The organism is Streptomyces sp. NPDC025833, assembly GCF_055558055.1.
Genome location: NZ_JBVHNF010000025.1, coordinates 1 through 55,064 on the forward strand (window position 1 = coordinate 1; position 55,064 = coordinate 55,064).

A 55,064-nucleotide genomic window follows, 5' to 3' on the forward strand; every position below is an offset into this window, starting at 1 on the left:
TTCGCGATCTCCCACAGCCCGTCCGGAACAATCCAACTCCACGTATCCCGCCCCATGCTGAGTCCAACGACGCCTCACCACATAGGACACGGTCTAAGGGCGCGCAGAGAATCAACACGCTGGTTTGATCTTCGTTGGCGGCTGGTTGCCATACCTGTCGAGGTGGGCAGCGAGGTCTGCTGGAGTGCGGAATCTGGCTGTTGACGGCGGGATCGTGGGGCCAGACTTGGCCAGGAGGGGTCGCACTTCCTGGATGGCGCGGGTGAGGGTGCTTCCGGTGACGCCGAAGAGCTGGGCGAGCAGATGGTGGGTACCGATCTCGCGCAGGTAGAGCACGGCGGCCAGGATCCGATCGGCGTCGGAGAGCTTGTCCTTGGCGCCCGCACCGCGTGCCCGGCGGCGTTGGCCGCCCCGTCGCTCGTGGCGGAGCCGCTCGCGCTGCTCGGCCAGCGCAGGGATCAAATCGTCAAGCACGGTGTCCATTTCGGGGACGGTCATGCCGGTCAGCTCCGGGTGCCGGAGTGTGGAGCCGTCGAGGTGGGCTCGACCAGCAGCCGACCCTGCGGTGGTCGCGATGGTTGCGGGTTTCGACCGCGGACCGGGAGCGGGCGGGACATCGGCGGGATGGAGCGTGTAATTCCAGTCTCCGTAAAAGCGGTGCCTGCTCATCGCCAGGGCGTCGATTTCGGCGTCGGTGACCTTGATTCCGGTGTCGTAGGTGTTGGTGTCGAGTTCGGCCTCGACCCGCAGCCCGGTGCGGGTAGTGGTGGCCGCGATGGTATTCACGATGACGTCGTGGCTGGTCAGCGGTCTCCCACGCCAGTTCATGGAGATGTGGGAAAACAGCCGGTGCTCCACTTGATTCCACTTTGATGTGCCGGGCGGCATATGGCACACCGTGACCTGTAGGCCGGTCTCGGCCGAAGGGCTGCGAGTTCGGTCTTCCAAGCGCGGGTGCGGTAGCCGTTGGAGCCGCCGGCGTCCGCAGTGATCAGCAGCCGTGCGGCGTGCGGGTAGTCGTGCCGGCCACGGGCATGCCACCAGCGGCGGATCGAGGCGACCGCAAAGGCAGCGGTGTCGTGGTCGCACCCGACGTTGACCCAGCCGGTGTTCGCAGTGGTGTCGTAGATCCCGTACGCAATCGCCTTGCCGGGCCCCTGCCGGTCGAGGAAGTCGTGCGTCTTGACCTTCACCGGGTCGCCTTGAGGCTGCCACTCGCGCCCAGCGTTCTTGTACTCGCCGACCAGTTCTTTCTTCTTGGTGTCCACGCTGATCACCGGATCCCCGGCGTCCCGGTGATCACGGGCTTGTTCGTTGATGTAGCGGAACTGCGCGTCGCGGTCTGGATGCTGGGTTCCTTCGATCGTCTTGGCGTTGGCCTGCAGGCTGAAGCCCTCCTCGCGCAGCAGATCGCCGACAGTGTCCGCCGAGACGCGGTGGCCTTGCCGGGTGAGCTCGTCGGCGAGCTTGCGTGTCGACTTCGTCGTCCAGCGCAGTGCAGACATCGGGTCCCCGCGCATATCCGGCTCGACCAGCGCCAGCAGTGCAGGTCGTAACCCCGGATCCACCTCGGCGGCCCTCTTGCGCCCGCCGCCGGGGCGGCGGACTCGCCCCGGCGGCTCCACGCCCGCTTCCAACTCGTCGACACCCTTGCGGACCGTGGTCTCGCTGACCTCGGCCGCCTGCGCCACAGCCCGGATCCCACCGTGCCCCAGGATCCGGGCCTCGGCTCCCATCAGCAGACGACGCTGACGTTCGTCCAGGTGCGGAAACAACACCGTCGATCTCAAGGCGAGTTGATCACGAATCTCCTGCGATATGGCCATACCACATCAACGAGCCAGATCCACGGAAGCAACGCCTTGATTCTCTGCGCGCCCTTAGCGGCGCTGCTGAACAGCAGTGTCTGGGGCGCGGACGCCCTGGGTGACGACGTCAGTGCCTACGTCGCCGAACGGCTGAGAGGCTCGCGCGCTTGCGCACCTGCCTCGGGCAAGCCCGCCATCGGCAGCCCCAGGGCTTGCCCAGGCGAGACGGAGGACGGCCTGCTGACCTCACCGGAGTACATAGGAGGCGGTGGGCTGCGAAATGGTCAATCTGCTCCACGGCCTGCTGTCTCATTTTTTTTCTGATCCCCACACATCACACAGATCAGAGCCCTGCGCCGGTACATGCTCCCTTTATGGCAGGCAGGGCACTTTCTTGCCACGCCTCTGTCGACCCTTGATGGGTGCGCGTGTGTCAGGGCTACAGTGACCGGGTCGTGAACGGTTTGGATCAAACCATTCTTCTCCGTTTCGCGGCTGGCCCAGCGCATCGAGGGGGGACGCGTCCGTACGGTCAGTCCGCTCTCGGTTCGCTTCCATCCATTCAAGGAGGGGGAGCCCGTGCGCCGGTCCGCACCAGCCGTCGCTCTCACTGCTGCCGTCTGCGTCGCCGCGAAGTGCATGCAAAGCCTCGGTTTCCGCTTCACCCCGTCTCCGTCCGGTACGCAGCCAGCCGCTAGCTACAACGCGATCAAACAGCCAGCGAGTGGTGCTCCTCGGCTTCGTGCATGGGCCGGAACGGGCGCAAGGTGAAGAGCCTGAACGACACCGAGGACCGGTTCGCGCAGCCGAATCTTCCTGGCATCAGGCCGCGGAAGTCGGAAGTGTCGTTGGCTGTGGACGATGTGGCCCTGCAAGAAGACCTCCGGCCTGGTGACCATCTGGTACGAGACGGGAATCGCCTATCAGAAGAAACAAATAGCCTCCCACAAGAAGGAGTTAGGAGCGGAGAAGAACCGCGACGCCAAGATGATCGAGAGGACCGGCGCCATTCTCGCAGCCAAGCATTGAGCGGGCTCCCAACAGGTGCTCCACAGTACGGTATCGAGCCGCCGATCGAGCGAATCCGCCTACCGCCCATACATTCACTACAGTGAGCGTCGCAGCTAGGGACATCCCCACAATCTCTAGTTTCTTTTTAGAGTGGAAATCACCCCTACAGCGGCTGCTTGAGTCCGCATGGAGCGAGAGCGCTATTGAGGCAGCAACCGGGAGGCCGGAGTCGTCCGTGCCGCGCGTCAGTACTGGAAGTGAAACAGATCAGCGCGGGCACAGTCGCAGGGCCCGACACCGCTGGTTCACCGCCTGCCGCGGCAACGTGACAGTAGTCCTCACCGCTCCGGAACAGACATCGTCCCGCTAATGCCAAGGCCGTCGCTCGGCAGTTCTTGACGTCACTGGCCGACCACCAAGTTCTCGGCCTTCCACCAACTCTCCCGGCCGGGGGCCAGGCCGAGCCGTACCCAACAGGGCGTGGGGACCACAACGAGAAACGAGGAAGACTCTGTTGAGATTCACAAGACGAACATACCCACGGCTGGCGGCAGCGCTGGCCTGCGCCGCGCTGACCGCCGGTGCCATGCAGGCCGCACCCGCTTCCGCGGCGCCACCCAGTCCGCCGCAACTAGGCCAAGTCACGCCGGCGCCGGACAGGCAGAATGCCAAGCCCACCAGTAGGCCGCACACATTCAGCATCCCATCCGCGCAGCGGCAAAAGCTACTGGGCAAGGACTTCAAGAAATCCAAAGATGTCGCCTGGACCACCACTGGCGACGCCCAGGGCTTCCACCTGCTTACTGCTGCCCGGAGCAGAGGCTACGCATGGACCACTCTGGCCTCTCTGGCCGAGCCCGGTTTCGACGCCGATCAGTGGATCGGTAACGCCTGCGTCACCGGTTCCGGTAAGCACGCCGTCGTGGTTTACGCCCCGCGCACCTTTACGAACGATCCGAGACTGATGGCCCGCGGCGGCTTCACCGCCGTCGTCAACCTCACGACCGGCGAGACCACCAAGCTGAAGCTGAACGCCTCGCTCAGCTACTACAACCCGGGCTGCGGCATAGGAGATGACGCCGTACTCACCCAGTCCCCAGGCCAGGACAAAGCACAGACCCGGCTGTTCCATCTGGACGCCGCCACCGGCGAACTCTCCGACCCGATCAGCACCAGGGGGCAGGTGACCTCAGCCACCCCCGGTCAACATGGCGCAATCGTCGCTGCGTTCGGCCGCAACCTCATCGAGATCAACGGCAAGGGTGGCAAGCACACACTGGCCACACTCGCGACTACCCCGTACCGCATCGCCCCCGACCAAGCCGGCGGCTACACCTTCGTGCAGCGATCTCACATCGCGAGCATCGAAAACACCGAGACAGCCACCATAAAACACTGGCAGGCCGGAAGACTCGTCGACCTCGCCTCCGGCAAGCTCGACGAAACAGGTCTTATCCAACAGGGCTCCAACGTCCTTTTGACGGGCAAGCTCAAAAAGATGGCAAAGAGCCTCCCGAGAGGCATCACCGTGCTCGTCGGCACCCAGCACGACGCGTCTGCGTCCACACAGGGCGAGCTGATCGTCCAGCACGCGGAATGGGCTGACGGTAAGGCATCACCTAAGTACCTCAACCGGGAGAAGGCCACCGAAGTCCGACCAGTCAACATCGTCGCTACCATCCGCGACACCGGGAAGTCAGCCACCTTCCAGATCAACCCCATTCAGGCGCGGTCCAAGAATTGGAAGACCTCCCGCGTGCCCTCCGCGCTGCTCCCTGTCAAGCCCAAGCAAGCTAGCAGGAACGGCCGTACGGTCGGGCAGCCCTTGCAGTCTACGGGTCTTCATGCGCTGGCCGGGATGAGTGCATCCTCCACCACGGGCTCGCGGGCAGAGATCGTCGAGTTGGAGCGCACATGTTCCGTACCCCGCAATGATGCCCGTAACCAAGCGATGCAGCCCAAGCCGCGCCAGGTTGAATGGGCCGTCGACAAGGCCATCACCGGCAAGCTCAACATCGGTGCCAGCCGACCTGCGAACTGGAAGAACCTGGGCATGCCCGCATACGGCCCCCAGACCCTTTTCCCCAAGCCCGAGTTAGCCGGCGGTGGACGTGTCCCCGCTCAGGTGTTCCTCGGCATCACTGCCCAGGAATCCAACATGTGGCAGGCCGCACGGGAAACCGTCCCTGGTGTTACCGGCAACCCGCTGATCGGAAACTATTACGGCATCGACCTCTACGACGGCGACTCCTACAACGACTGGGACGTAAACTGGTCCAAAGCCGACTGCGGCTACGGCATTACTCAAGTGACGGACCACATGCGTCTGGCAGGCCGTGAGCACGGCAAGGGCGGTGCTGCCCTGCCGTACGACACGCAGCGCGCTATCGCCCTGGATTACGCCGCCAACGTCGCTGCCGGCATGCAAATCCTCGTCGACAAGTGGAACCAGACCAGGAACGCCGGGATGGTTGTCAACAACGGCGACCCCGCCAAGCTGGAGAACTGGTTCTTCGCGCTGTGGGCCTATAACGCCGGTTTCTACCCCAACGACGGGACCAACCTCTGGGGCGTGGGATGGACGAACAACCCCGCCAACCCTGAATGGGACGAGTCCCGCACCCCCTTCATGGAGACGTCCACCGGCGCGGAGGACGCCTCTGACGCGGCGCACCCGCAGAACTGGCCCTACCCCGAGAAGGTTCTTGGGTTTGCCGCGCACCCTCCGGCGTTCCTAGAGTCGCCGGGAACGATGGTTCCCGCCTTCCGTGCCGCCTGGTGGAACGGTGGCACGGGCGATGCCACCATATCGGGGTCGGCGTCGTACAACCGGGCCCACGTGAAGCCGCCGATCGACCAGTTCTGCACCAGCGCCAACGCGTGTGACGCATCGAAGATCTCAACCTCGGCGTCCAATCAGAGCCCCAGCTCGGGACCGTGCAACCGCAGTGACCTGAAGTGCTGGTGGCACCAATCAGTGACCTGGAAGTCGGACTGCTCCTACTCCTGCGGTAACGAGTTCTTCCGCTTCACCAGCCCGGACTACGACGCCGAGCAGGCGGACGGCTCCGCCTACCCGCCCGCCTGCGCGCGCATGGGTCTCCCAACCAGCGCGAAGATCATCGATGACGTGCCGACCGGCACCCCCGTCGTCCGGCCCTCGTGCTATAACGGCGACTGGATCAACTCAGGCAGCTTCGGCCTCGATTTCGGCAATGGCGAATGGGGCGTGGCGCACGACGGCAGCGTTGCCACCGTCTGGCCCAGCAAGGTCGACCTGCACCAGCTGGGTGCCGGCTTCAACGGACACTTCTACTTCGGCCACTCCCGAGGCGATGACACCAAGGGCAATCGTCTCAAGATCACCGGCACCTGGACTCTCGACTCCGCGATCAACGGTGCCGCGAAGATCTGGATCCATCTGCCCGACCATGGTGCCCAGACCGGTGACGCCGAGTACAACGTGTACACGGCCAAGGGCGTCAAAACCCGCATCGTCAACCAGAGTGGCTCTTCCAATCGCTGGGTACCGATCGGGGCCTTCATGTTCAACGCTGCTCCCAAGGTCAGTTTGTCCACCACGACCCGGGACGGCACCGGGGACCAGGACATCGCATGGGACGCCATTGCCGTCGAACCCATCAACGGTAAGTACGTAGAACGCTCCATCACCGCCGTGAGCGTCTTCGACCCGGCTCAGAACATCGACTCCAACATGCCAGCGAGCATGAACACGCCTCTGCGTACCCGTCAAACGCTCTACGACTGGGCTCGTGGGCACGCCTACCAGGGCCCTCGCTGGGATAACAGAGACGTAACCGTGAACGGCGTGACGTGGTTCCCCCGCTGCTCAACCGCGACACCGAATGAAAACTGCTCCGGCCAAAAGAGCTGGGACGCCACAAATCAGTGGTGGCAGTGGATCAAGGAGGGCGGGCTGAACGGCAACAGCACCGACGGGTCCGCGCCGAGCATGGCCATCCCGGTGTGGATGGCCATGGCCAACTCGCGTCCCAATACCGCCCTGCCCGCATCTGAGGCCTTCAAGGACCCCAACAGCTACAAGATCAAGACGAAGGTGGACGTTTCCTACATAGCCGACAGTACCACCGGGAAGATCATCGAGGGCAGCGAGTCCTCCGGACTCGACGCCCGAGTGGGCAACGCCCACCTGCCGTACTTCGTCACCGATTTCATGAAGGCAGTGGAAGCCGACTATGGCATCGCCAAGCCGGACATCGACTACCTCACCAAGGATGCCCTCACCTACGGCCGCGACCAGCTCGTCTCCCCCTACACTGACGGCGACACCCCTGGCCAGGCATTCTTTCCCCACCTGCGTGCGGCTCGGGTGAATCCCGAGGACACGTGCGTCGACGTGCGCGCCGTCGGCGGCGGCGTCCACGGCTACCGGCCGATGGTCGCCCACAAGTACATCAACGACAACGTCAAGGGCTGGGTCGATGAGATCAACACCAGTCCGGACACCAACTACGCCATCCGCTCCCTGGCGGGCGACATCTACTCGCTGTTCTTCAAGAACGACGGCAACAACAATGCCTACGGCTCCATGATCGGCAACGCGCCACCGATCTGGCAGGACATCGCAGCCCAGTTCTGCACCGACGGATCGGTCAAGCCGTTTCACGCCGCCGCCGACCGCGACATGGACCCCGACTACAGCCTCGTCTACCAGTCGTACATGCCCGACCTGTATGTCTACGTCGACGACCGCATGACCGACAATGCAGGCCAGCCGAGCTCCTCACCCGTATACGCGGGAGACTGGCGGAACTTCTCCAACCTTCCGGTCGGCTACGGCCACGCCTACGGCACGTGCGACACCAATGCTCGCGGCTCCGGCGGCAACCCCTGGGGTACTGCGCCACCCATCCCCGTGGTCGGCGATGGCCCAGGCGAGCGGCCGACCGAGGTCAGGCACTGTGACCTTCCCCTGACCACCTTCAACAGTCACATCACCCCGTGAAGGGCAACCTGCGCGAACTATCATGAGACAACGGGGCCCGTCAGCAGCCGCTGACGGGCCCCGCCCAGGTCAGCGGAGCCCGACCCGTGAGACAGGAACCTTCATGATTCTGGCAGCACTCTCGCCGATCATTGCGCCGTTATGGTGCGTAATCACCGGTCTGTTCTGCATTCGCATCGGTCGTCAGTCGGAATCGGCGCGCGTGGGTTGGTTCTTTTTCCTTGTGATCGGCCTGCTCCCCATTGGAACGCTGTTCGCCCTCATCGGCAGTATCATCCCTGTCGTCGTCGTGGCAGGCATCGCCGTCCTGGTCATCACCCTGATGTTCCTTGACTGGTACGGCGAGAGAGCCAGCTGAACACTTCCCGGATGCGGTCGCGTTGTACCAGTCGCGACCCGAGGCGACGATCCGGCAGGTCGCTGCCGATCTGAGGGTCAACCCCGAAACGCTGCGGAACTGGGTCCGGGCGGCTGGAGCGAGCCGGCCCCGGGGGGCGCCGGGCAGAGGCGCCCGCCGAGCCGCCCACGCCACTGGAGGTGGAGAACGCGCTCTGCGGAAGAAGGTCCGTGAGCTGGGGGAGGAGCGCGAGATCCTGCGGAAGGCGGCAAAGTATTTCGCCGGGGAGACGCGCTGGTGAACCGCTTCCAGTTCGTCGCCGACCACCAGCGCCGCTACGGCGCGAGGCGGCTGTGCGCCATGCTGGGCATCACCCGCTCCAGCTTCTACTACTGGCGCCTGACCGCCGAGGTCCGCGCGGCCCGACAGGCAGCCGACGCCCGCCTGGCCGCCCTGATACGGGCCGTGCACCGCGAGTCGGACGGCACCTACGGCGTCCCCAGGGTCACTGCCGAGCTCCGCGGGGACGGCGAGCGGGTCAACCAGAAGCGCATCGCGCGCGTGATGCGGAGCATCAACCTGGTGGGCGTGCGGCTGCGACGCCGGCACCACACCACGATTACGGACCCGGCTGCGGCGAAGGCACCAAACCTGATCGGCCGCGACTTCACCGCCAGTGAACCGAACACCAAGTACGTCGGCGACAGCACCTACGTCCCCGTGGACGGCGCAAAGACGGCGAGCCGGGCGGCTCGTGCGGTTGGCCAGCCACGTCGGCCGGGCAGGGTCTCCCGCTTGAGCGAGGCGGAGAACGACTCCGCGGCGGCGTTGTCCGCCGAGGTGCCGCCCGCTCCCATGCACCGGCGGATTCTGGCGCGGTAACAGGCGTCGGCGAATGCCTTCGACCCGTACTGGGCCCCGTGATCGCTGTGAAAAATGACGCCGCCCACCTGTCCGCCGCGGGTTCGGATGGCCGCGTTGAGTACGTCGGTGACGAGTTCGGCCCGCATGTGATCGGCCATCGACCAGCCCAGCAGGCGGCGGGAGAACACGTCGATGACGGTGGCCAGATACAGGAATCTCCCGCCGGCGATGGGCAGATAGGTGATGTCGCCGACCCAGGCCCGGTCGGGGGCGGGTGCGGTGAAGTTCCGCCGCAGCAGGTCGGGCACCGCCTGGGCGGTGGGGTCCGGGATCGTAGTGCGGTGTCGCCGTCGCAACATCCCTGGATGCCGTGTTGACGCATGAGCCGCTTGATACGCTTGCGGTTCACCATCACACCGCCTGCGCGGAGTTCGGCGGTGATCCGCTTGGCTCCGTACGTCCGCCCGGACTCGGTGTGGACCGTGCGTATTCGTTGGGTGAGTGCGGCGTCCGCGGCCTTCTTCGCGGCTCGGTCCGGGGCGGTCTTCAGCCATCGGTAGAACCCGGACCTCGACAGGTCCAGAACGGTGCACAGCCGCTTCACGCCGAAGGCGCCGCGGTGGTCGGCAACGAACTCGAAGCGGCTCACCAGTTCGTCTCGCCCGCGAAATATTAACCAGCAGCGCAAGCGGTTCCGTAAGGACACCGTGCTGATCGTGGACGGGACCCTGGTCCCCACCCGCGACCACCAGATGGCCGAGCAGTCGAAGAACTACCGGTACTCCACCAACCACCAGGTCGTGATCGACGCCGACCCCCGGCTCGTCGTCGCCGTCGGCCGGCCGGTACCGGGCAACCGCAACGACTGCAAGGCGTGGGAGCTGTCCGGCGCCAAGGACGCCGTCGGCAAGACCACCGTCATCGCCGACGGCGGCTACCGGGGCACCGGCCTGGTCATCCCACACCGCCGAGAGCCAGGCCAGGCCGACCTCCCCGGCTGGCAAGAGGAGCACAATGCCTCCCACCGCAAAGTCCGCGCCCGCGTCGAGCACGCCTTCGCCCGCATGAAGACCTGGAAGATCCTCCGCGACTGCCGCCTGAGAGGCGACGGCGTTCACCACGCCATGCTCGGCATCGCCCGCCTGCACAACCTCACCCTTGCCGGGTAACGGCGAGACAAGCAGGTCAGCGGACACGTCGTAGATCATTTACGGGACAGCCTCTAGGAACTCACCGCACGGAGGTCTTCGTGTCCCACCGTATGCCCGGCTGACCGTCTTCGGTAGGCGCCTGTTGGTCGAGCGGGTCCGCTCGGGCCGCCCGGTCGCCCATGTCGCAGCCGAGATGGGTATATCGCGGGCCACCGCGCACAAGTGGATGCAGCGGTGGCGGGCCGAAGGTGACGCCGGCCTGGCCGACCGCTCCAGCCGGCCACGCACGACACCTCACCGGACTCCGGCCGACATCGAAGCCAAGGTCTGCGAGCTGCGGCAATCCCGCAAACTGGGACCGGCGAGGATCGGCCCGATCCTGAGCCTCCCGGCCTCGACGGTCCACCGGATCCTGACCCGTCACCAGCTCCATCGGCTGGCCTGGCTCGACCGTCCGACCGGCACCGTGATCCGCCGCTACGAGCGTGAGCGGCCCGGCGAACTCCTCCACGTCGACGTCAAGAAACTCGGCCGGATCCCCGACGGCGGCGGTCACAAGGTCCTGGGCCGCCAGGCAGGCCGCGCCACCCGCAGCGGTATGGGCTTCGACTACATCCACTCCGCCGTCGACGACCACACCCGCCTCGCTTACAGCGAGGTCCACGGCGATGAGAAGGCCGCCACCTGCGCTGCCTTCCTCCGCCGGGCCGCGGCCTTCTTCACCGCGCACGGCATCGACCGCGTCGAGCGGGTTCTGACCGACAACGCCTGGCCCTACCGCAAGAGCTTCGCCTGGCAGCAGGCCCTGGCCGACCTCGGCGCCAGGGGCAAGCTCACCCGCGCCTACCGGCCGCAGACCAACGGCAAGGTCGAACGCTTCAACCGGACCCTGCTCGACGAGTGGGCCTACCTGCGGCCCTACACCTCCAACGACGAGCGAACAGCAGCCCTGGCAGATTTCCTGCACACCTACAACCACCACCGCTGCCACACCGCACTCGACGGTCACCTCCCGATCAGCCGCGTCAACAACGCTGCGGATCAATACACCTAGGGCGTGTGGATCGGACGGGGGTGGCCATCAGCCTGCGTGTGGGCGTGAGGTAGGCCTGTGTCTGCGGAGTCCTCCCGCTGGCTCCAGTGGCGCGATATCTGTTTTGTCCTTCCGTGTGGGTGATCACCGCGCGCGGTATTCGCTCAGTCGCGGCGAATCGAGCCGCGAGAGCCCGGCACCGACCCGGGAACACCGGGCGGGGCAGCGGTCAGCCGATAGTGTGCATGACCGCGGTGGTGACGGCTTTTGCGGTTTTCGGCTCATGTGTTTGTTCCGGAGCTGTGACGGCGAGGACCAGGTCTCCGCGGGAGGCGGTGAACCAGCCGGTGATCGGCTTGTCGCTGTCGACGAACTGGTCGGCTACCCCTCCGAAGGCGGCACCGGTGAGGCCGGAGGCATCGGCGTACGCGTGCATCAGCGCTCGCAGGTCGCCACGCACGTGTTCGGGGAGAGACCGACGGGTTCGGGCCGGTGTTTTCCCGCTGGTTGCGGGGTCGATGAGCAGGGGCTGACGGAATGTGCCGCTCTGGACGGTGGCGGCGACGGAGGCGAGGTTGAGAGCGTTGAGACGCACCTCGCCCTGGCCGATTGCGGCTGCGGCCTTGTCGGCTCCGTTCAGTTCCGGGACGGCGCCGTCGGCTGTGGTGACACCGGTCTGCCAGTCCAGGCCGAGGCCGAAGACATCACGGGCCTCCAAGGCGAGGTCCCGGCCGGTGAGTTCGTCGGCGAGGCGTACATATCCGGTGTCACAGGCATGGGCGAAGACCTCGGCGAACGGCGCGTGTTCTGAGGTCCATCGACCGGGATTGGTGAACGTCCTCCCTCCGTAGGGAGCGCTTGCAGGGCAGCCGACTCGTGTGTTGGGGATAACTGCGCCGTGCTCGAGGAGGGCAGCGGCGGTGACGAGTTCGAATGCCTGTCCCGGTGCCTGCACGCCTGTTAGGGCGGGGTCGAATCCCTCTTCGGTGGTGTGGACGGCAAGCACGTCACCGGTGCTGGGCTGGATGGCGACCGCTGCGGCACCGGGATACCGGGATGCCGCCGTGTCCACGGCCTGCTGCGTGCGCGTGTCCAGGCGGGTGTGCAGCCGCGCTTCCTCTCCTGTGCCCAAGGTGGCGACGATGCGTCCGCCGTCTTCGTCACCGGCAGAGGAAAGCCGTATGGCGAGGGCCTGGGGGTCCTCGCCGGCGTAGCGGTCGTGTAGTTGTGCGAGAACCTGTGTCAAGCCGGGCTGGTCGTGAGCGGTGAGCCGGGCGCCGTTGCGGTCAGTGATGATGGTTGGTGCCGGTCTGGTGAATGCTCGCAGGGTGTATCCGCCTCCACCCGGGAGGGCGGGGTGGATTACCGAGCTGTGCCAGGAGACACGCAGGCGGTCGGTGGCCGGATCGTTCACCACGGACAGCCGGGAGGTATATCGCCAAGTTGCCTCGGTGTGGTGGTACGCGAGGCGGGCTACGACCTTGAAGGATACGGTGTCGCCCTCCGTGTGGTCGGGCGCCAGGTGGACGGAGTCGATACCGGTCCTGTTCCGGTAGGCGGTCAGCTCGGTCCGGGCCTGGCCGGGGTTGGTGGTCAGTCGCGCGGCCTTGTCGAGGTCACCGACCTGCCACGCGGACAGGAAGGCCCGAGCCGTGCCGTCGACACCGCCCGAGGCGGAGTCGTCCTGGAGGATGCCGCATGCCGCCGCCGTACTGGCCACAAGGGCGAGGACGAGGGCGGTTGCCGGGCGGCGGTTGGTACGCATCGGATTCCTTGCTTGGGGTCAGGTAAATCAACGGCGGAGAGCTTTGACGGGTTGGATGCGAGCAGCACGCCAGGCCGGATACAGCCCGGCCAGTAAACCGGTGGCGAGTCCGATCACCGGGGCGGCGAGTACCGTGCCGGGCTGTACGACCGGGGTCCAGTCGCGGGCGGCGGCGACACCGACCACTGTGGCCACGCCGAAGGAGGTCCCGGCCAGGCCACCCAGCGTGCCCAGTACGGCGGACTCGGTGAGGAATTGGGTGAGGATGTGGCGTGCGCGTGCACCGAGGGCGCGGCGTAGCCCTATCTCGCTGGCGCGTTCCATGACCGCCACGAGGGTGGTGTTGGCGATGCCGACGGCGCCTATGAACAGGCATACGCCGGCCAGGAGCAGGAACAGCTGGCCGAGATCCCGGTTCACGCCACTGCGTAGGCTTTTCGGGTCGGGCGGTGATACTGCCTGGAGGTACTCGGGGTGGTCCGGGCGCAGGGCAGTAGGGGCCTCGCGGGCCACCTGCCGTGCGGCTCCGATGCGGGTGGAAATGAGCATGTCCGCCCCGTCCTTGGGCGGCCCCCACAGCCCTTGGGCCGTGCTGCGGGGCACGATCACCGAGAGCAGCACGTCAGTCCTCCGGTGTACGTTGCCGATGATCCCGATCACGGTGAACGCATGGTCGCCGATGAAGACCGCGGGCTGGGTGTCCAGGGTGGTGATGCCGAGCTTCCTTGCGATTCCCGCTCCGAGCAGCGCGACTGGCTGCCGAGTACGGTCGTGCCAGCAGTCGAACAGCCTGCCTTGTCGGAGTGCCGGTTCGGTGGCTTGCACGGCTCCCGAGGAGGCGGCCACGACCTGGATCTGGCTGCCCGCGCTGGCGCCCGCAATGGGCGCCGACCGCACCTGCTGCTCATTGCCGAGTTGTACCGGCCACAGCACCCCGGCCGCCTTCACTCCGTTGAGGCGTCTCACCCGCTCTTCGGCGTTGTAAGGAAAGGCGAGCGACACGAATTCGGTGTGCTCGTGCGCCACGTCGTGCACGGTGACCTCGGTGGCGGTCAGGCGGTTGAAGCGGCTGTCGATCTGGGAGGTCGCCGTAGCAGTCAGGCCCAGAACCGTGACGAATGCTCCTACGCCGAGCACGGTACCCAGAGCCGTCAGCACGGCACGGGCCGGGCGCTGGAGCACACCCGCGGTTGATTCCGAGATCGCGTCCCGCCAGTGGAAGCGCGACTTGTTCACCCTGATCTCACCCAGGTGCCCGCTCCGGCGATATCGCCGACGAAGTGATCCGAGTGTCACGTCGGCATGCCCGCCTCGGTCAGTATCCCGTCACGGATGCGCAACGTGCGTGTGCCACGCCCGGCGACCGCAGGATCGTGAGTGATGACGACGACGGTCACTCCACCTTGATTCAACTCCACAAGGAGATCGAGGACTTGTGCTGCGGTGGCACTGTCCAGGTTGCCGGTCGGTTCGTCACACAGCAGCAGCGAAGGGCTTCCTACGAGGGCACGGGCGATCGCGACGCGCTGGCGCTCGCCGCCGGAGAGGGTGGGTGGAAAAGCCTGGATCCGATGGCCGAGCCCGACCCGTTCCAGCGCCTCGCGGGCTCGATCGGACCGCTGCCGGCGTGGCACACGCTGGTAGACTAGGGCGAGTTGTACGTTCTCCAGCGCCGTACGGTGCGGCAGCAGGTGGAATGCCTGGAAAACGAACCCTATCCGCTGTCCGCGTACCGCCGCTCGTGCCGGTTCATCGAGCCGCTCGGTGTCGATCCCGTCGAGTAAGTAGCGGCCCCCGGTCGGCGAGTCCAGCAGGCCCACGATGTTCAGGAACGTCGACTTCCCCGAGCCCGACGGACCGACGACCGTCACGAACTCCCCCGGCTTAACATGCAGATTGCAGGGCAGGAACGCCGCCACAGGCGGTGGTCCCGGATATGTGAGCGCGGTCCGCTCCAGCGTGATCACCGGCACTGTCACCCCGCACCACCGATACCGGTGATGACCTTCTCCCCAGCGGCCAGGCGCGCCCCCTGAGCGGGCAGGACCTCGACGTATCCACCGCCGGTCGCCCCAGTAACCACCGGCACCCGTCGACGGCGGTCGCCGTCTTCCTCGATCGTCACCGCGGTGGTGCCGTCGGCGCCCGCAGAGATAGCAGTCACTGGCACCACCAGGACCTTCTCTTTGGTGGCGGCAGTCTGAATGGTTAATCTTACATCCTGCCCCGCCAAAGACGAGGGCAGTTCCTTGTCCGGTGCTACGGTCACGGCGAATCCCCGAGCTGCCGTCTCCGTCGTGGTCCCTGGCTCATCCTGGTCGCGAGCATCTGCCTGTGGGCGGCTGGCTGTATCGCCGATGGACCGGATCGTGGCCCGGGCTGTGGTCCCGTCGAGTTCAGACAGGATCTGCACAGGCTGTCCCGGCCGAACGAGAGTGCGCTGTTCGCGGGAGAGGAATCCCGTCACGACAAGCTGTCCGGCCGATAGAGTCATAGCGCTACCGGTAACCTGGGAGCCGACCGTCACAGCCACCTCGTCCACCCGGGCGGGGAAGCTTTTGAGAAACACCACTTCCGACGCGGACAGCATGGGTCCGCTCGCGGCCTTGGCGTCGGCGAGTCTTTTCTCGGCCCGTGCCAGATCTTCACGCGCGCGAGTGACGTTTATGAAGTGGTCACCGCCGTTCTTGCCGGGCGCCGCAGAGCCCTGACCAACTGACTGGACGTCCTGCAGGTGGCGGCGGGCATCAGTCGCCGCGTCCTGGGCGTCGGTCACCGTGTCCTCACCGTCGGCGCCGACGGACAACGGGTCGTAGCCGATACTGCGGTACAGGCCCGTCAGCGCGGACTTCGTAGCCGGCCCGAAAAACCCGGCGCGGTCCCCAACCACCGGGTGGCCGGTGACCTTAAGCGCTTGCTGAAGCTGGGCAACGTCATCGCCCTCGCTACCCGGCTTGAGGTCCCGGTACACCGGCAGCATGCCCTGCAGAGCGATGACAGGACGACCGGACACCTCCAGTAGCGGGTGTCCCGGGCGGAAAGTGTCCCCCGCCGTCACATTCACTTTTGTGACCATCGCGGAACGGGCTCCCTCCTGTCCGGATTCGGACGGCGTGACCTGAATGGTCTGAGATGCCGTGACAGTACCCCGGACGATCACCGAGTCCCGTAGTACCCGGTGCTCCACGGGAACGGTCATCACACTGGGCGGTGGAGGCGCCGTGTCGGCGGCGGCCTGTGCGGGAGATCTGATGAGCTGTGACGCGCTCAGCCCCAGCCCCGACACGGCGATGGCCGCGACCATCGCCGTGCCGAGAACGCGCCGGCGCCGGACGAATCCTCTTCCGATGGAGCCCGATCCGCCGTCGACCTGTCCCGTAGTGCGAGGTACCTCAACCACGGAGCGCCGCCTCCGCAGCCTTGACCGCCTCGATATTCTTCTCCTTGAGCTGCTGCAGGGCGAGTTGGTTATCCTCCACCTGCCGCTTCTGAATCGCCTCGTCGACGCCGTGCCAGATGCGCACCAGGTCCGTCTTTTCCTTGCAGGCGATGTCAGCCATCGCAACGGTGACTTCCACCTGCGACGCGGTCCCGCTCCCGTTCTTGGGCGCCAGATCGACCGCCGAGTAGGGGTCAGCCACCGTGTAGCCCTTCGACTTCATGCAGGTGGACCAGGCCGTGAGCGCTTCCTGCACACGGGGGTCTTCCTGTGACTTCACCAGGCTGTCGTGGTCCAGCTTCGACGGCAGCGTGAAGTCGATACGGGCTCCCAGCCTGTCGAACGCCTCTTGCTGACAACCGCCCCGCGGGATCTTCTTGCCTTGGTAGGTAGACGGAGCCTCCGCGGCGCGCGGGTTCAGCCCTTTGCGCCCGGTGAGCACCGCCACCGCGGCAGGAGTCAGCTTCGGGGGCTTGGGATGCTCCGCGAGGTCCGGCGGCAGCTCGTAACCGTACTTGGCGGCGCTGTTGCGGTCGCTGATCCCGTACCGGCGTGGCATGTTCGTGTCGTCCGCGTTCGGCGGCGGATTCACACCCGCCGGAGGAAAGGTGACCGTGAATCCGTAACGGGACATGCACTGGGTTTCCATGCTCCGTGCGGCGCGTTCGATCACCACGGAGTCCTGGTACGTCTGCATGTACTGCTGCAACGGCAGGGACAGCCCCTTGACGAGCCCTGTGTCCGCGACCGGCTTGGGCCACTTCGACGTGTCTGCGCGGATGGCGGTTGAGGGGGCCGACGAGGCGCTCGCCGAGGCAGCACGCGGGGCGGACGGCGACGAGGAGCACGAGGACACTAGGACAACCGCCGCGACGGCGACGACGCCGGCCGTCATCCGACCCCACCCATTATCAGGCGAAGTGAGAGGAAGCATTTTGGTTCTTCAGCGTGGCGTCGAGGTTGGTGGTGGTGGCACAGCCCCAGTAGTGCGGGATGGACTGCGAGTGCCCGGCGTAGCCCGAGTTGTAGTAGACGCGGTATCCGTCCGCCGCAGAGCAGTTATTGGCCGATTCCGCGTGGTTCTTTACGGCCGTCCCGGACCCGGTGCCCTGGTTGGAGTAGAACACGTAGATGTAATGGACAACAGCGGCGCCGCCATTGTACGAGACATACTCGCCCGCGTGATCGGGAACGTTGCCGTAGAACTGAGCGAAGCTTCCTGTCGGATTATCCCCTCCGGAAGCCGAGTTGTAGTATAGGAACAGGTCGCCCTCGGCGCAGCCCTTGAACTTGCAGTTGTCGCTGACGTACTCCGTGGTCGTCCCTGCCGCGGCCGGACCGGTCCCATACAGGACGGCCGATACGGCAGCCGCCAGTGCGGCAGCGACGACACCTAACTTCTTGAGACGCATGAGGTCTCCTCAAGTCGATTCATGACGGATACGGGCACCTGGCCGGCACCTCGACGGAACTCCCCGCTGCTATCACTCGTTCACGACGAGGAGACCAAGTTTGTCTAGTCCAATCGCGGGATAGCGACATCCAAGCACAGCATGAACACGTCGGACAAGCCCTTTCCAGCGCATGGTACGACGTGTTCGTCCCCGCTTGACACCCATGCCATCGGCGCGCTTTGTGCGTCGACCTGCGATGAGAGGGGCCCGACCGGCAAAAGGTCCGCACGGTCTCGACGCCCACCCCGACTATTCCACTTGATCGATTCTTTACCGAGTCGCTACTGTCGGCGACCAGGCTCTGCAGAGCGTTGGTTTCGGCGGCTGTCTACCCGAGCCTGCTCGTCAATCCACGACTTGCCGAGTTTTCTGTCCGGATTCGATTCACGGGGCGGGCGGCCGGTTTTCCATGATGCCGTTGGGAGGGGGCACGGGAACCGCCGCGTGGGGGCGCAGTCTGTGTCAGATTGCCGGTTGGGCAAGATGTTTTGTCGCCTTATGGACCTCAAGAGAAAGCTTGGTTGGTGTGGTCTGATGGCTGGTTGGATACGACTCGGCCCGTCCGCCTTGGCTCAGCGGCTGAGAACGGGCAGGGTCTAGGACGCCGATTGATTCAGGAGCGGTCGGCTACGGCGGCTGTGGGCTCCCGGAATCGGGTGCTGCCGGGCACGGGATCCAGGTTTCACCCTTCCCGACCAAGGTGGCCGGGGAGCATGGACGGACGCGTGAAGCGCCGGCGGTCTCCACACTCGGCAGGAGGCGCCCGCGCCGCGGCCGCGGGCGGTCGTACGTCATCCCCACGCCATCCGCCCGGCCCTCCTTGGAACGCACTGTCAGATCGGCAGCCGATTCGTCTTGGGGGAGCCTGCCGACCCGGCGTCTCACGTCGCGAACGACGAAGACGCCGGGCTCTTCTGGCCGGCGACGAGCCGGCGGTTGACGACGGAGCGCGTCCCGCTCAGCTCATCAGCCGTGGATGAGGGGCGACGAGCCCTGCAACTCCTGAGTGATGGGCCCCTTGGCATCACCTATGAGGTCGTAGACGATGGTCGCGTCCGACGACCAGTACACCTCACCGTCATAAAGAGTGGGCGGCGCGACGCAGGTGTTCGCCGGATCGTCCTGCCCCCACGTGACTTGGTCGTTGACGATCTGGGTCAGGTCACACGTCTTGCTCGTCACAACATGATCCTCGGAGGTCTGCATGAGGCGCTCCTCGATCCGCGTCGTAATCTTGAAGCTGTTGAACCTCACGTGGCCTTCCACGGCCTGCCAGTAGACCACCGACTTGCCGGTCATGTCGCCGCTCCACGCCCCGATGTTCTCCACCCAGAACGTCGTGCGTGGCTTCTGGTCCGGGAGGCCGACGGTGAATTCGGACTTGCCCGTCGCGGCGGCAGCCGGACTGGCCAGCAACATACCTAACGCGAGGGCGGAGGAAGCCAGACCGGCAGTGGTCATAAGCTTGCGCATGAGTGTTCCCTAAGAATGTTGGCCGGTCGGTAAAGACCGGGTGTGGCTGACGGGTGTTTACTGTTGACGGCTCGGAAGGAATGGCCCACACTTCACCAAAGGCCCCCTGACCAGGGATTTCCGCAACGACTCGGACGTTCAGCCCTGTAGGCAACGGGTGTCCGGGCGAACTGCGGCGCTGCCAAGGCTTCCCTACTGGTGCGAACGGCCGATTTCCTGTGGGCCAAAAAGGACACGCAGGGCCGACCGAATATTTTCGCTGCAGTACCGAAGAGCACTTTTCGCTGTCGGATTCGGTATGGATCCTCCTTCGGACAACGTGCCGGTACCTGCGATTTCCGGCCGTAGTGCTTGACTTGGCGGTGAGTGTGATCTCGCTCGCCGACACGGCCAACACACGTGGCCAGACCGCCAATCGAGATGGCTTCACTGCGGAGATCATTGTTGAAGCGGCGCCGTCGACTTCGTAAGAGAATCCCCTCTTTTTCGTCAGGCGGGGGAACACGGCAAGACATAACGCCATACGTGTACGTGCCCCCAACAGCGATACACGCGGACCGGGTTGCCCAACCCGGTCCGTCGAACGCCTGATCACTGTAGACCCAATGTGTCCCGCAGCAACAAGGTTGATCAAAACCAGCAACGACTCGGCCTTACCTGTCCTCGGCAGCGGGGAGTGTCCCACCATGTCCTGGCCTGGGGAGTCCTTGTTAAGCGGAATGGTGGGGACGGAGGAGGTGCGACTAATAGATTGGCCAGTTTCGCTACACGTGCATTGGCCCGGATCCTCGAACACAGGCCATACGACTGGTTTGCTATCCGCGATGCGGATCAGTTGGTGGTGGATGGTCCCGGAGGGACGGCAGGAGATCTCCGTGCGGGCCGGTGGACGCTGAGGCGGGCGAGAACCCAGTGCCGTCAGTCCTGATGGTGCCAGGGCCTCGGCGAGCGCGTTGTTCGCGCTGGAGCCGATCGTGCTCATGGACTGGCGGACGTCGGCCTGACGGCAGGCGTGCAAGGCTCGGCTGGTGCACTGGGTAGCGTGATCGGTGCGCAGAACCGCTCCGGCGAGGCCGCCGCAGGTGCGCTCGGCGGCGGCCAGGGCGTCGGTGACCATGTCGGCGCGCATATGGTCCGCGATCGCGCAGCCGGTCAGGCGGCGGGAGGCGAGGTTGACGACGGTAGCCAGGTAGAGAAATGGTTTCGTCGCCCGCGGATGGTGCTGCCGGCCCTCCAATGGGACGGTTTCTGACCGCGGGCAGTGTCAAGAACGGCATTCTGGCGTCGGTGCTGTCCAGTGACCGGTGGGCCCAGGTGATGGCGAGCGTTCCGCGCCGCGCCGGCGCGGCCCTGTGTCCTCCCAACTGCGCGCCGAACGACGACAGCGCGTGCGGACCGGACAACTCCGGCCCCTGCGGCCCGGCCGACGACGGCTGACACGACGCAAGGCGAGCAGACCGCGAAACAACGGAACGGAAAGGGACCGCGGGTGTTGGAGCTGGACTGGGCGCCTCACGCGCGCCGTCTCGCCGATGGGCATCTGCGGCCGGAGTCGCCGTGGTGGCGGCCGGTCGCCTCCACTCCCCGGCACCTTTTCGTGCCGAACTGGTGGGACGCGCCCTGACTTCCCATGCCCCGGTCGAAGGCAGCACGCGCCCCGGCGCCGCTGCCTCCCCAGCCATGCCCTCACGACCGCAAGGAAAGACCACGAACGGGTGACACGAAGCGTTCGAGTGTCTCCCCGCGCCCGTCGAGCCGCACCGAAGCGCCGCCCACCCCTCAATAGAACCTTTGTCCACGATCTGCCCCGGACTTGCCCGTTACTGGTCCATCCAGGGGCCGTTGTTAGAGCACCAGTACCCCTCGCGCACCCATCCGGAGGGCCCCGTGAATCCTGTGCCCGCCCTCGTGCATCCTCCCGCCGCATTCGAACATCTCCAGCTTGCCGTCCCGCACCTGGCGCGCCCCCGGCACCGGGTTGACGCCCTTCGCAGCGCAGCACGACCGGATACGAGGTGGGGGGCATAAGCGACGGTAGTGGTGCAGCCGCCATCCGCCAGGGCGCGGTCCCCGCCCCGCGCGGGGCGGAACTTCCTCTGCCGCCCGCCGCCGTGCCGGGCGGTCCGTATGACGGTGACATCGCCGACGGTCTGGAGGAGACGTACTGGTCCGTGTACGACGGCGCCGCGTCCAAGGCCACGGTGGGGCAGATCCTCGCGCGTCTGCCGCGGATCGTGCGCCAGATCGGCCGACTGGCCTGGGCCGCGGACCGGACCGCGACGCTCGCCGTCGTGGTCCTGCAGCTGGCGTCGGCCGCGATGACGGCGTTCGGGCTCATGGCCTCGGTGGCGGTACTGCGGGAGCTGTTCGCCGAAGGGCCCACGTCGGACCGGGTGCGCGTGGCCATCCCCCAACTCGCCGTAGTTGTCGGCCTCCTGTCCGCCCGGGCGCTCCTTGAGGCGGGCGTCGCCGTCGCGCAGGCCAGGGTGACCCCGAAGATCCGCACCGCGCTGGAGTGCGAGTTCCTCACTCTGACCGCCCATGTGCGGCTGGAGGTCGTCGACGACGCGGACTGGCACGACGAGGCCTACCGGGCCAACGACCGCGGTCTGTTCTACGCCCGGCAGATCGTCGGCCAGGTCGTCTCCCTGGCCGCCGCACTGCTCGGGCTCGTCGGCACCGCCGGCGTCCTGGGCGTACTCCACCCGGCTTTGCTGCCCCTGCTTCTGCTGTCGGTGCTGCCGGTCGGCGCGGCGGCTGTACGCACTGCCCGCGCCCGCTTCCACAGCTTCAAGCGGTGGAACACCCTGCAGCGCAGGGTGCGGGTCTTCTCCTGGCTGCTGCTGGAGAGGGACGCCGCCGCCGAGCTCCGCTCGGACACCGCTCAGGGTGCGCTGCTGGAGGAACACCGCCGGCTGACAACACGGATCGCCGAGGAGGACACCCGCCTGGGCGTGAGCTCGGCCGGGCTGAACCTGGTGGGCCGGGCGGTCGGCGGGATCGGCACCGGCATCACCTACACGGCGCTCGGCGCCATGCTGATCGCGGGCTGGCTGCCCCTGGCCGCCGGCGCGGGCGCGGTCCCCGCCATCCAGGCCGCCCAGTCCTCGCTGACCCGGCTCGTCGACGTCTCCCACCTGGTCTACGAGCACGCCATGTGGGTGGACGACCTGCAGGCCTTCCAGGAGCGCTGCCGCACCCTCCAGCCGCGCCGCAGCGGGGCGCCCGCCCCCGAGACAGTGAAGACCATCACCCTGGAAGACGTGTCCTTCACCTACCCGGGCAAGGCCACCCCGGCGCTCAACGGCATCTCCATGACGCTGCACGCCGGGCAGACGGTGGCCTTCGTCGGCGTCAACGGCTCGGGCAAGTCCACGTGCGCGCGCCTGCTCGCAGGACTGTACGAGCCCCAGGACGGAGGCACAGTCCGCTGGGACGGCGTGAACATGCTCGACATGGACGCCGAGTCGCTACAGGCCCGCGTGGGCTGCGTGCTCCAGGACCCGGTGCGGTTCCCGTTCAGCGCGCTGGCCAACCTGACGGTCTCCCGGGGCACCCTCACCGAGGCCGACCCGCAGCGGGCGCTGGACGCCGCGCGGGCCTCCGGCGCCGAGCAGGTCATCACCGGACTGCCCGGCCGGTGGGAGGCGCTGCTGTCCAAGCGGTTCCGCGGCGGTCAGGAACTGTCCGCCGGCCAGTGGGCGAAGATCGCCGTCGCCCGAGGCCTGTACAAGAACGCCCCCGTCCTGCTGCTGGACGAACCGACCGCCAGCATGGACCCCCGCGCCGAGCACGCCGTGTACGAGGCGGTCCTGCGGGACAACCCGCGCCCCGATCAGATCACGGTGCTGATCTCCCACCGCCTGGCCAGCGTCGTCGCCTGCGACCGCATCTTCGTCTTCGACGGCGGCCGCATCACCGAAAGCGGCACCCACCAGGAGTTGATGGACCTGGGTGGCGAGTACGCCGCCATGTTCACCCTCCAGGCCGCCGGCTACCGCGCCGAGGCCGGGGAGGCGGCGTGATGCCCGACCATGCACACCCCCATCCCGCGCCCGCGCCGGACGACGCCTGGCCGGAGCACTTCACCAGCCATCACGGGGGCACCGACTGCCCGATGTGCGCGAACGACTTCGCCGCCGGCGACATCGGCTGGGGCCTCCTTCTCCGGCGCGGCGAGGTCAGCAACGCCTACTTGTGGCGCAGCGGGCAGGTCCGCGGGTACGCCGTCGTGATCTACACCGGCCGTCATGTCGCCGAGCCCACCGAGCTGGACGAGGGGGAGGCGGCCGCGTTCTGGCGCGACGTCCTCGCCCTGGGCCGGGCGGTGGAGGCGCTGTACGAGCCACTGAAGATGAACTATCTACTGCTGGGGAACCAGATCCCGCACGCCCACTGGCACTGCGTTCCACGCCGCGAGAACGAAGCGGACCCGGCTCCGGGCGGGCCGCTGCCCTTCGAGGCGCTCGATCTCGGGCGCCAGGACGAGGAGCAGCTGCAGGCGGATGCCCGAGCACTGCGTCAGCTGCTGGCCGACGCGGCCGGCCGGCCGGGGGTGCGGCGGTGAGCGGCGCTGAGTCAGACGTGATGGTCGTGGCGGGGATCCTGCCGCTGTTCTACCGGATCATCCCGATCGCGGTCGACGAGGGTCCTGCGGGGACCGCGACCCGCAACTATGTGGCCCGGGACAGCGAAGGCGGACGGTGGTTCGTGAAGGCCTACCCGGCGGGGACCGATCTGGACGCGGAGCGCCAGGCGCTGGAGCTCGGCTAGTCCGCGCGGCTCGGCCGTATTCCGGTGCCGGTGGTGCGGCAGACCCTGGACGGTGGCCTCATCGCGGCCGCCGGCGGGATGGCGGTGTCGGTCGCGGCGTTCGCAGACAGCGGAGGGCGGCCTGTCCGGCGACCGGTGGGCCGCGGTGGGCGAGACGGTCGGACACCTGCACCGGGTCCTAGCCCGGCATCCGGCCGGGCCTCCGCGCCGCGTGCCCGCCCGGGAGATCTGCAATGTGAAACGAGCCCGGCAGCGCCTTGACCAGCTGCTCGCTCTCTTCGCCAAGAGGCCGCCCACCTCCGGGTTTCCCGACTGGGCACGCGAGACCGCCGCCCGGCGACTCGACGCACTGCCTGCTATGGCCGCCATGGTCCAAGGACTGCCGCCGTCCTTGACCGTGCAGACCGTCCACGGCGACCTCGCGTCGCCCAACCTGCTTCTGCGCGGACAGCGGGTGGCGGCCTTGATCGACTTTCGGCCGCCCGGTCACCGCAGTCCCGCCTGGGAGCTCGGGCGGATCGTCCTGGACCCGCGCACCGTTCTGGCAGCTGCCTACCGGGCGGCCAACCCGGCGCTGCCGGCCGAAGAACTCCTCGCGGTGCCTCGGATCGCCGCCGGGTACCTGGCGTGCTCGGTGTATCCGCTGTCCGAGGCCGTCGACGACCCGGCCGCCGTCACCCCTGAACTCGAGGCGTACGGCCGCAACCGGCATGCGGCCATGTCCGAGCTGTGCGAGCGGCTGACGGAAGCCGAGGAGGTGCTCCATGACCTCCTCCACTGACCCCTCCGTGTCTTCCGGCGCCCGGCCGTCGCTGTGGCGGCACCGCAACTTCCGCCCCTACCTGACCGGCCAGGCAGCCAGCGTGACCGGCAGCTCGATCAGCAGCATGGTGATCCCCGTACTGGCGGTGCTCGAACTCGATGCGACCACCGCCGAGGTCGCCTGGCTGACGTTTCTGGGCCAACTGCCGCCCGCGCTGCTGGCGTTGTGCGCAAGGGCGCTGGCCGACCGCCACTCCAAACGAAAGCAGATGAGTAACGGCCATTTATGACGCTGATACACCGTGTTGACGTCTCGCCGGGTCCTCACCTCTTGGGAACACCGGCCTGCGGCAGTGAACCGCCAGCCCAGGCCACCTCGCTGCGGCGGAGGCCCTCACCCGAAAGTGAGTAACGAGCTCGCGCTGGTCGCGTGGCCAGGGCGGTGGCTCGCGCCGTCCGGGCCCGCCCCGGCCACGTGGGCCCGCTTGGGCGGCCCAGGTTCTCGGTGTGCCTGCTCACCGTTGTGCCGGCTCCTGGATGGACCGGCGTGCGGTACGCCTGGGCCGGGCGGCCGGGTCGGGGTCGGGGGGCAGTGCCTCGTCGGTGGAGCGTGGGGGGAGGGTGTCGGAGATGTCGGGCCTGGTTGCGGTGGATTCCAGGAGGACGGTGATGCGGTCGGCGAAGTCGGGGCCGGGCAGGGGGATGTCGGAATCCGGGTGACGCAGCCATCCGGCGGTGACGGCTGTGGTGACGTAGGCCATGAGTTCGGTGACGGCGGCTGAGCGAGGACGGACGGTGTGCTTGGCCAGGTGCCGTAGGACTCTGAGGAGAGTCGTCGTGGACGTGCTGGTGAAAGTGTCGGTGGTGGGGTTCCAGGCCGGGGTGGGCCGTCGTTCGTGATGTCCGTAGCAGGTGGTGGGCTCGGGCGGTGGTTCCAGGTCGTCGGTCTGCTGGTGCCACCATTGGGCGGTGATCTGCTCACCTTGGGCGAGGTGGTGGAGATAGAGGCAGTAGGCGGCAGCTGGCTGGCCGGCGCCGGCGGCGAATTGCCACCACATGCGTGCGCCGTCGTCGGTGTCGGTGAGCTGCAGGATGCAGGCGAGGGCCAGGGCGCCGCGGGGCTGGGGGACCTGGTCGGTCAGGAAGTCGGCGAGGGTGGTGGGCGGTGTGTGGGTGAGGACGGTCTCGCACAGCGCCTTGAGGTCCTCGGCGGCTTCCCGGGAGCCGGCGTCGGTGTCGTGCGCGTGGGGGCGGCCCGGGCTGGAGGCGTCTGGGATGTAGACGGGGACTGTGTCCCTGGGCACGGTGCGTTCCCTGATGAGGCAGGCCCTGGAGAGCAGGTCGTCGAAGCGTGTCATGGAGTTGTCCCTTCGTCGTTCTCGGCTGGAGAGAGAGTGCTCTTCAGGAAGTGCTCGGCGTGGCGCTGGTTGGAGCGCACCAGGGCCGGTGCGAGTCCCAGTAGTTCGGAGACGCGTTCGGTGGGCGTGCGCCACAGGATGCGCAGCGCCATCACGTCGAACTGGGTGGCGGGCAGCCGGCTCATCACCTGGAACAAGGCGATGGTCTCGGTGAGGTGGCGACTTCGGGCTTCTTCGTCGGTGAGGTAGGTGAGTGCGACGGTGTCAAAGGCGGCCTGGCTGAAGCAGGGGCGGCCGTCGATGTGGGGGGTGCGGGACATGACGGTGTGGCGCAGCACTTTCCAGGCGAAGCGGCGGGTGTCGGCGCTTGCCAGGGCGTCGTTCCAGGACAGCCAGAGGATGTCGAAGGTGTCGGTGACGGCGGCTTCGCACTGGTAGTCGTCGGGGATGAAGGCCTGGGCGTACAGGAGGTAGCCCTGCTCGACGTCCTCGCAGAATGCGCGGTGGTCGATCGGTGGTGCGGCGTGCGTGGTCGTCAGGGCGGTGGCGTTGTCGGTGGAGCGGTCGGCCCACTCGCGGCTCTTGTGCGCTTCGAGGGCGGCCTGCTTCCACAGTCGGTGCAGCGGGACGTGGGGCAGGCCGAGCAGGGTGGCGAGGCGGGAGACGATCTCCCACCGGGGGTAGAGGTTGGTCCCGCGGAGCAGTTCGGAGAGTTTCGACTTCGCCAGGGGCACCTCGACGCTGAGGTCGCCCAGAGTGCGGCCGCTGGCGAAGTACGCCTCGCGCACGGGTCCGAGCCAGGCGCGGTGGATGCTGCCGGCGGTATCGGTGATCGGGCCGAGTTTGCGGCCCGGCCGTCCGGCCGGTGGCTGGGAGGGGTCGGGGGGCATCATCGGGCGGCGTCGTCCTCTTCGTCGGGGACGGCCGCCACGCGGCGGCCGGAGGCCGGTGCGTGGGCGCGTACCGCGCGGACGATCTGGACAACGGTCAGCCCGAGCACGGGCGCCAGGGAGGTGATGGCGACGGTCTGGCCTAGCCAGGCCATGACCGCGCTCCACGCGAGGACGAGACCGGTCACGGTCATCGTGATGAGCAGTATCTGCTTGCGTTCCATGCAACTTCCTTCGGGTGTCGGCCGACGGGCGAGGCCCCCCATCCGGGAAGGGGGCCTCGTACGCTCCCGGGAAGAGACGGCGGGTGCCGGCCGCTGTCCATCCGGGCTGCTGGCCAACCAGCATGTGAGACAGGTCAGTTACACACAACGTGATCAAGGAATCACGGAACAATGAGGTCCGCATCGCAGGCGCCGTCGCCTGGTGCACTGCGGGCAAAGGAACCGCACAATTGCGGCGCGTCCGGGGGTAAGTTCCCGGTTCTCCTTGCATTCGGCGCGCTCAGCCGCGTCAATGGAAGCAAGGCATCCACTGGGTGTCGGCCTTCCATCCGGAAGAGCCCGCCCCCGTGCCGAGATTTTCTGGGGGCGTGCTGACTGCTCTCGCCTGGCCGGAGCAAGCGACCAGGCGAGAGCGGAGCCGCCCAAGCGGGCTCAACGACGGTAGCTCAGCCCACTGACAACCGCCCCGCAACAGCTCCCCACCTGGCCCTCTGTGTCCAGGTAAGCCCCTGATGCCGCCGTTGCTCTGCAGACCGGAACGCGCCCCGCGAGTCCGCAGCGACGGAGCCGTACCAGCCCTGCCCCCGGCTGTAGACAGGGCTGGGGATCGCGTCGCGTGCAGACTCGCATCCACCGTCCGGGGCCCGGCCGCGGCTCTACCCGATCAGCCGGTAGGGTCGAGACGCTGACGCGCGGACCGGGCCGCTTAGGATCCCTGCCCGTGGCAGAGACCCCCGATGAGTTGATCGAGCTGGAACGAGCCGCCGAGGACGAGCGCGCCAGACTCGTCGGCCTCACCGATGACGCCTACGCTGCCCAGTGGCGCCGCTGGCGTGCGGCCGCCGAGCAGACACAGGCCGCCATCACCGCGCACGCTGAAACCACCGGTGCCAACCGGTACGAGCTGGAGCAAGCCGTGAAGAAGGCCGTCCGGCACGAGGGGGAAGATCCCGCGAAGTAGACGGCCTTCCGGCCGGCGTATCCGGAGGCTGCGCTACTGCTCCTGCGGCCACGTCACCAGCACCTTGACCGTCTCCTCGTCGGTGAGGATGATCCGGGCGCCGGGCATGCTGCCGCGCTCCCCCATTGATGCGATAAATGCTCGGCGGGCCACATCCTCGCGATCCCACCAGCCGTGCATCAGCGCCCGACCGCCCGCGGTGAGCGTCAGATGGTAGCGACCCGGGCTCGCATCCGGCATACGGCCACCATGCAGTCGCAGCATGCGTCGCGCCAGCGCGGGCCGAGGCCGGGCACCTGACGCCAGCAGCGATGCGCGCCCGGTCCACTTGGCCATGACGGGACGTGAGCGGGGTATCACCGCCAGAACAACGGCACCGCCTCAGCCTCCATGTCCGTCCGGAGAGCTGGTAACAGGCACGTATTCGGATCGCGCGGTATTCGTTCATGGCAGGTGGACCATCGACGGTAGATCGACGACCGAAGTCTGCGCGGTCTAGGAGCGTGGGTGGGAAAGCCGCTGGAATGCGCCGGCGTGGGGCGCGGTGGCGGCGAGGGTGTAGGTGACGATGGTGAGGCCGGGATCGGCGGGAACTTCGAGGGCGTCGTAGCCGAGATCGAGGTCGCCGACGTCAGGGTGGTGGAAGCGCTGCCGTCCGCTGCGGTAGTACTCGACGTCGTGGTCGTCCCAGCGCTGGTCGAATTCTTCGCTGCAGGTGGTGAGTTCGTCGATGAGGTCGGCGAGGTCGGTGTCGGCGGGGGTGCGGGCTGCTTCGGTGCGCAGACTGCCGAGGGCGTCGTGGGCGATGCCTTCCCAGTCGCGATAGAAGCGCCGGGCGCGGGGGTCGCGGAAGACGAAGCGGGCCAGATTGGGCGGCTGCTCGGCGCTGTCGAGGGCCTCGGCGTACAAGGCGCGGGCGAGGGCGTTGGTGGCCAGGACGTCCAGGTGGGCGTTGCGGACGAAGGCGGCGGCCCCGGTCATGGCGTCGAGGATCTGCCGGAGGCTGGGCCGGACATGGCTGGTGCCGCCGTCGCGATCGGGGATGCGGTGGGGGTTGTTGGCGGCGCGGACGAGCGCGGCCAGGTGGGCGCGTTCGACGTCGTCCAGGCGCAGGGCGCGGGCGAGAGCGTCGAGGATGTCCTCGGAGACGCCGCCGACGTTGCCGCGCTCGATGCGGGTGTAGTACTCGACGCTGATGGCGGCGAGCTGGGCGACCTCTGAGCGCCGCAGCCCGGCCACCTGCCGTCGGCCGCCGAAGTCGGGCAGACCGGCCTCCTGGGGGGTGAGGCGGGCGCGGCGGCTGGTGAGGAAGGTACGGATGTCCTCGCGGACAGTGTCGGCTGGCACCGCTCCAGCGTAGGCCGGTGCCGCCGGCGGGGGTCCCTGCCAGTACCCCTCCCAGCAAGGACTCCCAGGTCAGAGGCAGTGCGTGGTTCCGTGAAGGGGTGAGCGGGCCAGCAGGTCGGCCCGAACCTCCAAGGGCCCGAACCTCCAAGGGAAGGATCCCGCCCGCCATGACCGTCACCGCTTCCTCGCCCAGCTCGGCGCCGGTGGCCACGGCCCGCACCGACCGGCACGCCGCGGCGACGCTGGCCGCCGCCGTTTTGGGATTCTTCGTGATCACCCTGGACGCGACGATCGTGAACGTCGCCCTGCCCTCGATCCGCAGTGCGCTCGGCGGCGGGATCACCGGCCTGCAGTGGGTGGTCGACGGCTACACGCTGATGTTCGCCGCCCTGCTGCTCTCCGCCGGCGCCCTGTCGGACCGGATCGGCGCGCGCAAGGCGTTCGCCGGCGGTCTGGCCCTGTTCGTGGCCGCGTCGCTGGCGTGCGGGCTGGCCCCGTCGCTGCCGACCCTCATCGCCGCCCGCGTGGTGCAGGGCATCGACGCGGCCGTGACCATGCCGACCTCGATGGCGCTGGTCCGGCACGCCTTCCCCGACCCGGCCCGCCGGGCCCGCGCGGTGGGGATGTGGGCGATGGGCGGCGCCATAGCCGCAGCCGCGGGCCCGGTGCTCGGCGGTGTGCTGAGCCTGGCCTCCTGGCGGATGATCTTCTTCATCAACCTGCCGGTCGGCCTGCTCACCCTGGCGCTGCTCGCCCGCAGTACGAAGTCGCCGACCCGTCCGGCGCCGTTCGACTGGATCGGGCAGGTCACCGGCATCCTCGCAATGGGCGGCCTGACGTTCGGCGCGATCGAGGCCGGCGAAGCCGGGTTCACCGCCCCGAAGGTACTGCTCTCGCTCGCCGTCGCCGTCGTGGCGCTGGCCGCATTCGTGCTGGCCCAGGTCAAGGTGGCGCACCCGATGGTGCCGCTGTCCCTGTTCCGGTCCAAGACGGTCGTGATCGTCACCGGGATCGGCTTCGCGTTCATGGTCGGCTTCTACGGGCTGCCGTTCGTCTTCAGCCTCGACTTCCAGCAGCAGCACGGCCTGTCCGCGCTCGGGGCCGGGATCGCGTTCCTGCCGATGATGCTGCTCAGCGCCTGCCTGACCCCGTTCTCCGCACGCATCGTGGAGCGCACCGGCCCCCGCCTGCCGGTCATCGCCGGGCTAGTGCTGATCGCGGCCGGATCGATCGCCCTGGCCGCACTGCCGGTCTCGGCACCGGTGTGGGCCAGCGCCCTGCTGCTGATCCCCGTCGGGATGGCCGGCCCGCTGGTGATGCCACCGGCAACCGCGCTGCTGCTGGAGCACGTCCCGGCTGAACAGACCGGCACCGCCAGCGGGGTGTTCAACACCAGGCGCCAGATCGGCGGGGCACTGGCCGTCGCAGTCTTCGGCGCCCTGATCTCCGGCACGGCCGGCTTCCAGCACGGCCTGCGCCTCAGCCTCGCCCTGGCCGCCGCCGTCGCTCTGGGCGCGACGCTGGCCGCCACCCGCATGGTCGCCGCCCGGCGCGGCAACTGAGCCCGCCCGCGCAGACAACGGCACCGTCAGGCACCACCACCGCCCCGCCGCTGCGGGGCCCGACGAAAGGAAACCCTCATGCCCGGCACCGAGCCCTCGGGCGCGGCGAAGATGTTCGGCGACTTCGCCCCGCAACTGGTGCACTTCACCGACCACGTCCTGTTCGGCGAGGTCTGGCGGCGCGCCGGCCTCACTCCCCGCGACCGCTCGCTGATCACCGTCGCCAGCCTGGTCACCGGCGGCAGCACCGAGCAGCTGCGCCACCACCTCGGCCGCGCCAAGGACAACGGCGTCACCGAGGCCGAGCTGATCGAGGCCATCACCCATCTCGCGTTCTATACCGGCTGGCCGCGCGCCATGTCCGCCATGGCCGCCGCCGAGGACCTCTTCGCCAGCTGACACGCCCTCTATCTCGTTCAGGAGCCACCTGATGGAACTGCGCACCCGTCCCGCCACCGCCAAGCTGCCCGAGAAAATGCTCACCGGCGACGCCTGGGCCGACGTCCTCCACCGCGGTGAGGAGCCGTCCAGGATGCGGGCCAACGCGGTGCACTTCGCACCGGGTGCCCGCACCGCCTGGCACTCCCACGGCATGGGCCAGAGCCTCTACATCGTCGAGGGCATCGCCCTGATCCAGTCCCGCGGCGGCAAGATCCTCGAGGCCCACCCGGGCCAGGTGATCTGGACCCCGCCGGGCGAGGAGCACTGGCACGGCGCCGCACCCGACCAGTTCATGACCCACATCGCGCTGTGGGAAGGCGACGACGTCGACTGGCTCGACCACGTCACCGACGCCGAATACACCGGCCCCCGCACCCGCGAACTCTGACCTCTCCGTCACGACCACCAGGAGGACCCCGCCATGCGTGCCACCGTCCTGTACGGGCCCAGGGACGTCCGCGTCGAGGAACGCGACACCCCTCAGATCCTCAAGCCCACCGACGCGGTCATCCGCACGTTCGCCACCTGCGTGTGCGGCTCGGACCTGTGGGACTACCGCAGCATCAACCCCGCCAAGGACCCCGCCCCCATCGGCCACGAGTACGTCGGCATCGTCGAAGAGACCGGCGACGAGGTCACCACCGTGCGGCCGGGCCAGTTCGTCGTCGGCTCCTTCTTCGCCAGCGACGGCACCTGCGCCAACTGCCGCAACGGCTACCCCAGCAACTGCCTGAACCGTGAATTCGTCGGCGGCTGTCAGGCCGAGTACATCCGCGTCCCGTGGGCCGACGGCACCCTGGTCGCCACCCCCGAGCTGCCCGCCGAAGCGCAGGTTCCCGACCTGCTGGCCTGCTCCGACGTCATGGGCACCGGCTGGTGGGCCGCAGTCGCCGCCGGCGTCCAGCGCGGTGACACCGTCGCCGTTGTCGGCGACGGCGCCGTCGGCTTGTCCGCCGTCCTGGCCGCCCGCGAGCTCGGCGCCGAACGCATCATCGCCATGTCCCGCCACGAGGCACGCCAGCAGCTCGCCGCCGAGTTCGGTGCAACCGACATCGTCGCCGAACGCGGCGACGAGGGCGTGGCCCGCATCAAGGACCTCACCGGCGGCACCGGAGCCGACCGCGTCCTTGAATGCGTCGGCACCGACGAGTCCACCCGGCAGGCCCTGAACTCCACCCGGCCCGGCGGCGGCGTCGGCATCGCCGGCGTCCCCCACGGCGTCCAGATCGACGGCACCGCCCTGTTCTACTCCCACGTCGCCGTCCAGGGCGGGCCCGCCCCCGTGCGCCGCTTCCTGCCCGACCTCATAGACCGCGTCATGACCGGCCACATCAACCCCGGCCGCGTCTTCGACCTCACCCTGCCCCTCGACCAGGCCGCCGAGGGCTACCAGGCCATGGACGAACGCCGCGCCATCAAGACCCTCCTCCGCCCCTGACCAACCTCACAGCCGAGAGTCGTGCCTCTCTCGGCGAGCGCTCATGCGTCAGCGGAGTACCCGTGGGTCCGCTTTCCCTGGATCCCCGAGGATGCGGTCCACTACGATGCTTCGATCGAGTGACCGGCAGCAGGAACCGCGAACAGGCGCGGTAGCGAGGCGGCGCTCTCCTGTAGCCCTGAGGCTCTCGGCTCACTTGTCCGGCTCTGACCAAATCACTTTGACCCGGTCGGAGGTGATGTCGAACCCAAGCAGCGGCTCGGGATCGCCGCCCTCGGGGAACAGCGGTACCGACTTGCGCAGCCGCCGTCCGATTGCGGTCAGAAGCCCGTACAGGACGTCCAGCCGAGCCTGCCCCTGGAGTTCCCGGAGGTCGACGTCGAAGTCGATCTGCTCGGTCCCGAGGAAGCGGAAGATTGCACAGACCTCCGGATCGGGCCACACCTTCAGGGTCGGGCACTCGGCGTCGGCCCGGCGGGAGAGCACGGCCTCGGCTCGGGGCAGTGGCAGGACCTTGTCGCCCTCGGCGTACTCGAAGGCCCAGTTCTGTTCCTCGACCAGGTCGAGCACGGCCTGCCAGTCCTCCGTCGTCGTACCGTCAACGAACACGTCGGGGAGGTAGCTGCCGTCGGTCGGGTCGAGCAGCCATGCGACCTGGTCGTCCCACAGCAGATCAGTCATCCCGTCACCGGTTTCTTCGCGAGGTTGAGCAGGCAGCCAAAGTGCAGGGCACCCTCGATGTCGACCAGGTCGCCCGCGATCCCGGCCAGGTGCTCGGCGGCCTGGCTGCTGCGCTGGAGGCGTACGGGCAGGTCTTTCAAGGTCGCCTCGGCGAACTCGAGGCGGGTGGGGTGGTGGCCTTGCGGTGCGGGCCAGGCGCCGAACGTGAGGGCGGCGGTGACGTCCCGGACGATCTCCTGTCTCAGGTCGTCGAGTTCGTCGTCGGTGACCGTGTCGGGGATGGCCGCCTGGTCGGGGATCCTGTCGATGTGGCGCGGCACGTCTACTCCTTCTCCTCGTCGTCGCTCAGGTCGATACCGAACTCGCGCCCCTCACCCGAGGTCGACCCCCAGCTTGTTCTCCGGCCGGCAGATCGGGCATGGCTCGGCCTCAATCACCGCATCCGTGAGCGCCAGGCGTGCCTGCTGCGCGCTGATCGCGGAAGTCATCCGGCGCCCCTGCCGGATCGTGCAGCCGCCGACGTGAACGACGACCGGCAAGGGATCCGCCGGCCCGAGCTTCGCCTCCATCAAGTACTCGGCCGACGGCAGAACCGTCTGGGGCCCGGGCTGCCGCGCCGGGCGCTCCCGGCCGGGGGCCGACGAGGACGCACGCGCGAGGGCCTTGCGTACCTCGTCGCTCTGGAGCCGCAGGTAGATGCCGATGGTCTCGGTCTCGGCGATCTGCCGCTCCAAGTGCGTCAGGATCGCCCGGAGCCGAGGCGGATCAGGCGGCAGACCGGACATGACGAGCCTCGCGCAGCGCAGCCCAGGCCTGCGAGGGCCGGCCCCGCCAGTACGGATGGAACAGCACTTGCGCTGATAGCTGGAGGAGACGACGTCGCAGACCGGCCCGCGGACGCACCGCGAGCTGCTGGTAGACGACGTGCCACTCCTCGTGCGCTCGGGCGAGGTCATCGGGAATCGGCCGCATGGCCAGATTCAATCATCTGTTCGAATTTGTGTTCCAGTCGCGGGCCCCTGCGGGCGGTACGGTGGTGAGACTGAGCGCGACAGGCGGCCTTTGACCACGCTGGCTGGCCGCGAGGGTGTGCGTACCTGAGCAGGGAGATTGGCCGTTCGACCCCGTCGCGAGGCCGTTCACGCCGGGTGCGATTCTGGGTGGATGCACGAGACAGCCGCTGCTCTGGCGGCCGCTCGATGGCCTCTCACCGCGGGCCGGGAAGCCGACTGGTTGCGGGACCTGACCTGCGATGACGGACTGACGGGGTTCATGCCGCCAGCGCTGCCGGATGCGGTGTGGGTGCTTCACTCCATGTACGAGCACGAGCTCGTACCGACGGCCCTGGCCTACGTCGAGTACAAACGGCGCGTGCTACAGGGCGGCGGATCCGAGATCGTCCCAGGTGTGGACCCGGCGGACGTGCTGGACGCGGTCCCGGTGAACACCCCGGACCTCATTGGCGCCGACTGCGATGGACGGAGCTCGCGCGCAGGATCGGTGACCCAACCGTGCCCGAGGGACGCCTGCCGTGCCACAGCTCCTTCCCCTCGGTCGCGCCGCGCCCGTGGCCGGCTGGGATCCAGGTCCCGTCCGAAGGCAGCATGGACCGGGCCGCCTGGGACCGCGTGATCACCATCCTCACCGAGCACAGTCCGCAGGGCCCCAACACCCCCTGCCTGGCCTACTACAGCCCGCTGCTGCATGGAGCCGAAGACTTCGACCACCCGCACATCCGAACCGGGACGCTCGCGGACGCCCACGTGCTGTACGACCACCCAGAGGAGCACAACTGGAGCCCGTCCAACCTCTGGCCCAAGGACCAGTCCTGGGTGCTGTGCACGGACTACGACCTCTGGGCCACCAAGCTGGCCGACCCCACCGTGCTGATCGAAGCCTTTCTCAACGACGGGGACCTCGAAGCCATACGGCTTCCCTGGGCTACCTGACCGGCCGGGGCGGGGCCGTGCTCGGGAGGTGTCGATCCGGGCCAACAGCGCTGCATCTGGCGGGACTGAGTATCGTGCCTGGCGGATGCCGTGCGTGCTCAGGACATGCGGCGCCCTACTGCACGCGGTTCGCCTACAGTGACAACAGAGCACCCGCAGCCACTTCTCCTCGCTGCGAGTGCCCTACCGTCTGTCAGCTGAGGCGTAATGTCTCTGCGGCGAGCGCCTTTCGGTGCTCGTGCGTCTGCTCCAGTGTGGTGCGCAGGTCCTCGACTTCCTGCGTGACGGCTTCCAGGGAGGGCTGCTCGGCCTCTGGGTGGCCGGCAGTGAGGATGCGGGTGCGGTAGACCTGGGTGGCATCAGGGTCGCTCCAGCCGCTCGTCTTTGCTGCCCGCGTCGCGGCCTCCGCCCACCGATCAAGCGCGGTGCGCGCCTGATCAGGTTCGACGGTTCTCCAGACGCTTCGTATGTGTCCCGGAAAACCTGCAAGGCCTGATCGGTGATGTCCTCACTCCGAGCCGTAGTACAGCCGGAGGAACTCCTCCATCGCCGCGTCGACGCCGGCGCGGTCACCGGTGGCGAGCAGGTCCAGCAGCAAGCCGCGGACGGCGGCGAGTCCCAGCCTGGCCCGGTTCCGGGCCACGGCAGGGTCCGCCCCCGCCCCGACCTCGGCGGCCACGAGCAGTTCCAGCCAGTCCGTCACCAGCCCTTCGAGGATCGGGGCGGCCTCGGGGCGGCCGCGCAGCGCGTGCCCGCAGATTTCGAAGAAGAGCCGCTTCTGATTGGCCAGCCGAGGGGCCGTGAGCTGCCGCCACAGCAGCCGCGCGGCATCGGCGGGCGAGAGACCGGGCTCCAGGCGGAGCCGGGACAGCACGTCGCGCTGGCGTCGCTCCGACGTCTGGACGATCTCAACGAGCAGCTGCTCTTTGGAGCCGAAGTAGTGGATCAGCATGCGGTGGCTGACGCCGATCGCGGCGCCCAGCCTGCGAAGGCTCAGGTCCGCGATGCCGTGTGCCGCGACGTGGTCGACAGCCGCGTCCACCAGTTGTGCGCGCCGAGCCCCGTGCGCGCCTTGCTCGGCCTCGCCTTCGGGATGCGAGTCGTCCATGGTCACCACATCACGACTGTACCAATCGGTACATGGCACATGTACCGTGTGGTACATGCAGTCTGTCATCGTGTCGATCGACGTACCTCAGACTCCCGAGCAGGTCTACGGCATCCTCGACGTCATGGCGAACCACGAGCGGATCACCGACCACTACCTGACCAACTGGCGCTACACCGGCCCCGCCAGGGGCATCGGATCCTGCGCCACGGTCACCGCCGCACTGGGCGGCACGAAGACCGACGTCACCATCGATGTCATCGAAACCGAAGCCCCTCGGCGCATCGTCGAACGCAACGTCAGCGCGGCCGGCCAGCGGCAGGGCCGCGGCACCTACACCATCGAACCGCTGCCCACCGGCGGGGCCCGCGTATCGTTCACGTACACGTGGGTGCGCGCCCCGCTCGCCGACCGGCTGCTGGCCCCCGTCGTACGGGCCACCATGTGGCACGCCAACCGCACGGTCATGCGACGCCTGGCCACCAAGTTGGCTTGCCACGTGTCCGCCGCCGAACCCTGACGGCGGTAGGTGCCGCCCCATCTGCCCAGTGCAGGCTCGACACCCACGGGGCCCTGCCCTCGGGCACGGACTCCTCTAGCCGACGCTGCGTCTCGACCAAGTGCACACGCCTGTTTTTGGCGCAGGCCGCACACATACCGGCCTCCCCGCCCCGAGGAGGCACCCCACCAGTACGCCGAAGGCCCGAGCCCAGGGGCAGAACGAATTCGGCAGAAGCTGCGCGCAGGTGTCTCGCGAGCCATAGCCCAGTCTGGAGAAGGACGGCTACCGCGCCCAGCTCGCCGTGTAACAGGGACGGGCGGGTGCTGCTGCGATCCCGTCAGGGCACGGACATGACCGGCTCCTTCCTCGAGATCCGGGCCGCAGTTCTCGCGCAGCTCCCGGCGGACATCGAGCCGGACGGCGAGTTGGTGGTGTGGGAAGCCGGCCGGCTCGTGTTCGAGCGGCGCCTCGCCCGCCGCGGAGCCAGTGCAGATGAGGCGGCGCGCCGGTGGCCGGTGCTCTACGTGGTGTTCGATCTCGTGCACGCGGGCGGGGACCTGACCGGCCGGCCGTATGAGCGGCGGCGCGCGGCGCTCGAGGCGCTGTTCACGGACCGCGGCCTGTCCGCGCCGCTGACGCTGTGCCCGTCGACCCGCGACCGGCCACCGCACCAGGTGAAATCCCCAAAACGGCTGCGCCCGGGCGGAATGCATCCGAAGGGCCAGAGTACTACCGGCCTTCAGCACTGCGGCCTCGGTGGAGCACCGCGGGTCCTGTTCGGGCGGCAGGTGGACGGTCTCGGTGCTGCGAGAGTCACCCGACTCGGGCTGTCGATGCGCCGCATCGACAACAGGTACTGGCGAGGCGGCTGATGTTCGGCGAAGCGGCGGAGGTACATCTGGGAGACAGTGTGGCCACGGGTTCCGCCTTCTTTTCTCTTCTGAGGCGCCCTGCCACGCGCAGGACTTCCATCGAACTGGTGCTCGCGCCAAACATCCGACGCCTTGCCCCTGTTGATGACTTCCCCCTGCGCCTTCGTGGTGTGAGCGTGAGGGCCTTAACCGGGTTAAGAGGGCGCGCAGTCGGGGCGGACGGCCTGTCGACTGTGCCTACGAACCGACCTCCTAGTAATGTTCGGCCTCATGAGCATCCCCAACCCCCGTGGGGAGCGAGAGAAGCTAATTACAGCCCTCACTCCCCAGCTGCGCAGACACTTGAAGATCCGAGCCTTCGAGCACGGGATGGACATTCAGGACGCAGCCGAGCACGCGATCAACGCCTGGTACTCAGCGGACGGCCTTCCGGAGGTGAAAACCGACGGGGCGAAGACGTGGGGTACGTTCCTCCCCGTTGGCGAGCCGGACAAGTTCAAGGCGGCCTGCTCGGAGCGGGGCGTCACCTATGTTCAGGGATTGGCGCAGGCCCTCACCCTGTGGCTCGACAATCACCCCTCGCCCACCGCTCCGTTGGTGGCTCAGCCGGTGGTACGGGTGATAGTGGCCAATCAAAAGGGCGGCGTCGGAAAGACGTTCATCTCTTCCGGCATCGCACAAGCGCTGGCAGAGGCCGGCCATCGCGTCCTGCTCGTCGACTACGACCCGCAGGGGCACCTCACCGCAGAGCTGGGCTTCGAGGACCTCATGTATGAGGACGATGTCGAGACGCTCATGATGCACATGGACGGCACCGCCAAGGGCGACATCCATGACCTGCTGGTGGCCTTGGACGGCGAGCGGTTCGGTGAGCGGCTGCATCTGCTGCCGGCGTCCGACGATGCGTTCCTCCGCGACGTGGCCCTGTCCAAGGTGAGCTTCAGCGAGGCCGCGCTGGAGCGGGCGATGGAGCCGCTGGAGGCGGATTACGACGTCATCATCATCGACGGTCCTCCCAGCCTGGGACTGAACATGGACACCGCGCTGTATTACGTGCGGCGCCGCGATGGTGAACTCGCAGATCGGTCGGGCGTCATCACTCCGGTGTGGGCGAACAAGGCGTCGCACAGGGCGTTCCGGCTCTTGAAGACTCAGAAGGAAGACCTGTGCCGCAAGGGCCGTATCCAGGTCGACTACCTCGGTCTGATCGTCAACGCCTACGACAGCCGGCGCGGCAAGCTCGTGAAGGAGAACAAGGAGCAGTGGGAGAAGAGCAGTTCCCCTGCGGTCCTGGCCGTGATCGGTGACCTCAAGGAGGGGCGGGAAGCCGCGGACGGTGAGATCCCGCTGCTGGAGTACGCGCCCGACAGTGAGCACGCGCACGTGATGCGCGACCTGGCGAAGGAGCTGGCCGTATGACCGCTCAGCGAGTGACCCGTGGGTTCAGTCTTGACGAGGACGGCCAGGACACGAAGCCTGCTCCCCGGCGCGTCAGGACTCGTCAGCAGATCATGAACGGGGAGGGGAAGCGACCGCCGGTGTCTGTGGCGTTGTCGGTGCTGGCGCACAACCCGTTCAATCCGCGCGACGAGCTCACCGAGATCGAAGAAACTGCGGGCTCCTTGAAGGAGAAGGGGCAGCTCCAGCCTGTCGCCGTGGTTCGGCGGGCAGCGTTCCTCGGGGTCCATCCCGACCAAGAGGCTGAAATCGGGGAGGCCGAGTACGTCGTCATCGACGGCAACCGGCGTTTGGCGGCCGCCGCTGTCGCCGGCCTGGCAGAGCTGCGGATCGACGTCAACGACGATCTCGCTGCCAGCGCCGAGGACATGCTCGAGGCCGCGCTGATCGCGAACGTCCACCGCGTTGACGTTCCGCCGCTGGATCAGGCGAGGACCATCCAGGAGCTGCTCAGCAAGCACGGTAGCCAGGAGAAGGTGGCCAAGCGGCTCGGGAAGTCAGGCGCCTGGGTCTCGCAGCGCCTGGCACTCCTTGGCCTGTCCGACGACTTGAAAGAGAAGGTCGAGTCCGGCGAGCTGACGGTCAAGGACGGCCGTCGCATCGGCCGGCTCCCCGCTGCTCAGCAAAAGACCGAGGCGGCCGCAGCCCTTAACCGGGTTAAGGCACCCCGTAAGCCCCGGTCCAAACCAGCAAGTGATCCGGCCGAGAAGTCGTCGACGACTCCGTCACCGATCCCTCCGCAGGGTTCGGGGACAGTAGCGGTCACCGAACCGGCCCCCGAGCGTCTTAACCCGGTTAAGGGTGAGCCTGGACCTGTCGGCAGGCCTGACCTCCCGTGGGAGGACCCCGCGTGGTTCAACGCACGACTTCGGGAACACATGTCGGCCGAGCACCGCGAGGAACTGGTACTGCTGCTCATGGCAGACAACTGACCACTGGGCCTTAACCCGGTTAAGGCCTGGAAACGCAGAAAGGCCCGTACTCCCCTGCGGTACTTCACCGCGGGAGTACGGGCCTTCTGGTTCTCGTGCTGTCAGGCTGCCCAGGTGGCGGGCGCGCCATGGCCAGGGTTGGGGAGGCCATGGGTGGTCACGCACTCACCCCCGCGACGGCAGCTTCCAGAAGCGTGACGGCGTCGGCCTCGAACGGGTCGGCGAACAGCTGGTGGTCGCTGACGTCAAACGGCCCGAACCTCGCGGAGATACGAAACCCGGGCGCCAGGGTGGTCTCGCGTCCGTCCAGCGCGGCGGTGAGCCGGTCGTAGTCCCGCTGGGCGTGCCGGGTCTGGGTGTAGGGGCCGAGGCGCAGCAGGGTGTAGCCGTCGCGACTGTCGTCGCGTTTGCGTGCCTCGATGTGGAGGGCGTAGTGCGCGGGTTCCATGCCGACGTCGTCGGGCAGAGGCAAGTTCGCGGCGGCGTGGGTGAGCATCGTGTAGCCGGGCTGCCAGAAGCCGAGGATCGCGGTCGTGGCGCAGCGGAGCCAGCCGCGTTCGGTGTAGCCGAGTTGGCGGCCGTGGAGGTAGGCGCCGGCGTGCGGGGTGTCGGGGTGGACCAGGGTGACGGCGATCAGGCCGCCGTGGTCGTCGCCGGGCCGGGTGTGCGCGCGTTCCACGAACGGTTCGACCCGCACGGCGATGTCCTGCCCGTGGCCGGGCGTCCAGGGCTGTGGGTTGCGTACGGTGGTGAATCGCGTCGACCCAGCCGTCGACGGCGCAGTGCTTGGTGTCCATCAGCTGGCCTCCGCCAGAGTCTCGGTGGGGCGAGGGGGGCGAGGTCGGGGGGTGCGCTGCGCCAGCACCAGGAGCTCGCAGTTGCGCTTCTGCTCAGCGGGCGTGAGGGGCCGGGCCTTCGCGGCGCCGTGGCGGTGCCACAGCGCAGAGGCCGGCGGTTCGGGGTAGGCGAGCGCGTGGTCGACGTCGCGGTCGTTGCTGTTCATGGGGGCCTCCAGTCGGGAGGGTTCGTGGGGTGGCTTGGTGCTCTCGGGCTGGGTGTCGGAGGCGCACCGGCCGAGGTGGGCCTCAGTGGGCGGTGATCCAGTCCTCGGCGCACGCCTTGTCGACGGGCTCCCCGGGGTGGGAGCGCATCGGCGTGGACTTGTCGCACAGCACGCAGGGGCGGTCCTGCCAGCGGTCGTAGTGCTGGCTGTCTCGCCATTTCCGGAGCGCGCTGGGAGCCGGGACCAGGCCCGGCTCGAGCGGCTGCTTCTTCTTGCTCCGGGTGGTCACGGCCGGAAGTCGGGCAGCTGCTGGAAGACGCACTCCAGCAGGTCCGGCGTCGGGTTCCACGGCACGACCTGTCCGCGCGCGGGAACGGGCAGGGGCAGTTCCTGGACGTCCTGGAGCACGAGGTGCCAGGCGCCTAGGTGCGCCCACTCGGAGCAGAGCTGCGCACCGTCGGGGTCCTGGTGGCAGTCGGTGATCCGGGCGACGCCGACGACCGCGCCGGTGACCAGCTGACGGCCGCGGATCGTGCGGCCGATCAGCGGGACGCGCAGGGCGGGCCGGTCGATGGTCTGGCTCGTGTGCAGCAGTACCCACCCGGTCCGCCACCGGGCGGGCCGGTTCTCCACCGTCTTGGCTCCGGCGAGGATGCAGGCCGCGTACGGCTGCCGGATGCTGATGCCGCGGATCCAGTCGCCCTCGGGCAGGGTTGCGGTGCTCATGCGGCCCGCCCCCACACAGCTGTGCCCGGGCGGCCGGCGCGGCGCCCGTTGATGGACGTCACCGTGCGGTATGTCGCCGTCGCGAGAACTGCGGTGCCGGAGTGTTTGCCGTCGTAGAGAGCGGCGTCGGCGGCCCTCTGCAGCACGGTCAGGTCGCGCGAGCCGACCGTGGCCGGGGCCGCGGCGCCCACCGAGGCGGCGACGTCGACGGTGCGCCCGTCGTCCAGGGTGACCGGCATGTGCAGCATCTGGACCAGCTGCTCCAAACTCTGCTCCCGGAGGGCGGCGTCCAGCTCCAGGACCACGGCGAACTCATCGCCCCCGAGGCGGCCGACGGACGAGCGCGGTCCGGCCCACGCGGTGAGGCGGGTTCCGATCGCGGCGAGGACGGTGTCGCCCGCCTCGTGGCCCATGTCGTCATTGATCTGCTTGAAGTGGTCGGCGTCGACCATGACCACGGTCACCTTGTCGCCGTGGCGGGCCAGGAGCCGGCGGGCGCGGGCGGTGTAGGCGTCGCGGCGCAGCAGCCCGGTCAGCGGGTCCTTCTCCTTGGCGGCGATCTGCTTGTACAGGGTGGCGGCGTGGACCGCCCAGCCGGTCAGCGGGACGGCCGCGGCGGTAATCAGGAGGGTGCGCGGGCCGAACCGGCCCGTGGTGTGCAGGACGGAGTCCATACTGAGGATCTCCCTCTCGTCTCGTACGGGTTGGGTGAGCCCAGGGCAGCCGTCGAAGCCGCCAAGCACGTGCGGCTGTCCCGGGGCAGAGCTACATCTCGAAGGGCTTGGAGTTGAGCCAGCTGTACGGGCTCCTCCAGGGGCCGGCCTTCGCGGCGGGCCAGTCGAGCTTCCAGCCGGGCCGGTATCCGCAGGCACCCCAGCCGTCCGGACGCCCGTGGGGGATCTCGCGGCCTGCCTCCGCCGCGGCGCGTGCCGCGTCGTAGACCTCGCGCGCGGCCTTCACGGCGACGCTGCGGCTGTCGGCCTGGCCGGTGAAGACATGCACGCCTTCCAGGCCGGGGGTCTCGGTGCTCCGTATGGGGACGTCGACCTCGAAGTAGGGCAGGGTCATGGCGTCCGTCTCCTTAACGCGGTAATTGAGGGACCGCCGCGAGCGCCCCGGCCCCCGGCGGCCAGCCGGGTCCGGGGCAGCACGGAGGGTCCGTCAGCCCCGGACCGCTTCGGGGGTCTGCGCTTCGAGATCGGCCCGGCCTTCGGGGTCGTCGTCCTGGTCGTCGCCGTCGTTCGGGCCGTGGACGGCGCAGACGGTGTCCTCGTCGTCCAGGTCGCCGTTCAGCGCGCGGAACAGGCAGGTGACGCTGTAGGCGGGCACCCACGTGTAGCCGTCGCATTCGTCGTCGTGCGGGCACGGCACCAGCACGTCGAACCCGACGTCACCCGCGCCGTCCACGTCGGTGCGCTGGGCGAGGGTGAGGTACTGCTGACCGAGGCGGATCTCCGCGACACGGTCGCCGCCGGCGACGTTTGAGCAGGGCTTCCACTGCCACAGCGACACGATCGCCTGGCCGAACAACCGGGAGACGAGGTTCAGGTCACCGAGGCCGCGGCTGCCATCCAGTCCGAGGTCGGTTTGCCGGGCCTGGCTAAGGCGCTCCAGGAACGGCAGCAGCTGGTAGAGGCTGTCGGAGAAGACGATCTCTGCGAAGCCCTCCACCTTGAGAGTCCGGTACGAGTCGACCATGCCCTGGTGCTGCTTGATGACCGTGGCATGAGGAACCGTACGGTTGCCCGGCCGCCGCTCCTGTCGCTCGATGCAGACGCTGCCGGGCGTGGCGACCCTGACCGCGATGGGCAGCATGTTGTGCCGCTTCGCTGCGGCGACCAGCGGCTCCTGGGCCGCTTTGGTGACGTTGGGTGCGTCGACGACCGTGAACAGACGCTGGCGCATCCTCGCCTCCAGGAGCAGGTGCAGGGCGGCGTCCGCGTCGCCGGTCGCGCCCTGGTTGCCCGCGTCGTCGCTGACGACCTCGCGCAGCGCGTCCAGGGACAGGACCTGCGAGGTGGGCCAGGTGGCCGCGAGCGTGAACTTCTTAGTGCCGGACGGGCCGATGAGGACCACCAGGCTGTGCTCGGGTATCGGCGGGCAGATCGGCTCGGGCATGCGAGAACTCCTCGCCGGTGAGGGGCGCCGGGCAGCCCGGATGAGGTGCTGCCCGGCTTGGGCGTCGAGTAGGGCGGGGGCTTCGTACAGCGGGCAGGAGGCGTCGCCGTCGCGGTCGGGCTCGATCTGCTCGGCACGGCGCGCGGCGACGGTGACCAGCTGCGCCAGGGCCGCGAGAAAGCCGTCGGGCGGGTTGGTGTCCTCGACGGGTTCGCGCAGGATCGCGGCGAGCTCCTCCGTCGACGTCGTCGGCGCTGAGGTCGTCCTCGATCTGCTGGAGGGCCAGCGATGCGGTCCCGGCCGAGGCGCGGACGCGGGCCAGGCGGGTGCGGCTCACCGGCGGCCGTCGGGACGGGTGGTGAGCCAGGTGGTGACGGCCGCGGCTCCGATGCCGATGGCGCGATGGAGAGCCGCGTCCAGCTCCATCCACGCGCTGCCCGGACCCGTCACCTCCTTGGTGACCACGCCTTCGTCGTCGAGACGGACTGCCTGGCAGTGCTCGATGTAGCCGGTCTTCTTGGTCTTCTTCGCCAGCCACAGCAGTAAGGCGCCGCGGTCGATGGCAGCGTGTGTTCCGGCGTTGATGGCCGCGCCGGCGAGCAGCGCGCCGGGGATGACCCGGTAGCCGAACGCGCGGGTGAGCGCGACGGTCGCTCCGAGTTGTACGGCGGTGTAGGACGCGACGTGGCAGGCCGCGGCACGCCTCCCGAGGGTGCTGGTGGTCATAGTCGGGCGGGTGGAGTCCTGTGTGGCGGGGGAACCGTCGGCGGGGACCAGGTCACGGCCGTACAGGCGCTTGCGCATTGCCGTCTTCGAGCCTTGCACCCAGTGGTCGCACAGTGGATGCAACTCGCCGAAGGTGGCGACCAGGGTGCCAAAGAGGGCCAGGCGCTCGGTGGCGCAGGACAGATGAGGCATGCTGGAGGTCTCCTGATCTCGAAAAAAGGGTGAGGGAGCGGGTGGTCGGCCCGTTTGCCGATGCGCGCAGCCACCCGATGTGGCTTTGTCCCGGCCCAGTACGGGCCGGGACAAAGCCACGACAGTGCAGCCCGCCTCCTGGGCCGGGACGGCCCGGGGCCAATGCCCTATGTGCGGAGAGCGCCCTTCAGCGCTTCGGAAGGCGGCGCGTGGTACCTGACGCGGTTCCTTTACTCGCGGCGGTTTCAGGTGGTGACTGCGAGTACGGCTGCGATCAGGAGCAGGGCGAGGGCGGCGAGGATGATGTCGACCGCGCGGGCCAGGCGCTCGAACTTGGTGACGGCGATGATGGACAGCGACCTGACCCGGGTGAGGCGGGTGTCCTGCCGCATCGCGTGGAGCAGGTCGTCCTCGCTTAGCTGCGCCCAGCAGGGGAAGCCCTCACGGACGACACGGCCACGGCCTCCGAGGTTGGGGCGCACGACCAGGAGCAGCAGCACGGCAGAGGCCGCGAGAGCGAGGACGGCGGCGCCGCCGGCGAGCTGGGTGGGCAGTGGCAGGTCCGTGTCGGCGACGCTGGCGAGTCCGGCGAGGACGACGCCATCGAAGGCGAGCAGTAAAGACGCCTTGTTATCGGTGCGGCTGATCTTCGCTTCGACGTCGTGGCAGGCGTCGTCCAGGTTCTTGTCGGGGTCGGTGGCGGGAACCGTGACGCTCATGGGCGGTGACTTTCCTTCGCGGGCATCGGTGATCAGGCGGCCAGCCGGGCGGCCGGGGCCGTGAATGCCAAGTAGGTGTCAGGGTTGGGCTCGTAGCCCTTGGCGCAGGGGCCGCAGACGCCCTGGGTGCGCAGTGGAAGGCAGAAGTAGTAGCGGCGCCGGCGCGGGCAGGTGGATCTCGCGGCCATGGCCCGGTCGAGCGCTTCTTCCTGCGCGAGGGTCGGTATCCGCTTGGGCCGGGCGAGGTCCAGGCTGTAGAGCCAGGCCCGGGTGGGATGGATACACGCCTGGTCGGGCCGGTAGGCGCACGCCTTGCAGCGCAGCACCGCGACCGGGCCGTGTCCGCCGGGGCTCAGTCCGCGCTCGCGTAACTGCCTGCGAGTGACCAGGCCCTCGGGACAAGCGCGCCGGTCGAACTCCTCCAGCATCGCGGCGCTGCGCGGCACGCGCTTGCCCTCATGGCGCCCCTTCTTCCTCGGGCGGGGCATCACCTGCTGCAGGTGCCGGGGAGCCGGGCGGGGCGGTGCGGGTAGCGGGGGCCGGGACGCTGCGGGCGGGGCCGGCCGATCCGGCGGCGCGGGCGGGGAGTGAGCACGAGCGGTTCCTCCTGATGTCGGTGGACAGCAAGCGCCGCGCCCGCCGGCTGTTCGCCGGCGGGCGCGGCGCGAGGCGGCCGGTCGGCCTGTCCAACCCTCGCCCACCCGGGAACGGGGTGGGCGAGGACCAGGCGGAGCGACCGGAAGGTCAGTCCCGGAAGGGGCAGCTGCTGTGCGGGGGCTGTTCGGCGGGCTCGGCCGGGACCGGGTACGGCACCGGAACATGGATTTCGGACCGGACGCTGACCTTGGCCGGGCGTCCAATGACGCGGCGGCGCAGGGTCAGGCCGCGCAGGGCGACTGCGGACAGGAGCGTCCAGGAGAGGGCGGCGAGGCCGGCCACGACAGGGCGGCTGGTATCCGGGGTGGCCGTCCAGACCATGAACACGGTGGCTGCGCCCCATGCCGTCCACATCGCGCGCGCCGCGTTGTTGCGGGCGAGGAAGCCGAGGACCAGGCCGGTGATGCCGGTGAGCACCCACAGCGTGTAGACGGTGGAGGCCGCGACCGGGAGGCCGGCGGAGTGCTGGACGATGTAGATGCGCACCGGCTGGTCGACGACGGCGGCGACACCGTTGGAGGTGTCGACGCCGACCTGCACCTTGGGCACGGCGGTGAGGATCTGGTGCAGGGCCTGGAGGATGACTTCGCCGGCGCCCTTGGCCATCAGCACGACGAAGGAGACCGCGGCGGCCATGAGGACGGTGCGCAGCCAGGGCGCCATGTGGCGCAGGCCGTCGTCGGGGGCGCTGAGGACGTCGTCCCATATGTCGTACAGCACGCCGTCGATGTCCCAGGCGCGGTCCCACCAGTTGCGCAGTGCGGCCAGGCGCGGCGGCTTGGCCGGCTCCTTCGGGAGCGGGACGGGGAGGTAGGCGAGCTCCTGGCGGCCGGGGGCGGTGTTGTCGTTGGGCTGCACGGGCAACTCCTGGTTGTCGATGTGGTGTTCACGGAGCGTGCGAGTGGGCCAAGCTGTGAGCGAAGGGCCCGGGAAAGAGGGGAGGCGGCTGTGATGGGGTGGTTCACCCGCGATGAGCCGGAAGAAGTCGTCTTCGAGGAGGTCGTGGACACGGACGGGACGATCTGGCCCGCGTTCACCGACAACGACGGCGTGCTGTGGATCGACGTCGACTACGACGTCGAGGTGACGATCAACGGCGCGATCGTCGACGGGCAGATCCGGGGTGCCGAGGTCGATGGCCACGGCCGTATCTGGATCGACTGCGACTGACCGTGAGACCGGACGGTCTGTCCCGCACCCGAAGCTGCGGCCCGCGGGCGAGGTGTTCGGATACGAGGCAGGGCGCCCGGGTCAGCGGACGTCGTTGCGGGTGCGGGAGAACATCCCGCGCTGGTTGCTGGTGTTGTTGATCTGCGTGTTCTGCACGACCGGGCCCTCGTAGACCGTCTTCGACACGGACCTGCGGTTCTTGCTGAACGCGCCGCCGATCGCGGTGGCGACCATGGCGACGCCCGCGAACGGCAGGGTGACCATGAGGACGCCGTAGAGCGTGACGGAGGCCAGACCCTGGAGTACGAGCCAGGCTCCGCAGCCGACGCCGGTGATGCCGGCGCCGACGCCGATGGAGGCGACCGCGATTCCGGCCGCCCAGGCCGGGACGATCCGCTTGTCGTCCTGCTTCTCGGGCGGGGTGTCGCCGTAGGCGGGCAGCGGGGTGTCGTCGCGGTATGACGTCGGTAGGTGCCGCTCGGGGCGCATTGCTTCGGCGATGATCCGCTCGGCTTCGGCCTTGGCTTCGGAGTCGGACAGCGGGCGGGTGATGTGGTTGAAGTCCACGGTGATTTCCGTTTCGGGGGCAGACGCGGGCGCTCTCCCCGCCGTGGTGGCGAGGAGGGCGTAGGGGGCGGGGGAGCGGGGCGGGGCTACTGCTCCTGGTCCGCGGCGGCCTCGAGGGCGTCGGGCGTGGGGTACTGCAGCGGCCGGCGGTTGTGGGAGCGGACCACCAGGCCGCTCTGGCGGCCTGTGCGCAGCAGCTCGTCGGCCAAGGCGCGGGCCTCGGGGCTGGCCGCGAGGACGTCGGTGGCGTCGTCGACCACCAGGACCAGGGGGCGGTTCATCGTCGGGTTCTCCTTCCCGTTCGGCGGGTCGGGATCGGGATGGTCAGAAGCTGCTGATCCAACCGGTGAGGGAGGCCACGGCGCTGGTGATGGTGGGGGCGATGCCGGTGCTCGCGAGGAAGAAGCCGAACAAGCAGACAGCGATGCCCGGCATGATCCGCTGGTAGCCGGTGCGCACCAGGATGACGACGATGATGCCGAGCAGGAGGACCAGGGAGATCGACAGGGCCACGGGTATCGGTTCCTTCGGTGAGTGAGTGGTGGGTGCGGGTCAGTTGTCGGCGAGCTGCCACAGGCCCCGCTTGCGCGAGATGGCCAGGCCCTTCGCCTTCAGCTGGGAGCAGGCGTTGCTGACGCTGGAGGGCTGGAAGCCGGGGAGCGCGTCGCGCAGCTCCTTGAGCTGCTTGGGTCCGTCGGCGAGCAGTTCGAGGATCTGGTCCTGGAGGCCGGGCTCCTCCCCGATGTCGGAGCCGCTGTCGCCGAACGGAATGCCGAACGGCGCCTCGAACGGGGCGGGTGCCTCGCCGCTGTCGCCGTCGGTGTCCGCAGCAGTGGCCGGGGCCGGGGTGCCGGCCGACGGCTTGCTGCCAGGGGCGTCAGAGAACGCCTGGGCGAGGGTGTCGCAGTCGGCGTAGGGGTTGGTGTGCCGCACGCCGTAGATCGCGGCTCCGGCCTGCGCGGCCTTGGCCTCGCCCTCGGTCAGCCCGGTGGGCGGGTCCTCGCCGTACAGGGCGATCAGGTCGGGGTAGACCCCGTCCTTCTTCTCCGCGAAGAAGGTGCGCATGAACTTCGCCCGGCCGTCGAGGAACATGTAGGCCATGCCTGCGGTGGACTCGCCGTCCTCCTCGTCCTTGCCGGTGAACAGCGCCTCGATCTGTCCGTTCTCGTAGATGCGGGCGGGGATGTTCTCCATCTGGAAGCCGGCCGGGGCGATGCCGTCCAGGCCCATTTCTTTGGTGGAGGAGGAGGCGGTGCGCATGAGGAACAGCGCGCCGACCTTGCCCTGCTGGCGGATCGCGTCGTCGTCGCCGAGGTCCTTGAGGTGCAGGGACTGCACGGCGAGCCGGATGCCGATGCCGACCTTGCGGCCGGTCTTCTGGATGTCGGCGATGAGGTAGGCGGTGGCCTTGCGTATCGCTTCGTCCGAGTGGGACAGCAGCCGGTTGATCTCGTCCAGTGTGATGTTGATGAGCGGCCACGGCTTGTTGAGGGCGAAGTCGCCGCGGCCCATCTCGTTGGAGATCCGCTCGCGGTATTTCATGACCGCGTGCGCGGCCGTGAGCATCAAGAGCGTCTCCACCGGGCCCTTGGCGAACCAGTCGACGCGGCCTTCCGCCTCCGGCAGCGACATGCCGCCTTGGACGTCGCCGACCCAGGAGACGACGCCGGAGCGCTTCTCCGCGGCGAGGATCAGGTTCTGCAGGACGGACTTGCCCGCTCCCGTGACGCCGGCGGTGATGCCGCGCAGTGCGCCCTGTCCGGGGTCCCACAGCCGCACCCGGGCGGGCTTGCCGTCGTGGCAGACGCCGATGGTGACGCGGCCCTTGGAGTCCATCGTCAGGTCTTCGACGGTGGCCTTGCGGACCTTCATCAGCGGGTTCGTCTTGTAGATGGAGATGACGCCCATACGAATCCCGTCTGTCTCGATGACGAGGCGGGAGGGGTCGTCGATGCCGAAGGCGGAGCAGATCGCTGTGTGCGGCAGGTGGATTTCCTTGCCCGGCGGGGAGGCGACCAGCAGCACGATGCGGTGCGGCTCGGATCGGTGGTCGATGAGGTCGACGCCGGGGGCGGCCTTGCCCGGGGCGGCGACCGCGGTCTCCCACAGGCCGCGGATGCCTTCGACGGCGGCCTCGGTGTCCTCGGTGGTGGGGCGGGCGACCAGCCGCATCCGGCCGGGCCCTGAGCCCTGGATCGGGCGGATCTTCACGGTGCCGACCGGGAAGTCGAATGCGGCGGCAAGCTGCACCTCGGTGAAGGTGGGCACCGCCTTCCCGGCTTGGGCGACGACGACGGCCTCGAAGTCGGGCCGGTCGGCGCGGTAGGGCTGGATGGACACCAGCCGGGTTCCGTCGCCGGTGGCCTGCGCCCATTTAGCGGCGAGGAACTCGGTGCAGGTCAGCGGCTCACCGGGACCGGCGCCGTGCTGCTGCGCCTGGTGCTCGGCAAGCTCCAGGATCAGGCCGGCGCTGCGGGTGAGCGGCGCCATCCAGCCCATCAGGGACGCCCACGCGGCCGGGGCGACGACCTCCCACCAGTTGAAGCCGGGGGTGATCAGGTTCGCCACGTAGGTGCCGGCGGCCGTCAGGAACGGGATCGCCCGCTGCGCCCGCGTGAAGACGCTCAGGCCCTGGTCGGGGTCCTTGGTCTTCGCGTACAGCCAGGCGAGCGTGCCCAGGCCGATCCCGCCGGAGGCAAGGTAGGACCAGGCGCTGTCGTCGAGCTGCGGGCCTGCGGCCATCCCGGCCGCCGCGAGGGCGTAGGAGGTGCGTTCGGCCAGGATGCGCCGGTGGATGACGTGGCCCGGGACGCGCTTGGTGGTGTCGGCGGTCGGCGCCGCCTGGTCGATGGTGCTCAACACAGCCTCCGTTCAGGGGCAGGGGGCAGCAGGGGCCGGGCCCGGCGTGTGGGCCCGGCCCCTGCTGCTGGGGGGGGTGGGTGGGTCAGCGGCGGCCGGTGCGTCGGTAGAAGCCGGGCTTGGCCTGCCGCACGCCGGAGCCGTTGGAGGCTTCGTAGCCGGGGCGGTACTCCCTCTCGTGCGCGTTGTTGAAGCTGAGGGCGTCGGTGTTGACGGCGTCGGCGGCGTTGACCATCTCCCCGGACGCCTCCGCGACCGCGGTGAGGGCGGCGGAGGTGTCCTCGATCATCGAGGTGAACCGGGGCTCGACTTCGGCCTGGCCGCACATCTCCGACAGGCGCCTGGCCGCACCTGCGTTGGCCTGCATATGGGAGCGGAGCAGGTGCATGCCCTCCTTGAGGAAGAGGGCGGAGGCCGCGAGCTTGGCGGTCCGGCCGGCCAGGGCGAGGAAGCCGTTGCCGCTGCTGGCGCCGCCGGTACTGGCGACGCCGTTGTTCATGCCCGGGATGGCGGGGAGGTTGTCGCTCACGTGATCTCCTCTCAGTTCTCGTTGTGGATGCGGGCGGCGGGCACGGCCAGGCCCGCGTCCTCGGTGGCCTGCTGGAGGGGCCGGTAGGCGTCGAACATCGCGTTCTCCGCGCTCTCGGAGAGCTCCGCCGCCGTCAGGGATTTGGTGGACATCTCGTCGGCCTTGCGGGCCAGGAGCTCCATGGACTCCGCGAGCTTGGCCATCGCGGCGCCGGTCATGCGGCCGATGACGTTGTGCGTGGAGTGCAGGTCGGCGGCGAGTTCGTCCAGCTCGTGCCGGATCTGCCGCGCCTTCTTGGAGAGCTTGCGGCAGGTCTCGTGCGCCTTGAACGACTGCGCGGTGAGCTCTTCCAGGACGTCGAGCGTGTCGTCGAGGGTGACCTCGGTCTCGTGCTGGGCGTCCATGTCGGCGACGCTGCCGCTGCCCCACTTCGTCAGCCAGGCGTCACTCACGCTGTTCTCCTTCGTGCTCGTGCTCGAGGTGCCGTTGGGAAGGCCCCCGCCGGATGTGGCCGGGCCGGACCTGGGGGAGTCGGCCCGCTCGACCGTGATGGGACCAACCGGAGCGGACACCGCCGTCGCCATGCCCATCGCCTCGAACGGCGACAGGCGCGGCGTGCCGGTGTCGGTGTCGGGCACCGTGCCGCCGCCCGGCGGGGCCGGGGCGGTGGTGGCCCCGGCGACCGCAGCGGCCGGGGCCGGTGCAGCTGCAGGCGGGCCGGGTGGGCCCGGCGGTGGGGCCGGTGTGGCCGTGCCGGTCGTCGGTGCCGGGCGGGGCCCGGGAACCGTGGTGGTGCGCATCCTGGCGCGCTTGCGGGCCCGTGCCTTGGCCGTGGACCAGGGCGTGCGGCGGGCCGGCGCTTTCGCGGCCGGACCGGTCGGCGTCTTCGCGGCGGGACCGGCGGGTGTGGTGCTGCCGGGCTTGGTGGTCTTGGTCTTCGGGCCGGTCTTCTTCTTCGGCTTCTTGACCTTGGCCTTGGTGACGATGGGCGGCCCCATCTTCTTGCGGCGGTGCTTGAGCCGCTTGCTCGCGGTCTTGTGCACGGCCTCACCGAAGGTGGTCCGGCCCCGGGCCGCGGCCTTGCGGGCTGCGTCCATCTTCTTGCCGTACTCGCGGTCGAAGCGGCGGCACTTGCGGCAGCGGCAGCCGTACGTGTCCGACGCCGCCATGGTGCCGTGCGCGATCCCCGGCGTGAGCTTGAGCTTCTTGCCCTTGCGGGACTTCCCGCCCGGCGCCGTGGGCACCGGGGTCGGGGTCGTCCCTTCCTTGCCGGAGCGGGTCTTGCCCTTCTTCCCGCCGCCGCGTTTGCTGCCGGGAGCCGTCGTGCTCGCGCCGCTGCTGCCCTTCTCCTTCGGCTTGGTCTTCGGACCGGTGCCGGAGGTGGTGGTGCCGGGCTTCTTGCGCAGGATCCCGGACGGGCCGGTCGTGCCGCGCGGCGACTTCTTCGTGCCGCTTTTGGGGCCGGTCCCCGTTCCCTTGCCTGTACCGGTCCCCTTCGAGCTGGTCGTGCCGGGCGTGGTCTTCCCGCTCGAACCCGTGCCCTTGCCGGGGCTCTTGGTGCCGGGGCCCGTTCCCTTGCCGGTCCCCGTCCCGGAGCCCGGTCCGCGCTTCTTGCCCAGGCCGCCGGACGAACCGCCGGCCCCGGACCCAGTGCTGCCGGGCCCGCGCTTGCGGTTCGTGGTGGAGCCGCCGCCCCCGGAGGAGCCGGACCCGCCGCCGCTGCCGGGGCCGCGGTTCTTCCTTCCGCCTCCGCCGCCGCTGTTGTTCGGCCCCTTGCCACCTCCGGAGCCTCCCGAACCGCCCGAGCCGCCGGACGATCCGAGGCCGCGGTTCTTCTTGAGGTTCACGCCGCCGCCCTGCGAGGTGCGCTTGAGCGGGGTGATGCCGGAGCTGTTCTTATGCGGCGAGGTGGTGCGGCCGCCGCCCCCCGAGCCGCGGCCGCGCCCGCCACCACCGCCGATACCGCTGGGCGACCGGGTCGTCGACCCGCCACGCCCCCGGCCTCTCGAGCCGTTGTACAGCCCGTTGCCGCCTCGTCCGGACCTGCCCAGACCCGAGCCGTCGGAGCGGCCTCCCAGACCGCCAGGGCCGCGCCGGAGGGTCTTGCGGCCGTACTCGTGGCTGGGCTGCACCTGCTTCTGCGAACCGCCCCCCAAGGAGCCGTCCTTGGCGGTGCTAGCGATCTTCGCGACCGCTTCGCGCTGCTCCCGGTTCGCCCTGCCTGCCGCGACGGCGGAGTGGATGCCGCGCATGGCTGCCAGGGACACGGCGAGGATCGCCGCCAAGGACAGCGATCCCAGGCGCGGCGCGGCGGGCTGCGCGCCCTCCGAACGGAAGGTCGCCGGGACATTCATGCCCGCCGTTACGGGCGCCGCGGAGGGGGCTGCGACGGGCTCCGAGCCGGCGGGGAACGGGGCCCCGAGACCGGGCTCGGGCAAGGTCGCGATGACGCCCATCGGGTCGGTTCGCGTCGCGGGTGCAAACGCTTCAGGCGTGGCCGGGGAGGCGTCTGCGGGGGCGGCGAACGGCACGTCGGCCGGGGCCGAAGCAGGGGGTTCCGCGGGGGGTTCGGCCGGGGCGGTGTAACCCACGCGGGGGAAGTGGATCAAGTTGTTCGGGCCGTCGTCGTTGGCCATGACGTCTCCCTCTCGGAGTTGACAGACGGTCGCCGCCTGGGGCATCCTCGCGCGCGCACGACACGCGCGCGCCTTGAGGCGCTCCAGGCGGCGAGGAGGAGGCGGTGATGAAGAAGAACTTCGTCACCCTCCGTGGTTCTTGTAGAAGTCGTGCAGCGCCTTGGTGAGCGCGGGCCACAGATTCGGCTTGCCGTCGCGTTCGGCCTGGCGGGCCAGGGTCCGGCACGCGTCGTACCAGACCCCGGCCCGCTCCTGGTCGCTCTGGGCCTCCGCGACCCGCGCGTTCCAGAACTTCGCGCGGTTTTGCGTCTGCCGAGGCGTCGTCACTGCCCTTGTCCCTTCGCGAAGTAGTCGTTGATCGTGCTGGTCGGCCGCTCACCACCGGCCGCCATCGGCCACTGGTTCCAGGGGTTGTCCGGGGTCACGAACTCCGCCGGCCTCGCCTGCGGGACCGTGCCCGGGGCCTGCTCGGTGGGGGTGTTGAGTGCGGTCACCGTCTTGTCCAGGGACTTGGCGACGGCGGCGCCCAGGGCGGCCTGCCTGCCCTGCTTGCGCTCCAGCTTCCGGGCCTCCGCCGCGGCC

The 55,064-nt window shown here is 68.7% G+C and carries 57 protein-coding genes and 5 pseudogenes (1 of these 62 running past the window's edge); 24 read left to right on the plus strand and 38 right to left on the minus strand.

Annotated features, from left to right (window positions below):
• Positions 1 to 111 precede the first annotated feature (111 nt).
• Positions 112 to 1,826 (minus strand): annotated as a pseudogene (locus tag ACZ4K2_RS33555) (ISAzo13 family transposase).
• A gap of 873 nt (positions 1,827 to 2,699) precedes the next feature.
• On the opposite strand from ACZ4K2_RS33555, the gene ACZ4K2_RS33560 reads away from it, so the two are divergent.
• The 5 genes and pseudogenes from ACZ4K2_RS33560 to ACZ4K2_RS33580 form a co-directional block, all read left to right on the plus strand.
• Complete coding sequence (locus tag ACZ4K2_RS33560) at positions 2,700 to 2,837, plus strand: hypothetical protein (RefSeq protein WP_467479837.1); 138 nt, start codon at positions 2,700 to 2,702, stop codon at positions 2,835 to 2,837.
• A 496-nt stretch (positions 2,838 to 3,333) separates the two neighbouring features.
• Positions 3,334 to 7,806 (plus strand): golvesin C-terminal-like domain-containing protein, encoded by a 4,473-nt coding sequence (locus ACZ4K2_RS33565; RefSeq protein WP_467479835.1) that lies wholly within the window; start codon positions 3,334 to 3,336, stop codon positions 7,804 to 7,806.
• Positions 7,807 to 7,909: 103 nt separating this feature from the next.
• Positions 7,910 to 8,164, plus strand: a complete 255-nt coding sequence (locus tag ACZ4K2_RS33570) for a hypothetical protein (protein WP_467479833.1) — start codon at positions 7,910 to 7,912, stop codon at positions 8,162 to 8,164.
• Positions 8,165 to 8,186: 22 nt separating this feature from the next.
• Positions 8,187 to 8,444, plus strand: coding sequence for a transposase (locus ACZ4K2_RS33575; protein ID WP_467769995.1), 258 nt, complete (start codon positions 8,187 to 8,189; stop codon positions 8,442 to 8,444).
• A gap of 59 nt (positions 8,445 to 8,503) precedes the next feature.
• A pseudogene (locus tag ACZ4K2_RS33580) lies at positions 8,504 to 8,737 on the plus strand (IS3 family transposase); the annotation flags it as partial.
• A gap of 137 nt (positions 8,738 to 8,874) precedes the next feature.
• Here the strand turns inward: ACZ4K2_RS33580 and ACZ4K2_RS33585 are convergent.
• A pseudogene (locus ACZ4K2_RS33585) lies at positions 8,875 to 9,677 on the minus strand (IS3 family transposase); the annotation flags it as partial.
• 7 nt (positions 9,678 to 9,684) lie between these two features.
• Here ACZ4K2_RS33585 and ACZ4K2_RS33590 point away from each other — a divergent pair.
• Both ACZ4K2_RS33590 and ACZ4K2_RS33595 read left to right on the plus strand, forming a co-directional pair.
• Positions 9,685 to 10,176: pseudogene (locus ACZ4K2_RS33590) on the plus strand (transposase); the annotation flags it as partial.
• A gap of 37 nt (positions 10,177 to 10,213) precedes the next feature.
• Entirely contained in the window at positions 10,214 to 11,212 is a 999-nt protein-coding gene (locus ACZ4K2_RS33595; protein WP_467479841.1) for an IS481 family transposase, read from the plus strand.
• A gap of 208 nt (positions 11,213 to 11,420) precedes the next feature.
• Here the strand turns inward: ACZ4K2_RS33595 and ACZ4K2_RS33600 are convergent, their stop codons facing one another.
• From ACZ4K2_RS33600 to ACZ4K2_RS33635, 8 genes and pseudogenes are all read right to left on the minus strand, one after another.
• Positions 11,421 to 12,956, minus strand: a complete 1,536-nt coding sequence (locus ACZ4K2_RS33600) for a penicillin-binding transpeptidase domain-containing protein (protein WP_467479829.1) — start codon at positions 12,954 to 12,956, stop codon at positions 11,421 to 11,423.
• Positions 12,957 to 12,983: 27 nt separating this feature from the next.
• The gene (locus ACZ4K2_RS33605) at positions 12,984 to 14,192 is read right to left on the minus strand and encodes an ABC transporter permease (protein ID WP_467479828.1); all 1,209 of its coding nucleotides are present in this window, start codon (positions 14,190 to 14,192) and stop codon (positions 12,984 to 12,986) included.
• A gap of 56 nt (positions 14,193 to 14,248) precedes the next feature.
• Positions 14,249 to 14,935: an ABC transporter ATP-binding protein gene (locus ACZ4K2_RS33610; RefSeq protein ID WP_467479827.1), complete on the minus strand. Its 687-nt coding sequence runs from the start codon at positions 14,933 to 14,935 to the stop codon at positions 14,249 to 14,251.
• On the minus strand, positions 14,932 to 16,032 hold the full coding sequence (locus tag ACZ4K2_RS33615; RefSeq protein WP_467479825.1) for an efflux RND transporter periplasmic adaptor subunit: 1,101 nt from the start codon (positions 16,030 to 16,032) through the stop codon (positions 14,932 to 14,934). The genes ACZ4K2_RS33610 and ACZ4K2_RS33615 overlap by 4 nt, the downstream gene beginning before the upstream one ends.
• 316 nt (positions 16,033 to 16,348) lie before the next feature.
• Positions 16,349 to 17,071 carry a hypothetical protein gene (locus ACZ4K2_RS33620; protein WP_467479823.1) on the minus strand — a complete coding sequence of 241 codons (723 nt, stop codon included), beginning with the start codon at positions 17,069 to 17,071 and terminating at the stop codon, positions 16,349 to 16,351.
• Positions 17,072 to 17,306: 235 nt separating this feature from the next.
• Positions 17,307 to 17,807 carry a hypothetical protein gene (locus ACZ4K2_RS33625; protein WP_467479821.1) on the minus strand — a complete coding sequence of 167 codons (501 nt, stop codon included), beginning with the start codon at positions 17,805 to 17,807 and terminating at the stop codon, positions 17,307 to 17,309.
• A gap of 1,008 nt (positions 17,808 to 18,815) precedes the next feature.
• Positions 18,816 to 19,322, minus strand: a complete 507-nt coding sequence (locus tag ACZ4K2_RS33630) for a hypothetical protein (RefSeq protein WP_467479843.1) — start codon at positions 19,320 to 19,322, stop codon at positions 18,816 to 18,818.
• A gap of 1,024 nt (positions 19,323 to 20,346) precedes the next feature.
• Positions 20,347 to 20,520, minus strand: a pseudogene (locus ACZ4K2_RS33635) (DDE-type integrase/transposase/recombinase); the annotation flags it as partial.
• An 89-nt stretch (positions 20,521 to 20,609) separates the two neighbouring features.
• Between ACZ4K2_RS33635 and ACZ4K2_RS33640 the strand changes: the two are divergent.
• The 6 genes from ACZ4K2_RS33640 to ACZ4K2_RS33665 all read left to right on the plus strand — a co-directional run bounded on the left by ACZ4K2_RS33640 (position 20,610) and on the right by ACZ4K2_RS33665 (position 25,147).
• Positions 20,610 to 20,759 (plus strand): hypothetical protein, encoded by a 150-nt coding sequence (locus ACZ4K2_RS33640; protein ID WP_467769991.1) that lies wholly within the window; start codon positions 20,610 to 20,612, stop codon positions 20,757 to 20,759.
• Positions 20,760 to 21,337: 578 nt separating this feature from the next.
• Complete coding sequence (locus tag ACZ4K2_RS33645) at positions 21,338 to 23,347, plus strand: ABC transporter ATP-binding protein (RefSeq protein ID WP_467479818.1); 2,010 nt, start codon at positions 21,338 to 21,340, stop codon at positions 23,345 to 23,347.
• Positions 23,347 to 23,889 (plus strand): HIT family protein, encoded by a 543-nt coding sequence (locus ACZ4K2_RS33650; protein WP_467479816.1) that lies wholly within the window; start codon positions 23,347 to 23,349, stop codon positions 23,887 to 23,889. Before ACZ4K2_RS33645 ends, ACZ4K2_RS33650 begins: the two co-directional genes overlap by 1 nt.
• Positions 23,886 to 24,095 carry a hypothetical protein gene (locus tag ACZ4K2_RS33655; protein ID WP_467479813.1) on the plus strand — a complete coding sequence of 70 codons (210 nt, stop codon included), beginning with the start codon at positions 23,886 to 23,888 and terminating at the stop codon, positions 24,093 to 24,095. The genes ACZ4K2_RS33650 and ACZ4K2_RS33655 overlap by 4 nt, the downstream gene beginning before the upstream one ends.
• Before the next feature lie 52 nt (positions 24,096 to 24,147).
• Positions 24,148 to 24,876: a phosphotransferase gene (locus tag ACZ4K2_RS33660; RefSeq protein ID WP_467479812.1), complete on the plus strand. Its 729-nt coding sequence runs from the start codon at positions 24,148 to 24,150 to the stop codon at positions 24,874 to 24,876.
• Positions 24,860 to 25,147, plus strand: a complete 288-nt coding sequence (locus ACZ4K2_RS33665) for a hypothetical protein (RefSeq protein ID WP_467479811.1) — start codon at positions 24,860 to 24,862, stop codon at positions 25,145 to 25,147. The genes ACZ4K2_RS33660 and ACZ4K2_RS33665 overlap by 17 nt, the downstream gene beginning before the upstream one ends.
• 225 nt (positions 25,148 to 25,372) lie before the next feature.
• Here ACZ4K2_RS33665 and ACZ4K2_RS33670 read toward each other — a convergent pair whose 3' ends face one another.
• Genes ACZ4K2_RS33670 through ACZ4K2_RS33680 form a run of 3 tightly spaced genes read right to left on the minus strand, consistent with a single transcriptional unit; the run spans position 25,373 to position 27,329 of the window.
• Complete coding sequence (locus ACZ4K2_RS33670) at positions 25,373 to 26,215, minus strand: hypothetical protein (RefSeq protein WP_467479809.1); 843 nt, start codon at positions 26,213 to 26,215, stop codon at positions 25,373 to 25,375.
• On the minus strand, positions 26,212 to 27,108 hold the full coding sequence (locus ACZ4K2_RS33675) for a sigma-70 family RNA polymerase sigma factor (RefSeq protein ID WP_467479807.1): 897 nt from the start codon (positions 27,106 to 27,108) through the stop codon (positions 26,212 to 26,214). Before ACZ4K2_RS33675 ends, ACZ4K2_RS33670 begins: the two co-directional genes overlap by 4 nt.
• Positions 27,105 to 27,329 (minus strand): hypothetical protein, encoded by a 225-nt coding sequence (locus ACZ4K2_RS33680; RefSeq protein WP_467479805.1) that lies wholly within the window; start codon positions 27,327 to 27,329, stop codon positions 27,105 to 27,107. Before ACZ4K2_RS33680 ends, ACZ4K2_RS33675 begins: the two co-directional genes overlap by 4 nt.
• Before the next feature lie 721 nt (positions 27,330 to 28,050).
• On the opposite strand from ACZ4K2_RS33680, the gene ACZ4K2_RS33685 reads away from it, so the two are divergent.
• Positions 28,051 to 28,290: a hypothetical protein gene (locus ACZ4K2_RS33685; protein WP_467479803.1), complete on the plus strand. Its 240-nt coding sequence runs from the start codon at positions 28,051 to 28,053 to the stop codon at positions 28,288 to 28,290.
• 33 nt (positions 28,291 to 28,323) lie between these two features.
• Here ACZ4K2_RS33685 and ACZ4K2_RS33690 read toward each other — a convergent pair whose 3' ends face one another.
• Both ACZ4K2_RS33690 and ACZ4K2_RS33695 read right to left on the minus strand, forming a co-directional pair.
• Complete coding sequence (locus ACZ4K2_RS33690) at positions 28,324 to 28,626, minus strand: hypothetical protein (RefSeq protein WP_467479801.1); 303 nt, start codon at positions 28,624 to 28,626, stop codon at positions 28,324 to 28,326.
• Between the two features lie 159 nt (positions 28,627 to 28,785).
• Complete coding sequence (locus ACZ4K2_RS33695; protein WP_467479799.1) at positions 28,786 to 29,637, minus strand: helix-turn-helix transcriptional regulator; 852 nt, start codon at positions 29,635 to 29,637, stop codon at positions 28,786 to 28,788.
• A gap of 167 nt (positions 29,638 to 29,804) precedes the next feature.
• Here ACZ4K2_RS33695 and ACZ4K2_RS33700 point away from each other — a divergent pair, with 167 nt between their 5' ends.
• The 4 genes from ACZ4K2_RS33700 (at position 29,805) to ACZ4K2_RS33715 (ending at position 33,078) form a co-directional block, all read left to right on the plus strand.
• Positions 29,805 to 31,199, plus strand: coding sequence for an MFS transporter (locus ACZ4K2_RS33700; RefSeq protein ID WP_467479797.1), 1,395 nt, complete (start codon positions 29,805 to 29,807; stop codon positions 31,197 to 31,199).
• Between the two features lie 78 nt (positions 31,200 to 31,277).
• Entirely contained in the window at positions 31,278 to 31,598 is a 321-nt protein-coding gene (locus tag ACZ4K2_RS33705; RefSeq protein WP_467479795.1) for a carboxymuconolactone decarboxylase family protein, read from the plus strand.
• Positions 31,599 to 31,629: 31 nt separating this feature from the next.
• Positions 31,630 to 32,028 carry a (R)-mandelonitrile lyase gene (locus ACZ4K2_RS33710; protein WP_467479793.1) on the plus strand — a complete coding sequence of 133 codons (399 nt, stop codon included), beginning with the start codon at positions 31,630 to 31,632 and terminating at the stop codon, positions 32,026 to 32,028.
• Between the two features lie 33 nt (positions 32,029 to 32,061).
• Positions 32,062 to 33,078: a zinc-dependent alcohol dehydrogenase family protein gene (locus ACZ4K2_RS33715; protein ID WP_467479791.1), complete on the plus strand. Its 1,017-nt coding sequence runs from the start codon at positions 32,062 to 32,064 to the stop codon at positions 33,076 to 33,078.
• Positions 33,079 to 33,270: 192 nt separating this feature from the next.
• Here the strand turns inward: ACZ4K2_RS33715 and ACZ4K2_RS33720 are convergent, their stop codons facing one another.
• The 3 genes from ACZ4K2_RS33720 to ACZ4K2_RS33730 are packed head-to-tail and all read right to left on the minus strand — an operon-like array spanning position 33,271 to position 34,493.
• A complete protein-coding gene (locus ACZ4K2_RS33720; protein WP_467479789.1) occupies positions 33,271 to 33,759 on the minus strand; it encodes a hypothetical protein in 489 nt (162 codons plus the stop codon).
• A complete protein-coding gene (locus ACZ4K2_RS33725; protein WP_467479787.1) occupies positions 33,756 to 34,079 on the minus strand; it encodes a hypothetical protein in 324 nt (107 codons plus the stop codon). The genes ACZ4K2_RS33720 and ACZ4K2_RS33725 overlap by 4 nt, the downstream gene beginning before the upstream one ends.
• A 51-nt stretch (positions 34,080 to 34,130) precedes the next feature.
• Positions 34,131 to 34,493, minus strand: coding sequence for a DUF6233 domain-containing protein (locus ACZ4K2_RS33730; RefSeq protein ID WP_467479785.1), 363 nt, complete (start codon positions 34,491 to 34,493; stop codon positions 34,131 to 34,133).
• An 870-nt stretch (positions 34,494 to 35,363) separates the two neighbouring features.
• Here ACZ4K2_RS33730 and ACZ4K2_RS33735 point away from each other — a divergent pair.
• A complete protein-coding gene (locus ACZ4K2_RS33735) occupies positions 35,364 to 35,708 on the plus strand; it encodes a hypothetical protein (protein WP_467479783.1) in 345 nt (114 codons plus the stop codon).
• A gap of 508 nt (positions 35,709 to 36,216) precedes the next feature.
• Here ACZ4K2_RS33735 and ACZ4K2_RS33740 read toward each other — a convergent pair.
• Entirely contained in the window at positions 36,217 to 36,816 is a 600-nt protein-coding gene (locus ACZ4K2_RS33740) for a TetR/AcrR family transcriptional regulator (protein ID WP_467479839.1), read from the minus strand.
• A gap of 55 nt (positions 36,817 to 36,871) precedes the next feature.
• On the opposite strand from ACZ4K2_RS33740, the gene ACZ4K2_RS33745 reads away from it, so the two are divergent.
• The 4 genes from ACZ4K2_RS33745 to ACZ4K2_RS33760 all read left to right on the plus strand — a co-directional run bounded on the left by ACZ4K2_RS33745 (position 36,872) and on the right by ACZ4K2_RS33760 (position 40,580).
• Positions 36,872 to 37,336, plus strand: coding sequence for an SRPBCC family protein (locus ACZ4K2_RS33745; RefSeq protein ID WP_467479781.1), 465 nt, complete (start codon positions 36,872 to 36,874; stop codon positions 37,334 to 37,336).
• A gap of 302 nt (positions 37,337 to 37,638) precedes the next feature.
• Positions 37,639 to 38,190 carry an ATP-dependent DNA ligase gene (locus tag ACZ4K2_RS33750; RefSeq protein ID WP_467479779.1) on the plus strand — a complete coding sequence of 184 codons (552 nt, stop codon included), beginning with the start codon at positions 37,639 to 37,641 and terminating at the stop codon, positions 38,188 to 38,190.
• Between the two features lie 270 nt (positions 38,191 to 38,460).
• Positions 38,461 to 39,609 (plus strand): ParA family protein, encoded by a 1,149-nt coding sequence (locus tag ACZ4K2_RS33755; protein ID WP_467769992.1) that lies wholly within the window; start codon positions 38,461 to 38,463, stop codon positions 39,607 to 39,609.
• Positions 39,606 to 40,580, plus strand: a complete 975-nt coding sequence (locus ACZ4K2_RS33760) for a ParB/RepB/Spo0J family partition protein (RefSeq protein WP_467479776.1) — start codon at positions 39,606 to 39,608, stop codon at positions 40,578 to 40,580. Before ACZ4K2_RS33755 ends, ACZ4K2_RS33760 begins: the two co-directional genes overlap by 4 nt.
• A 157-nt stretch (positions 40,581 to 40,737) precedes the next feature.
• Here the strand turns inward: ACZ4K2_RS33760 and ACZ4K2_RS33765 are convergent, their stop codons facing one another.
• From ACZ4K2_RS33765 to ACZ4K2_RS33815, 11 genes are all read right to left on the minus strand, one after another.
• Positions 40,738 to 41,277, minus strand: coding sequence for a hypothetical protein (locus tag ACZ4K2_RS33765; RefSeq protein ID WP_467479774.1), 540 nt, complete (start codon positions 41,275 to 41,277; stop codon positions 40,738 to 40,740).
• A gap of 99 nt (positions 41,278 to 41,376) precedes the next feature.
• Complete coding sequence (locus ACZ4K2_RS33770) at positions 41,377 to 41,583, minus strand: hypothetical protein (RefSeq protein ID WP_467479772.1); 207 nt, start codon at positions 41,581 to 41,583, stop codon at positions 41,377 to 41,379.
• A gap of 82 nt (positions 41,584 to 41,665) precedes the next feature.
• The gene (locus ACZ4K2_RS33775; RefSeq protein WP_467479770.1) at positions 41,666 to 41,872 is read right to left on the minus strand and encodes a hypothetical protein; all 207 of its coding nucleotides are present in this window, start codon (positions 41,870 to 41,872) and stop codon (positions 41,666 to 41,668) included.
• On the minus strand, positions 41,869 to 42,309 hold the full coding sequence (locus ACZ4K2_RS33780) for an ASCH domain-containing protein (protein ID WP_467479768.1): 441 nt from the start codon (positions 42,307 to 42,309) through the stop codon (positions 41,869 to 41,871). The genes ACZ4K2_RS33775 and ACZ4K2_RS33780 overlap by 4 nt, the downstream gene beginning before the upstream one ends.
• Positions 42,306 to 42,983 (minus strand): GGDEF domain-containing protein, encoded by a 678-nt coding sequence (locus ACZ4K2_RS33785; RefSeq protein WP_467479766.1) that lies wholly within the window; start codon positions 42,981 to 42,983, stop codon positions 42,306 to 42,308. The genes ACZ4K2_RS33780 and ACZ4K2_RS33785 overlap by 4 nt, the downstream gene beginning before the upstream one ends.
• Before the next feature lie 91 nt (positions 42,984 to 43,074).
• Positions 43,075 to 43,377 (minus strand): hypothetical protein, encoded by a 303-nt coding sequence (locus tag ACZ4K2_RS33790; RefSeq protein ID WP_467479764.1) that lies wholly within the window; start codon positions 43,375 to 43,377, stop codon positions 43,075 to 43,077.
• 93 nt (positions 43,378 to 43,470) lie between these two features.
• The gene (locus ACZ4K2_RS33795; RefSeq protein WP_467479762.1) at positions 43,471 to 44,427 is read right to left on the minus strand and encodes an AAA family ATPase; all 957 of its coding nucleotides are present in this window, start codon (positions 44,425 to 44,427) and stop codon (positions 43,471 to 43,473) included.
• Between the two features lie 333 nt (positions 44,428 to 44,760).
• Entirely contained in the window at positions 44,761 to 45,345 is a 585-nt protein-coding gene (locus ACZ4K2_RS33800; RefSeq protein ID WP_467479760.1) for a hypothetical protein, read from the minus strand.
• 245 nt (positions 45,346 to 45,590) lie between these two features.
• Complete coding sequence (locus tag ACZ4K2_RS33805) at positions 45,591 to 46,064, minus strand: Pycsar system effector family protein (protein ID WP_467479758.1); 474 nt, start codon at positions 46,062 to 46,064, stop codon at positions 45,591 to 45,593.
• A gap of 32 nt (positions 46,065 to 46,096) precedes the next feature.
• Positions 46,097 to 46,510 carry an RRQRL motif-containing zinc-binding protein gene (locus ACZ4K2_RS33810; RefSeq protein WP_467769993.1) on the minus strand — a complete coding sequence of 138 codons (414 nt, stop codon included), beginning with the start codon at positions 46,508 to 46,510 and terminating at the stop codon, positions 46,097 to 46,099.
• Positions 46,511 to 46,808: 298 nt separating this feature from the next.
• Positions 46,809 to 47,579, minus strand: coding sequence for a hypothetical protein (locus ACZ4K2_RS33815; RefSeq protein WP_467479756.1), 771 nt, complete (start codon positions 47,577 to 47,579; stop codon positions 46,809 to 46,811).
• A gap of 93 nt (positions 47,580 to 47,672) precedes the next feature.
• Here ACZ4K2_RS33815 and ACZ4K2_RS33820 point away from each other — a divergent pair, with 93 nt between their 5' ends.
• Complete coding sequence (locus ACZ4K2_RS33820) at positions 47,673 to 47,891, plus strand: hypothetical protein (RefSeq protein WP_467479754.1); 219 nt, start codon at positions 47,673 to 47,675, stop codon at positions 47,889 to 47,891.
• Positions 47,892 to 47,972: 81 nt separating this feature from the next.
• On the opposite strand, the gene ACZ4K2_RS33825 is transcribed toward ACZ4K2_RS33820, so the two are convergent.
• The 8 genes from ACZ4K2_RS33825 to ACZ4K2_RS33860 form a co-directional block, all read right to left on the minus strand.
• Entirely contained in the window at positions 47,973 to 48,458 is a 486-nt protein-coding gene (locus ACZ4K2_RS33825; protein WP_467479752.1) for a hypothetical protein, read from the minus strand.
• Positions 48,459 to 48,544: 86 nt separating this feature from the next.
• Positions 48,545 to 48,739, minus strand: a complete 195-nt coding sequence (locus ACZ4K2_RS33830) for a hypothetical protein (RefSeq protein ID WP_467479750.1) — start codon at positions 48,737 to 48,739, stop codon at positions 48,545 to 48,547.
• Positions 48,740 to 48,782: 43 nt separating this feature from the next.
• Entirely contained in the window at positions 48,783 to 48,971 is a 189-nt protein-coding gene (locus ACZ4K2_RS33835) for a hypothetical protein (RefSeq protein WP_467479748.1), read from the minus strand.
• A 39-nt stretch (positions 48,972 to 49,010) separates the two neighbouring features.
• Positions 49,011 to 51,317, minus strand: a complete 2,307-nt coding sequence (locus tag ACZ4K2_RS33840; RefSeq protein ID WP_467479746.1) for a hypothetical protein — start codon at positions 51,315 to 51,317, stop codon at positions 49,011 to 49,013.
• A gap of 85 nt (positions 51,318 to 51,402) precedes the next feature.
• Positions 51,403 to 51,846 carry a conjugal transfer protein TraB gene (locus tag ACZ4K2_RS33845; protein WP_467479744.1) on the minus strand — a complete coding sequence of 148 codons (444 nt, stop codon included), beginning with the start codon at positions 51,844 to 51,846 and terminating at the stop codon, positions 51,403 to 51,405.
• 11 nt (positions 51,847 to 51,857) lie between these two features.
• Entirely contained in the window at positions 51,858 to 54,200 is a 2,343-nt protein-coding gene (locus tag ACZ4K2_RS33850) for a hypothetical protein (protein WP_467479742.1), read from the minus strand.
• A gap of 405 nt (positions 54,201 to 54,605) precedes the next feature.
• On the minus strand, positions 54,606 to 54,809 hold the full coding sequence (locus ACZ4K2_RS33855) for a hypothetical protein (protein WP_467479740.1): 204 nt from the start codon (positions 54,807 to 54,809) through the stop codon (positions 54,606 to 54,608).
• Positions 54,806 to 55,064, minus strand: partial view of a hypothetical protein gene (locus tag ACZ4K2_RS33860; RefSeq protein ID WP_467479739.1) — the 3' end only. It continues 290 nt past the right edge of the window; only the last 259 of its 549 coding nucleotides appear in the window; its start codon lies beyond the right edge, outside the window; it ends in the stop codon at positions 54,806 to 54,808. The genes ACZ4K2_RS33855 and ACZ4K2_RS33860 overlap by 4 nt, the downstream gene beginning before the upstream one ends.

Bases quoted from the DNA above. Each gene is read 5' to 3' on its own strand.
- ACZ4K2_RS33720 (WP_467479789.1), bottom strand. From the start codon at position 33,759: ATGACTGATCTGCTGTGGGACGACCAGGTCGCATGGCTGCTCGACCCG.
- ACZ4K2_RS33790 (WP_467479764.1), bottom strand. From the start codon at position 43,377: ATGACCCTGCCCTACTTCGAGGTCGACGTCCCCATACGGAGCACCGAG.
- ACZ4K2_RS33770 (WP_467479772.1), bottom strand. From the start codon at position 41,583: ATGAACAGCAACGACCGCGACGTCGACCACGCGCTCGCCTACCCCGAA.
- ACZ4K2_RS33570 (WP_467479833.1), top strand. From the start codon at position 7,910: ATGATTCTGGCAGCACTCTCGCCGATCATTGCGCCGTTATGGTGCGTA.
- ACZ4K2_RS33760 (WP_467479776.1), top strand. From the start codon at position 39,606: ATGACCGCTCAGCGAGTGACCCGTGGGTTCAGTCTTGACGAGGACGGC.
- ACZ4K2_RS33805 (WP_467479758.1), bottom strand. From the start codon at position 46,064: ATGAGCGTCACGGTTCCCGCCACCGACCCCGACAAGAACCTGGACGAC.
- ACZ4K2_RS33680 (WP_467479805.1), bottom strand. From the start codon at position 27,329: ATGGAACGCAAGCAGATACTGCTCATCACGATGACCGTGACCGGTCTC.
- ACZ4K2_RS33600 (WP_467479829.1), bottom strand. From the start codon at position 12,956: ATGCGTACCAACCGCCGCCCGGCAACCGCCCTCGTCCTCGCCCTTGTG.
- ACZ4K2_RS33795 (WP_467479762.1), bottom strand. From the start codon at position 44,427: ATGCCCGAGCCGATCTGCCCGCCGATACCCGAGCACAGCCTGGTGGTC.
- ACZ4K2_RS33740 (WP_467479839.1), bottom strand. From the start codon at position 36,816: ATGGACGACTCGCATCCCGAAGGCGAGGCCGAGCAAGGCGCGCACGGG.
- ACZ4K2_RS33710 (WP_467479793.1), top strand. From the start codon at position 31,630: ATGGAACTGCGCACCCGTCCCGCCACCGCCAAGCTGCCCGAGAAAATG.
- ACZ4K2_RS33665 (WP_467479811.1), top strand. From the start codon at position 24,860: ATGACCTCCTCCACTGACCCCTCCGTGTCTTCCGGCGCCCGGCCGTCG.
- ACZ4K2_RS33850 (WP_467479742.1), bottom strand. From the start codon at position 54,200: ATGAATGTCCCGGCGACCTTCCGTTCGGAGGGCGCGCAGCCCGCCGCG.
- ACZ4K2_RS33670 (WP_467479809.1), bottom strand. From the start codon at position 26,215: ATGACACGCTTCGACGACCTGCTCTCCAGGGCCTGCCTCATCAGGGAA.
- ACZ4K2_RS33785 (WP_467479766.1), bottom strand. From the start codon at position 42,983: ATGGACTCCGTCCTGCACACCACGGGCCGGTTCGGCCCGCGCACCCTC.
- ACZ4K2_RS33650 (WP_467479816.1), top strand. From the start codon at position 23,347: ATGCCCGACCATGCACACCCCCATCCCGCGCCCGCGCCGGACGACGCC.
- ACZ4K2_RS33615 (WP_467479825.1), bottom strand. From the start codon at position 16,032: ATGGTCACAAAAGTGAATGTGACGGCGGGGGACACTTTCCGCCCGGGA.
- ACZ4K2_RS33745 (WP_467479781.1), top strand. From the start codon at position 36,872: ATGCAGTCTGTCATCGTGTCGATCGACGTACCTCAGACTCCCGAGCAG.
- ACZ4K2_RS33755 (WP_467769992.1), top strand. From the start codon at position 38,461: ATGAGCATCCCCAACCCCCGTGGGGAGCGAGAGAAGCTAATTACAGCC.
- ACZ4K2_RS33780 (WP_467479768.1), bottom strand. From the start codon at position 42,309: ATGAGCACCGCAACCCTGCCCGAGGGCGACTGGATCCGCGGCATCAGC.
- ACZ4K2_RS33705 (WP_467479795.1), top strand. From the start codon at position 31,278: ATGCCCGGCACCGAGCCCTCGGGCGCGGCGAAGATGTTCGGCGACTTC.
- ACZ4K2_RS33820 (WP_467479754.1), top strand. From the start codon at position 47,673: ATGGGGTGGTTCACCCGCGATGAGCCGGAAGAAGTCGTCTTCGAGGAG.
- ACZ4K2_RS33830 (WP_467479750.1), bottom strand. From the start codon at position 48,739: ATGAACCGCCCCCTGGTCCTGGTGGTCGACGACGCCACCGACGTCCTC.
- ACZ4K2_RS33625 (WP_467479821.1), bottom strand. From the start codon at position 17,807: ATGCGTCTCAAGAAGTTAGGTGTCGTCGCTGCCGCACTGGCGGCTGCC.
- ACZ4K2_RS33630 (WP_467479843.1), bottom strand. From the start codon at position 19,322: ATGCGCAAGCTTATGACCACTGCCGGTCTGGCTTCCTCCGCCCTCGCG.
- ACZ4K2_RS33690 (WP_467479801.1), bottom strand. From the start codon at position 28,626: ATGGCCAAGTGGACCGGGCGCGCATCGCTGCTGGCGTCAGGTGCCCGG.
- ACZ4K2_RS33800 (WP_467479760.1), bottom strand. From the start codon at position 45,345: ATGCCTCATCTGTCCTGCGCCACCGAGCGCCTGGCCCTCTTTGGCACC.
- ACZ4K2_RS33675 (WP_467479807.1), bottom strand. From the start codon at position 27,108: ATGATGCCCCCCGACCCCTCCCAGCCACCGGCCGGACGGCCGGGCCGC.
- ACZ4K2_RS33735 (WP_467479783.1), top strand. From the start codon at position 35,364: ATGGACCGGGCCGCCTGGGACCGCGTGATCACCATCCTCACCGAGCAC.
- ACZ4K2_RS33715 (WP_467479791.1), top strand. From the start codon at position 32,062: ATGCGTGCCACCGTCCTGTACGGGCCCAGGGACGTCCGCGTCGAGGAA.
- ACZ4K2_RS33700 (WP_467479797.1), top strand. From the start codon at position 29,805: ATGACCGTCACCGCTTCCTCGCCCAGCTCGGCGCCGGTGGCCACGGCC.